This is a genomic window from Streptomyces sp. NBRC 110028, from assembly GCF_001417735.1.
Taxonomy (GTDB): domain Bacteria; phylum Actinomycetota; class Actinomycetes; order Streptomycetales; family Streptomycetaceae; genus Streptomyces.
This window is the reverse complement of the sequence record NZ_BBUZ01000051.1, coordinates 1-54,366: the sequence shown is the minus strand read 5'-3', so window position 1 is coordinate 54,366 and position 54,366 is coordinate 1. Positions and strand designations below refer to the sequence as shown.

Below are 54,366 nucleotides of genomic sequence, written 5' to 3'. Positions count from 1 at the left end.
GACCCTTGGCGACGAGAGTGGCAGTCATAAGACACCCCATCCTAACCGCCGAGGGGCGTATCTCATGTTTCCCGGCGGCCCCGATGGCTTCTCGCGTCCCGGTGCGGGCCGTTCGCAATGTCAGGGCCGTGGGTGCAGCATCTCGGCGACGAGGGAGGCGAGTTCGAGGGACTGCGTCCGATTGAGCCGGGGGTCGCAGGCGGTCTCGTATCGCTGGTGCAGATCGGCGGGGGATATCCGCTGTGCGCCACCGAGGCACTCGGTCACATCGCCACCGGTGAGTTCCACGTGCAGCCCCCCGGGGTGCGTGCCCAGCGCGCGGTGTACCTCGAAGAAGGCACGGACCTCGCTGAGGATGTGGTCGAAGTGCCGGGTCTTGTAGCCGCTGCCGGACGTCACCGTGTTGCCGTGCATCGGGTCGCACTGCCAGAGGACCGTATGGCCGGACGCGGTGACCTTCTCCACGATCGGCGGTAACACCTGGTGTACCTGGGCGCTGCCCATCCGGCTGATGAGGGTCAGCCTGCCTGCCTCCCTGTGCGGGTCGAGCCGCTCAACGTATTCGACGGCCCGCTCCGGCGTGGTCGTCGGGCCTATCTTGATCCCGACCGGGTTGGCCAGCAGCTCGGCGAAGGCGATGTGTGCCCCGTCCAATTGCCGGGTCCGCTCGCCGATCCACAGGAAGTGTGAGGACAGGTCATACAGCTTCGGCGCGTCCGGGTCGCGGCCGTCCACGCGCAGCATGGCGCGCTCGTAGTCCAGCAACAGGGCCTCATGGCTGGTGAAGAGCCCGCTGCCCGCCAGAGCCCGCTCGGTCGGCCCGGCCGCTCCCGTGGCGAGCAGTGCGTTCACCACGGCCATCGCGGCTTTGGAGTTGACGTAGGCGCGGACCATCCGGTCCGGGTCGGGGGCGCGGGCTTCGGCGGTCGCCTCGACCGCGTTGACGATATCGCCCCGATAGCTGGGCAGACCCGACGGGTCCAGGGGAGCCGAGCGCGGTTTCCCGTACTGCCCGGCCATCCGGCCCAGTGTGACCACCGGCAGCCGGCCGGCGGCGGTGAGCACCGCGGTCATCCGTGACAGGGTGTGGACGGTGCCCGCGATGTACCGCTCAGTGGTCTCCGCGAAGGTCTCGGCACAATCACCACCCTGGAGCAGGAACGCGCGGCCGCCTGCCACGGCGGCCAGATGGGCCCGCAGTCGATCCACCTCCTCGACGCGGACCACCGGCGCCACGCTCTCCAGTACGGTCCGCACCCGGTGCACGGCCTCGGCGTCGGACCACTGCGGTTGCTGCGCCGCGGGACGGGCGAGTGCGTTGTCCACCGCGGCGCTCAAACGGTTCGGCGGCGGCGGCGACGGGCGGGCCGGGGCGAACTGCGGAGCCGTAGGCGCTTTTTCGGTCAACGATCCCCCTCATGCAGTGCGACATGACCGTGAATGGAGCCGACGACGTCGTGATGGGGTGGGTCGAGCGGGAACGGCCTCGCCAGAAGGCGCTACCGCGGTGAACCGGAGTCAGTACCTCTCCGATTCCCCTCGGTGGCCGTGCCGACGGTTTCGATTTTATCGTCTTCGCCGCCGCATGAATATCTGTTCTTGGACCATTTCGGTGGCCACCGAGAGGAGTGAAGAATGTCAGGCGCTTCGATACCGTGGCTCGGGTCGAACTACCTGGAGGACCCCTCCAGTCACATTCCTGATGCGTGAGGAAAGGGCATGTGCGATGAGTGGACTGATGCGGGACAAGGTCGTTCTCGTGACGGGCGCCGCCCGCGGGCAGGGACGCGAGCATGCCGTGCGGATGGCGGGGGAGGGGGCCGATGTGATCGCCATTGACCTGTGCGCGACGCTGCCCGGTGTGGCCTACCGCTCCTCGGCCCCGACGGAGCTCGAAGAGACCGTCACCCTGGTGGAGAAGAAGGGGCGAAGGGTTGTGCCCGTGGTGGCAGATGTCCGTGACTTCGCTGGTCTGCGGGCCGAGGTCGACCGGGCCGTGGAGACTCTCGGGCGCCTGGACGCTGTGGTGGCCAACGCGGGAATCTGCATCCCCCGCGCCTGGGACGAGGTCACCGAGGAGATCTTCCGCGACACGATGGACATCAATGTGCGCGGTACTTGGAACACGGTGATGGCGACCGCGCCGCACCTGGTGACGGCGGGCGGCGGGTCGATCGTGCTGATGAGCTCCTCGGCGGGGCTGAAGGTGCAGCCGTTCATGATTCCCTACACCACCAGCAAGTTCGCGGTGCGCGGGATGGCGAAGGCGTTCGCCGCCGAGCTCGCGCGGTTCGGCATCCGCGTGAACAGTGTGCATCCGACCGGTGTGGACACCGCGATGGGCAGCCGCGCCATGCTCGCCCAGGTCGCCAAGGCGAGCATGGCCGATCCGCGGCTGCGCGGCATGTTGGTCAACATGCAGCCGGTGGACGGTATTACGCCGGAGGACGTGACCAACGCCGTGCTCTTCCTGGTCTCCGACGCATCTCGGCACGTCACCGCGCACGCCATGGCCGTCGACGCCGGAGTCAGCGAATTCTGAGCTGCGTACCGCCCGTGGTCAGCCGCTCGCCGACGGGACGAGGTTCTCGACCGTCGCCCGCAGCCGGGTGCGTAGCACTGTGGGACTGCTGATGTGCAGCGTCCGCATGCCCAGGTCGTGTGCTGCCGTGATGACCGCCGCCCGGTCGTCCACCATCAGGGCCTCGCGCGGCTCGATCCGGCAGTGGTCCAGTGTCTCGGCGAAGTACTCGGCGGAGGGTTTGACCTGCCCGACCCGCCAGGAGGAGCACAGGTGGCCGAACAACCGGTAGTGACCATACCGGGCGTTCTTGAGGTGGTCCCAGTGCTCGGCTTCGTTGTTGGCCAGAACGACGGTGAGCTCCGGATGGGCGCGCCGCAACTCGGCCAGTTCCGCGACGTTGGCGTCGTAGCACCGGACACTGTCGGCGTACAGGCGGTCCACCCAGTCCCCGTTGAACGCGTCCGTCCGCGGGCTGCCCGCCTCGTCCAGGAGCGCGCGCAGGACATCGTGCACATGGCCGGCGCCGCTCTCGTAGACGTGCGCCGACGCCAGGAGGCCGGCCAGCAGTCTGCGTTCGTCCACAGCGTATCGGCGCGCGATCGTGGGAATGAAGGAGGTCTCTTCGGCGACGTTGTTGAACAGGACGCCGCCTGCGTCGACCAGCAACGCGTTGATCATCACTCAACCCCGATTCGGTCGTATCGGACATGTGCGATCGCGGTCTTGGGAGAAGTGGTCCGGATCGGACTGCTCGGTTCGCGCCGTGGAAGCGGCGGAGAGGGGGAATGCCATGACGCTCTACCACGATCTCGTCGGGCACACCTGGAATTCCGGGACCCGGCACTGGACTTTCTTCGACACCGCCCTCTACGCCATCGGCGTCGGGGCGGGCGCCGAGGACCCAACCCGCGAGCTGCGGTTCACCACCCAGGACTCCGGGGGAGCGACGCCGGCGGTGCTGCCGACGTTCGCGGCCACCCTGGTGTCCCGGCGGGCCGAGCCCGTCTTCGGCGACTACGAGGTGTCACAGCTGCTGCACACCTACCAGTCGGTGACGCTTCACGGCCCGCTGCCGGTGGCGGGCGCCGCGGTCACGAACTCCCGCCTGACCGCGCTGCGTGACCGGGGCCGGGGCGCGCTGGCGGTCATCGACTCCTCCTGCGTGGAGGCGTGCACCGGTCGGCCTCTCGCCGATCTCCGCACCGGGCTGACCATCAGGCGTGAGGGCGGCTTCGGTGGCGATCCGGGCGAGGAGGAGCCGTGGGAACGCCCGACGGGGGAGCCCGACCATGCTGTCGGCTACCGCACCGCAGCCAACCAGGCCCTGCTCTACCGGCTCAACGGCGACCTGAACCCGCTGCACTCCGATCCCGCGATCGCCGCGCGCCTCGGGTTCGGCCGCCCTCTGCTGCACGGGCTGTGCACCTTCGGGTATGCCGGTAGGGCGCTGCTGCACGCGCTCTGCGAGGGTGAGACGTCCACGTTCGGCACCATGTCCGCAGGCTTCACCGCTCCCGTGCTGCCCGGTCAGGAGCTCGTCGTGCGGATCTGGGAGCGCGGCGAGTCGGCACTGTTCGAGGTGCGCTCGAACGGCAGGCTCGTCATGGATTGCGGCAGATTCGATCGGCGCGCTGGCGCGGCGGGGTGATCCGGGGCGCCGACGGTGGGTCAGCCGGCCCCCCGGCGCCCATCGGAAGCGGCCAGGGTATCGGCGTACCACTGGACGGTCGCCCGCACCCCCTCCGGCAGCCCGATCCTCGGCCTCCACCCGGTGCCGAGCAGCCGGGAGACGTCCAGCAGCTTGCGCGGGGTCCCATCGGGCCTGTTGGTGTTCCACGTGAGTCGGCCGGTGAAGCCGACCGCATCGGCCACGAGCTTGACCAGGTCCGCGATGGTGAGGTCCTCGCCCACGCCGATGTTGACCGGCGACAGATCGTCATAGTGGTCCAGTAGGTGCATGCATGCCGCTGCCAGATCGTCGACGTGGATGAACTCCCGCCGCGGTGTGCCCGTGCCCCAGACGACGACCTCCTCGGTGCCGGACCGGACCGCCTCGTGGAACCGGCGGATCAGCGCGGGGAGGACATGCGACCGGGTCGGGTGGAAGTTGTCCCCGGGGCCGTAGACGTTCGTCGGCATCACGGAGATCCATCGCCGACCGTACTGCCTGCGGTAGGACCTCACTGCGATCACACCCGCGATCTTCGCGATCGCGTAGGCGTCGTTGGTCTCCTCCAACGCCCCGGTGAGCAATGCGGACTCCGGGATCGGCTGCGGGGTGTGTTTGGGATAGATGCACGAGGAACCGAGGAACAGCAGCCGGTCCACCCCCGCCGCGTGCGCCGCGGCGAAGAGGTTGGTCTGAATTCGGAGGTTGTCGTTGAGGAACTCCACCGGCTCCGCGTCGTTGGCGGCGATGCCGCCGACTCGGGCGGCAGCGTCGATCACCACGGCGGGCCGGAGGGAGGTGACGTAGTCGAGCGTCGCCCGGCCGTCGGTGAGGTCCACGTCGGCCGAGTGGATCCCGGCGACCGAAGTGAACCCCTGGGCCCGGAGACGGCGAACTATGGCCGAGCCCACGAGACCGGACGAACCGGCCACCAGCACAGTGGCCGAGCGGTCCAGGGGGAGGGGGTGCGCGGACATGGTCGCTTCCTATCCTCGGCCTATGGTGGTTTCCGGGGCCGGCCGTAGCACGTCCCGGCCGCCGCCGAACGGTTCCGGGAGCTCCAGCCCCCGGCAGTGCAGGGCCCCTAGGAGGCGCAGCAGGGAGACCGGCTCCGGGGTCGCCCGGTGGCCGGATGCGACCACGAGCGGCTCGCCGATCTCCTCGGCCCGCAGCGTGTCACGGATCGGCCGGATCAGCACCGGGTGCGGGCCGATCTCCACGAACGCCCGGACGCCTCGTCCCGCCAGGGCGGACACCGCCTGGGTGAACCGTACGGGCTGCCGCAGATTGCGCGCCCAGTAGTCCGAGGTGCCGAGCCCGCCCGGCTCCGGCTCGGCATCGACCGTCGAGATCCAGGAGGTGTGCGGGGTGGCGGGGGCCAAGTCGGCGAGCGCGGCGCGCATCTCGGGCAGCACGTCGTCGACGAACGGGCTGTGTGACGCAGCGTTGATCCGGATCAGCCTGCATCGCACACCCTCGGCCTCCAGCGTGCCCACCAGTGCACGCGTGGCCTCGCTCTCCCCGGTGACCACCGTCTCCCTCGGCGCGGTGTGGGCGGCGACCACCACCGTCCCCGGCGTCCGGGCGCAGCGCTGCTCGACGGTGTGCCGGTCCAGCCCCACCGTGGCCATCGCCCCGCCGCCCGCCGCCCGCGAGAGCAGGCCGGAGCGTACGGCGACGACCCGCGCCGCCTCGGCGAGGGACAGGGCACCCGCGACATGGGCAGCAGCGACCTCGCCGAGGCTGTGCCCCACCACCGCCTCCGGCCGCAGGCCCAGCGACCACAGCCAGTGGGCGGTCGCGACCTGCACGGCGAAGATGAGCGGCTGCGTCGCCTCCGGCCCGCCGGTCTCACCGTCGGACATGGTCATCAGCGGTTCGATGACCCCGCCCGGCAGCAGCGCGTCGAGCTCGTGCAGCACTCGCGCCGCCGGGGGAGCCCAGTCCACCAGGGCGCGCCCCATGCCCGGCCACTGGCTGCCGTGGCCGCCGAAGCACCAGGCCGTGCGGGTGGCGGCGCCATCAGGCCGGCCCGAGAACCACCGCGGACTGGGCAGGCCGTCGGCGAAGAAGGACAGCCCCTCGGCCAGACCTTCCGGATCTGCGGCGGTGACCGCCAGACGTTCCATGTCGTCCCCCGCCGAAACGGGCCGCTCGGGCGTCACGGATTCGGGCCGGGCACCATGGGCGAGTAACCCCGCAGCCCTTCTCGCCGCGTCCGCCAATGCTGTCCGATCGGTGCCGGAAAGCACCAGCAACCAGGGTGGGGGAGAGGGCAGTGCGCTGTTGGTTGACATATGCGCTTCCCCTTTTCATCGAAACGGATCTGATGGGTGTTTGTTCTTGCTAGTATCGCGGTGCCGGCCATTTCGGACCGTTGCTCGACAAGACCGTTGTCCGGGAATTGGTGAAGGAGTAGAAAAAGAATGCCGGAAACTTCGTTCCAGGGCCAGGTCGTGGACACCACACCTGCCTCCGACGTATTTCTCGTCATCGGCATACCCGGGTCCGGGAAGAGTTCGGTATCAGCGGAGCTGGCCCGTCGGTTCCCCCTCGGCGCGCACATCGAGGGCGACCACCTCCAGGATCTGATCGTGTCGGGGGGCCACCTGCCCTCGCCGGAGGAGGACCTGGAGGCGGACCGTCAGCTACTGCTGCGCGCCCGCAATGCCTCGGTGCTGGCGCGCAGCTTCCACGCCGCCGGTGTCGTCCCGGTCATCGACGACGTCGTCGTCCGGCGCGCGCACCTTGAGTTCTACCTCGAGCACCTGAAGGACCTGCCGTTGCGCCTCATCGTCCTCGCACCGTCGGCTGAGGTCGTCGGTCGGCGGGTCGCCGAACGGGATAAGGTGCTGGCGGACGACTGGTCCTTCCTGGATGAGGCACTGCGCACCGAACTCACGGGCGAGGGGACGTGGTTCGACAGCTCCAGGATGACCCTGGAGGAGACGGTCGACGCCATCCTGGCGAAGGACTGATCCGCCGAGCGACGGGTCCGGGCGGGGCCTGGTGGATTCCCTACCAGGGCCCCGCGCACGGACTCGTCGCTCATCAGCTGCCGTTCACCCGGCGGATGGCGGTCAGCCAGGTGCGCATGAGGTGGGCGCTGCGGTGCAGGAACGCCCGTGCGTCGGGGGTCCAGCCGCGGCCCCGGGCCTGTTCGGCGAAGTCCTGCAAGCCGTGGCTGAGGGATTCGTAGGACTCACGGTAGTCGCTGCCCTCGATCGAGAACTCCCGCAGCCAGTCCAGGAGTTCGTCCATGAAGCGGATGGCCGGCAGCTCGATGGCGAGGTCGTTGAGCAGGTCGTGGTCGTTGCGCTCGTGATTGACCAGGGGGCCGCCGAACCGCACCGCATGCCCCAGATGCTTGGCGCACGCCGCCACGAAGTACCCGCTGAAGATGTCGCCGAAGCGCTCGACCGTGGCCCCGCCGATGGACTGGCCCATGCGCAGGAAGTAGTAGGCGGGCAGGGCGTCGTGGTGCACTGCGGTGTTCTGGGAGTTGACCGGGCACCAGGTGTCCCCGGCCAGCACGGCGGCCTCGCCGCCATAGGCGGTGACCCTCGGCCGGACGGCAAGCCGGGTGACCGCGTCCACATCGGGGTCGTCCAGCCACAGCCCGGCGTTGACGCGGACATCGACCGTCTCCTCCGTGCTGGTGACCTCGGTGCCAGCCTCTCGTGGAGCGTAGGGGAAACCCCGTGGGAATACCCGGCAGGGGCTGACGGTCAGCAGGTCGCAGGCGTTGAACCAGCCGTTGCCGACCGAGACCACGCGGTGGCGCGTCGGGCCCCGGAGAACGATCCGGTGTTCGTCGAGGAACGGACTGGCGACCGGCAGGTTGTCGTCGTCCATGGACACGGCCAGGGCGCTGTCGTTCATGTACGACAGCAGATAGCCGATGTTGCGCCGGTTGTCGGAGTCACAGGGGATGAGATCAGGTATCCCGAGCTTCGCCAGCAGCCGGTCCTGCTCCTCCACATCGGGCGCCACGATCGTGGCTCCCCGGGCGCGGGCCCGCTCGCAGGCGTCGTAGAACGCGCTGGGCGTCTTGCGGTCGGGGATGACGACGAGCCGGGCACCATCCTCGGCAAGGGCGTCGGTGTAGTGGTCCAGGAACGACCCCGAACCGATGGTCGTCATGACGATATCGATCGTCTCAGACATGTGGTCACTCCAAAGGGGGAATGTCCCGCCAGTGCCGCAGCCGCGAGGACGCGGTGATGAGCGGGGCGCTGAGCCAGAGGAACATCACGATGGCCAGTCCGAGCCGCGGGCCGAACAGGCTTCCCAGGCCGCCGCCGACGAGTCCGCCGAAGAAGAGCATGCCCCGGCTGACGAACCGGACGCAGGCGACCGTCCGCTGTAGCAGATCGGCTGGTGTCAGCAGTTGTACGAGCGTGGCCTGCCCGACGGTGAATACGGCGTATCCGGCGTGGAAGAGCGTGGCGCCCATCACGAACAGGGACAGCCCGGGGCCCGGCCGGGTCAGGGGGAGAAGCAGTCCCGCCGGGGCCAGGACGGTGGCCGGGATCCAGACCGAGCGCGCGGTGCCCAGGCTGCGGCTGACGCGGCCCGCACTGAACGCGCCGATCAGCCCACCGATGCCCACCGACCCCAGCAGCATGCCCAGGGTGCCCGGGGCGATTCCGACGTCGTCGGCCAGGAAAATGACAACGAGGGCCTCGTACGCGGCGAAACAGCAGTTTCCCACGGCCGAGCCCGCTATCGAGGCCAGGATGACACGCTGTCGCGTAACGAATCGGACGGCCTCCGCGAGCTCGGTCCACATGCCACCGGCACGAGTCGAGGACCTGGTGGACTCGATGCGAGATCGCATGAGCAGATTGCACGACGCGGACACGACGAATCCCGCCGTGTTGACCAAGGGGGCGCGCTCGGGGCCGAGCAGTTGCACCGTGAACCCTGCCACCGTTGGTCCGAAGGCCAGCGACACCGCGCGCGCAATCTGTAGCCGGATGTTCCCGTAGACGAGCTTGTCCTTCGGCAGCATCCGCGGCGGCATGGACAGGTACACGATCTCGTAGAACACCGTGGCACAGCTGACCAGGACGTTGGACAGGTACAGATGCCACAGCGCCAGGTGTCCGAGCGCGGACAGGACCGGCACCATGGTCACGATCGCTGCGCGGCTGAGGTCGGTCAGCAGGAGCATGGTGCGCGGCCTCAGCCACGTGCTGTACACCCCGGCTGGCAGGGTGACGATGAGCCACGGGAGATAGCCCGCCGCGGTGATCAGACCGACCTCGCCCACCGTCGCCCCGAGGGCCCGGGCCGCGAGCAGGGGGAAAGCGACCACCGTCGCCATCCCGCACAACTGGCTGATGCCGCTGCCGACCCACAGCAGACGGAAGTCCCGTTCGCGGACGGACTCCGGCGCCGTGGCCGCGGGACCGGACATCACCGGTGCCCCTTTCCTACCGGCACGCGTCGGATCTCGGTTCGGAAATGCCCGGCGGCTCACGGACGCGCACGCTGGTCGGGGGAGCCGGCGATGAACGCCTCGACGGCATCGTATGCCTCCGAGTCACGGTACTGCTCGGGCGGCGACTTCATGAAATACGATGAAGGTGCCGCCAGCGGGCCACTTATCCCGCGGTCGAGCGCGATCTTGGCCGCCCGCACGGCGTCGATGACGACGCCCGCCGAGTTCGGCGAATCCCACACCTCGAGCTTGTACTCCAGCGACAGCGGGACGTCGCCGAACGCGCGTCCCTCCAGCCGCACATAGGCCCATTTGCGGTCGTCGAGCCACGGCACGTGGTCGGAGGGCCCGATGTGCACGTTCTTCTTCTCGATGCCGCGATCGACCTGTGAGGTCACTGCCTGGGTCTTCGACGTCTTCTTCGACGCCAGCCGCTTGCGCTCCAGCATGTTGCAGAAGTCCATGTTCCCGCCGACGTTGAGCTGCATCGTGCGCTCGAGGTGGACGCCGCGGTCCTCGAACAGCCGGGCCAGCACACGGTGCGTGATCGTCGCGCCCACCTGCGACTTGATGTCGTCGCCGATGATGGGCACGCCCGCCTCGGTGAATTTCGCGGCCCATGCCGGATCGGAGGCGATGAACACGGGCAGCGCATTGATGAATGCCACGCCCGCGTCGATCGCGCACTGTGCGTAGAACCGGTCCGCTTCCTCGCTGCCGACGGGCAGATAGGAGATCAGCACGTCGGCCTGCGACTGCCGGAGCACCTCCACCACGTCGACCGGTTCCTGCTCCGACTCGGTGATGGCCTCGCGGTAGTACTGTCCGAGACCGTCCAGAGTGGGCCCTCGCCGCACCGTGACGCCGGTCGGCGGGACATCGCAGATCTTGATGGTGTTGTTTTCCGACCGGGAGATGGCGTACGAGAGGTCCTGCCCGACCTTCTTGGCATCCACGTCGAACGCCGCGACGAACTCCAGGTCGCGCACGTGGTAGCCGCCGAAGTCGACGTGCATCAGCCCGGGCACCCGGGTCGCGGGGTCCGCCTCGGCGTAGTAGTGCACTCCCTGCACGACCGAGGCGGCACAGTTGCCGACGCCCGCGATCGCCACGCGAATCCTGTCCATGGTTCTTCCCTTCGTAAAATCTCCTGGACCGAAGGCCGGACCTTGACGGCCGGTCATCCCGTCGCATAGCCGGCCAGGACACCGCCGGTCATGGCTCCACCGGGGCCGCTCCGGATCTGGCCGACCGCTCCGCGGCCAGCGCACAGCGCAGCGCCTCATGGGAGTCGCGCCAGCCGCCCGAGGCCGGGTCACCGGCCCCGCCGGCGGCCAAGGCCAGGAACGCCCGCACCTGTTCCCGGTAGGCGGTGGCGAACCGGTCCCAGTACCCACGGAAGCGCGGGAGCTCCGCTTCGCCCGACCCCGGTACGTCCGCGCGGGCCAGCCCCGCCGCCAAATGGCCTCGCTCGCCCAGCACTTCGGCACGCACGTCGTAGCCCACAGGCTGCCACCGGCCCGCGGCGAGCACGGCCTGTGTGCCGTCGTCGAGCCGGATCATCGCCGTGACCGTGTCGAAGTCGCCGATGTTCGTCAGCTCCGGGCAGGACACCGCCGCGCCGTCGGCTACGACCTGGACGATCCTGCGCCCGGTCAGCCATCGCACCATGTCGAAGTCGTGCAGCATGAGGTCGGTGAAGATCGAACCGCTCTCGCGGAGCCGGGCGACCGGCGGCGGCGACACATCGTGCGACACCAGCCGGAGGGACTGGAGACGGCCCAGCTCTCCGGAGGTGGTGCGGGCCCGCAGGTCGGCGAAACCGGGGTCGAAGTGCCTCTGGAACCCCACCCACAGCGGAACCCCGTGTGCCTCGGCCAGCCTGCCCAGCGTCTCGGTCTGCCGGAGGTCGGTGGCCAGCGGCTTTTCGCACAGCGTTGGCACCCCGGCCTCGATCAGCGCCCCGACCAGTTCCGGATGGCTCGTGGTGGCTGCCGTGACCAGCGCCGCGTCACAGCCACGGGACACCAGTTCCCCGACCGAGCCGACGACGCTCCCCGAAGTGGCCTTCCACGCCAGTTTCTCGGCGCGGTCGCGGTCCGCGTCCACGAAGACCAGGCGCTGGTAACCCAGCGCGTCGAGGTGTTCGGCGTACATCGCGCCGATCTGACCGCAGCCCACGATGCCGACGACCGTGTTCGCGCTCATCGGCTCACCCCCGCGGCCTGCGCAACGGCGGAATGGGCCAGGGCGACCAGGTTCGCCGACCTGCGGCGCTCACGCAGGCGGGCGCCCCACTGCGCGGCCCGCTCGGTGAACCGGGCATCATCGAGGACCTCGGCAATGCCCTGCCGGACATCGCCGACGCGGACGCACGACTGGTCGGACGGGCCGGAGTACCGGTCGCTGAAGGACAGCCGCCCGTGAGAGGTGGTCTCACTGGTCCGCAGCAGTACGCCGGATCCGGTGGCCTCGACCAACTGCCTTCCGTTCATCTCCTGTTCGGACATGAATGGCATGACGACCGAGGGCTTGCCGTGTTCGAGCGTGGCCAGCACCGTGGCCGAACCCCCGTGGCTCAGCACCACATCGGCCCACTTCAGCGGGGTGTCCAGGCCGGTGAAGCCCGCCACGACGACATTGTCCGGCACCGCCAGATCGCCCTCGAAGGCGAAGCCGCTGGAGACGTACACGCTCCACGGCTGCTCCGCGCAGGCGTCCAGCACGTTTTGCAGGGCTTGGCGGCCCACGGTGCCTCCGCTGCCGATGGTGACGTACACCTTGGGCCGACCGGTCTCCGGGGGCGTGGGGGTGCCGGTCGCCACCACCGGGTTCCAGTACATCGGTCCCACGTAGTGCAGATCGCCCCGGTGGGGCGGCCCCTCGACCGGTTCCAAATCGGGCAGGCTGGACACCAGGGTCACATCGCCCCACAGCAGATGCTCCGCTCGGGCCACCGGTCCCAGCCCCAGCTCGCGCGACATCTGGTCCCAGACCGGGAGGCTCGGCGGGTGCGGCAGCAGGTCCCGCGGCGACACCGTCGACCACGGCATCCATCCGTTTGCCCGCGGGGTGATGAAGTCCGCGTCGGCGAGGGAGACCACCGGGATGCCTGTGGCCCGCGCAGCGAGGGCCGCGGTCGGACACATGTCGATGACGACCACCGTCGGCCGGTAAGCCTCGATCAGTCGGGTGTCCGCCGCGACCCGCTGCCGAACGCGCTCGATCCGGTGGTACGTGGCCGCGACCGCGAACACCCGCTCCACATCGGCGAACGGCAGATACGACGGCATCGGGTGCCGGTCGGGCGGACGGGGGGCCTCGAGGGCGGAGTCCAGCACCGGGAAACCGGCCTCGCGCACCATGGCGCTGATGCCGCAGTCCGCGAAGGCCACCCTGTCGCCCGCCTCGGCCAGCGCCTGGGCCAGTACGAGGCACCGGCCGGTGTAGGCCGCGCCGCCTCCCCAGCCCCAGGGGAAGAACAACACTCGTTCGGTCATGCGTCCTCCTGCTCGTTCGGTCGTCCCTGGTCGTTCAGGTCGTCATCCCGCCGTCCACCGCGATCACCTGCCCGGTGACGTACGAGGCCGAAGAGGAGCACAGGAAGGCCACGACCGAGGCGATCTCCTCGACACGGCCCGCCCGCCCGAGCGGTGTCCGGTTCACCACCTCGTGCCGCGCCTTGGCGGGCAGTAGGTGATAGGCGGGGGTGTCGGCGACCAGACCGGGGGCCACGCAGTTGCAGGTGATCCCGTACCGCCCGTACTCCCTGGCCACCGTCCATGCCAGCCCATGCAGACCGGACTTGCCGGCCGCATAGGCGGCTTGGCCCGGTTGCCCCCGCAGGCCCGCCACCGAGGACACCAGGACGATGCGTCCGCCCGCGTGCCGCGTCATGGCCCGCACCCCGGCCTGGAGACAGCGGAACGCTCCGCTCAGATTGACCGCGATCTGCTCGTCCCACTCGTCCTCCGGAACGCCCAGCAGCAGCCGGTCCTTGTGCACCCCGGCATTGACCACCAGGGCGTCCAGACGGCCGAATTCCTCAACGACCCGCCCGACGACCTGTCTGCCGCTATGCGGGCGGGACAAGTCGGCCGACAACGCGACCGCGGCCGCGCCCGCCGTCCGGAGGTCGTCGGCCACGGCCGCCGCCGCTTCCTCGTTCCGGTGCGCGTGCACCCCCACGGCGTAGCCCGATCGGCTCAACTGCTGGGCTATCGCCTGCCCCAGCGGGCCGGAACCCCCGGTCACCAGGGCTGCCTGGACGCTCACGTCACCGATTCCTGGCGCAGGGGGAAGCACGTGTCCTCGATATGCGCGAACCGCGCGCGCAGCCGGGCGGACGCCCCGGGGTCGAAGGGGCTCTCCTGGCCGCCCGCGGCGACCAGGGCCTCCCGCAGCCGGTTCAGCGAGGTCCGCAGCGGACGGCTCAGCTCCAGGACGCGCGGGTACACCGCGAGTGGTTCCGGTTGCTCGTGCGCCGCTATCAGGGCGATACCCAGCCGCTTGGCACGGACCCGGGCGTCGAGCGCAGCGGTCCGGACCGCCGCGATCTCGGGAGGCAGAACGGGATTTTCGCCGGAGGCGGAGGGCACGGCGAGCGCGTTGCCGTAGATGAACAGCTGGGGCTGGATGTCGCCGAGCACCAGCACATGCAGCGCCCGGGCCGTCACCAGCCCGAGACCGCTCTCGGTGAGCTGGTCGAGGAGCTCACCGAGCGCGTGTACCCCCACCGACAGCAGCGCGGTGTCCCGGGCCAGCCGTTCCGCGAAGTACTCTTCCGTGTCGCTGACGTCCGGCGCGTCGGTCACCGTGACGGTGCCCACCCAGGTGAACAGCGCCTGAAGCTCGGGCGTGAGTGTCCAGTGGCGCCGGAAGCCGTCGTCCAGGTCGGCATCGGTGTCCAGTACGGTCATCAAGCTGTCGTCCGGAGACCAGCGCACCGCCAGTACCGCGTGGTCATGGAAGTGGTAGCGGCCTTCGTACACGTCGCCGGGCAGGTGGAAGCGGTCCGGCAACACCATGACCGGCTCACCGGCGGTCAGGCGCTCGAGCACGAAGGGCACATTGCGGCTGCCGTCGTCGAACTCCGTGCGGTAGTCCACCCGGCAGCCGTCGAAGTCCTTCGCCAGATCCCGGCCCACCGGATCCAGCGGGCCGTTGAGAGCGCGGGCGACGGCCAGTGAATCGAGCCCCCGGAAGCGGAGGACGGCCTCGACACAGCGCAGCACGCAGTTCAGTCCGTCCAGCGCGCGGTCCCGCCACCCCAGCGCCCCCAGCTGATCGAACCGTGGCACCATCGCGCCGGTCACCGCAGGTCACGGCCTGCGGTGCGGGCGCGGGCGACCAACGTGTCGGCCAGGTGCCCCAAATTCTTGAAGACCGTCCAGTCGGTCTCCTCCTCGCTGTAGGGCACTCCCCACTGTTCCTCGAAGCGGGAGAACACCACGATAAGGTCCAGCGAATCCATGCCGATCTCGTCGAGCGTGGTGGTTTCGCTGAGCTGATCGGGCAGGTGGGGCCGTTCCGCGAGCACAGTGATGATGAACTCCAAGGCGAGCCGGCGGTCGGTCTGCTGGGTGTTGGCACTGTCGGTCATGTGCGCGTCCCTCTCCTCGTCTTGTGCGTTGGTGCGTTGGCGTGTGCGTCCGCGTCCGTCTGGGGGCGGTGGGTCAATCTCCGCCTTCCATCAGCAGGCCCCTGCGGACCTTTCCGCTGCCGGTTCTGGGCAGCTCGTCGACCCTCTGGATCACTGTGGGCACCTTCACCGCCATGAGCTGTTCGCCGGCTCGGCGGCGCAGTGCCGCGGTGTCGAACCCGTCGGCGTCGGCCTCGACGAAGGCCCACACCTGTTGCTCCCCCGAGGGCCCCGGCCGACCCACCACGGCGCAGTCGCTGATCCCGGGGAGGCCGCGCAGGACGGTCTCCACCTCGATGGGGGAGACCTTGTTCCCGGCGATGTTGATGAGCAGGTCGCCGCGCCCGGTCAGTCGGAGCCCGCGGTCGTCGAGCACCCCGAGGTCGCCGGTGGTGACCCATCCCTCGTCGTCGGCGAGGGCCACCGCACGCCCCTCCTCCAGCCGGACGGGTGACAGACCGGGGAAGCGTGCCGCCACCGGGCCCGGCTCGCCCGAGCCCGCCGTCAGCCCGACCCCGGGGAGCGGCTGTCCGACGCTGCCGCTGCCGCCGGCCGGGGTGAGGGTCAGCTGACCGAGTTCGGAGTTGCCGTAGTGGTCGTACACGGCGATACCGGCGTCGTGCCAGGCTGTGACCGCCTGAGCCGGGAGGATGTCGCCCGCGCTGACGCACCGGTCCCAGGAGCCCGCGCGTGGCACCCCGCCCCGGCCCCACCAATCCAGGACCACCGGAACGCTTTGCAGAACGGTGGGCCGGTGGCGCTCGGCCAGCAGCGCGGCGCGCGCCGGAGTCAGCGGGCCGGTCGGCACGAGCTGGCAGGCTCCCGCCGACAGGACGGCCAGGGTGCCCGCCTCGATCGCGTAGCTGTGGCCGAGCGGACTCGTGGTGAGCACGACGTCATCGGCGTCGAGGCCGAACTGTCGCGCGAACGCGGCCGAGTTGCGCAGGGTCCCCGGCCACTCGCGGGAGATCACCTTCGGCCGGCCGCTGGTGCCCGAACTGCTCACCGCGAAGGCCGGCTCCCCTCTGCTCCGCTCGACCGGCGTCAGCCGCGTCACCAGGCCGCGGTCGAGGCTCAGCTCCGCGCCGAAATCGGCCAGCGCGGCCGAGCGCTCCGCGTCGCCGGTACGCTCCTGGAGGACCAGCACCGCCGCGTGAAGGCTGGTCGCCGCCGCGAAGTCGACCACCGAGTCCAGCGAGGACGTGAGGACGGCGCCGACCCGGGCCCCCGGGCCGACCCCGGAGGACCGCAGTTCCCGCGCACGCTTCGTGACCTCGCGCTCCAGCTCGGCATACGTCACCGATCGCTGCCGGTCCACCAGCGCGCGACGGCTCCCCCGGCCGGCCCGGCGATGCTCGGCGAGGACGTCCAGCAGCGTGTCGTCCATCATGGTCATCCCTCCTTGTACGCTGTGCAGCGGTAGCCGTGTCGCCTGCCCGCCGCGGCCACGGTGACCGTGGCTGCCTCGCGGTCGCCAGCCACCACCGCGGCCAGCTCCGCCAGCGGGGCGGTCGCGCGCGCATCGGTCGACCGCGCCGCCGACGGTGGGCACTTCTCGACCGGGCCGGTCCTCGCGAGCACGCGGGCGCCCCGTGCGCGTGCCCGCGAGGCCGTCTCCAGGACCAGGAACGCCGCCCACCCCGTCACCGGTTCGCTGCCGCAGGCACGGGCGGCGGCGGGGCTGAACAGTTCGTACGCTCCGCAGAGCACCGGGGCGCCCCCTGCCAGCCGGATCTTGCGCTGCCCGATCGCGAGGGCCTGCATCCCGGCGCCGGGCCCGAGCACGGTGGCGCAGTAGCCGCCCAGCCCGTGGCGCAGACAGATCAGCGACGTCACCCCGTGGGCGTTGAAGTACAGGAAGGACTCGGGTGCCAGGGAGGAGCGCGCACCGGCGTCCAGCCGGGCGCGGATGGACTCCGCCACATGCCCCGAGCCGTACACCGAGCCGGTGACGCAGCCGGTGCCCGCCGGGTCCGGCTCACCGGCACCGGTGAGCGCATAGCCCGCCAACTCGGCAATGCGTTCAGGGAGTTCCCGTGTCCACTTGTTTACATCACGCCAGCCGTCGGCGCCCGCCGTGTGCGCGCGCCACAGGTCCTCGGTGTCGACCTCACCCGAGGACACAGCAGTGATCACCACTTGGTCGTTCATCAGGCCCTCCGCAGGACGAGCGCGGTGTTCATCCCGCCCAGGCCACAGGACACGCTCAGTGCCGTCCGCAGGTCCGGCATGGGCCGAGGGGCGTCCTCGAGCACCAGGTCGAGGTCGTCGCAGGCCGGGTCGACCGGCTCGGCGCCCCAGGTGGGAGTGACCGCTCGATGAGTCAGGGACAGCACGCAGGTCAGGGCCTCGACGGCGCCCGCACCGCCCTGTAGGTGCCAGAGCACGCCCTTCACGCTGTTGACGGGCACCGAGGACAGCCGCGGGCCGAACACCGCGCGCAGGGCCTCGATCTCCGCGGTGTCACCGCGTCGGGTTCCTGGTCCGTGGGTGTTGACGAAGTCGATGTCCTCCGGTGTGAGCCTCGCGTCGGCCAGGGCGAGCCGTACGGCCAGCTCGATGCCGTCGGCTCCGGGGGCGGCCAGATGGCCGGTGGCGTTCGTCATCCCGCAGCCGGCCAGCACTGCCAGTGGGCGCCCGGCGGTGCCGGGTCCGGTGTCGTCGAGAGGTTCGAGCCTGAGCACGGCCGCGCCTTCGGACAGGCCGATACCCCGCCGCCGGGCGCTGAAGGGCCGGCACCCCTCCGGGCCGAGGGTGCGCAGTGAGTTCAGGCCCAGGAAGGCCATGTCGGTTACGGCGTCGGCGCCGCCCACCACGGCGGTGGCCGCCTCGCCGACGGCCACCAGGTCCCGGGCCACCGCGATGGCCGCCGCGCCCGAGGCAGAGGCGTTGGCGATGGTGAGGGCCTCGCCGCCCAGTCCGGTCCGCTCGGCGCAGGCTGCGGCCAGCTCCCCCGCGCAGTATCCCGGCCGGGGCGGGACGGCACCGGGGTCGGTGGTCCCCAGCACCAGCGCCACGCGCTCGCGCAAGGCGCCGTCGAACCCGTCGAGTGCCTCTGATACGGCGGACTCGGCGAGGTCCAGCGCGCGCCAGGTGCCGTCCCCGCTGGTGGGCCCCGGCACTTCGCCGGACGCGCCGAGGGTGGCGCCGGTGGCGTCGAACGCCGTGATGGGCGGACGGTACGCCTGGCCGGTGGACAACGCCTCCCACAGCGCGGCCACGCCGACCCCACCCGGGCCGCACACACCCAGACCGGTGACGGCGACCGCGCTCTCCTCGGTGCTCATTGCGGATCACCTCGGTTCAGGGCCGTGGCCAGCGAGCTGATGCTCGCCGACTCGAGAACGGCGTCGTCCGACAGGGCCACGCCCAGCTCCTGCTCCAGCTCCCCGACCACCGTGATGAGCAGCACCGAGTCGACCCCGGCGGGCGCCAGCGGTTCGGTGTCGCTCAGCCACGGCAGACTCTCCTCTTCGTGAAGCTGGTGTGCGAGCTTGCTCCGCACGAGCGCCAGCAACTTCTGGTGGCTGTCCACGGTTACGCCACCTTCGCCGCGACCTCGAACGCCGCGTCGCACGCCGCCAGGGTGTGGTCGAGGTCGGTGTCGGTGGTGGCGGCGCAGATGAACCAGTGATGTGTCGGGTGCAGCAACACACCCCGGCGGGTGGTTTCCGCGAAGAACGCGTCCTGCATCGCCCGTGATCGGCCCGGGTCGGGGTGGGTGAAACCCAGGAACGGCATCTGTGGCACACCGTGCACACGGGCCGGGACGCCGTGCCGCCCTACGAGCTCGGTCAGGCCGCTCTGTAGCCGGACGCCGAGCCGGCGGACCCTGTCCAGTACGGTCCCGTCGGCCAGTTGGTCGATCGTCGCTACCGCCGCCGCCATCGACACTGTGTTGGAGTAGAAGGTGGACGAGATGTGTGTCTGCCCGACCATGGCCATCACGTCGGCCCGGCCGGTCAGCGCCGAGACCGCCCAGCCGTTGGCCATCGCCTTGCTGAACGTCGCGAGGTCGGCCCGCACGCCGTACAGCTCCTGCGCGCCACCCAGGGCCACCCGGAACCCGGAGCGCATCTCGTCGAAGACAACCAGGGCCCCGTGCTCATGGGCCAGATCGATGGCGCCTTGCAGGAAACCGGGTTCGGGACTGTCCAGTTCGAACGGCATCAGCAGCAGACAGGCCACTTGCCCGGCATGCCGCCGGAAGACCTCCCGCAGGTTGTCGAGGTCGTTGTACCGGAAGGTGTCGACCTGGGTTCGCACCGTGTCGGGGATCCCGCCAGGCCGTTGGGCGGCCCAGTCGTGCCACCCGTTGTAGCCCCAGCGCACCACCCGGTCGCGGCCGGTGTACGCCCGGGCCAGCCGCACCGCCGCACTGGTGGCGTCCGACCCGGTCTTGAGCAGGAACACCCGCTCCGCGCCCGGGATGACCCGTACAAGGCGCTCGGCGAGCTCGATGTGCGTCCGCTTGCGCAGCGTGATCGAGAAGCCCTCTTCGATTTCCTGCTGCGCGGCTTTCGTCACGGCCGGATCCGCGTGGCCGAGGATGATCGTGCCGTAGGCCAGGATGTAATCGAGGTACTCGTTGCCGTCGGCGTCCCAGATGCGGGCGCCCCGGGCCCGCTCGCCGTAGACGGGATAGGCCCCCTCCACCAGCCGGTCCCGCTCGATCACGTAGTCCTTCTCGGACAGCGTTGCGTCGACGAGCCGGCCTCGGGCGAGCAACTTCATGGAATTGTCGAGCCGGAGCGCTCCGGTACGGTCGGTCACGGCATGGTCCCCCTTTACGGCTTGACGTCCTCTGTTCACCTTGTTCGCACGCCCCACCGGTGCGGCGGGCCGCCTCGCGGTCACAGGACGACCGGCCCGGGCCGGGCCCCGCGGACGAGCTTGCCGGGCAGTGCGCCGGTTGCCTCGCCCTCGCGGAAGGTGATCTCGCCGGCCACCACCGTCGCCACGTAGCCGTCCGCCTTCTGGATCAGGCGGCCGCCGCCCGCGGGCAGGTCGTGGACGAACTCCGGGGAGCGCAGGCTGAGCCGGTCGAGGTCGATGATGTTGATGTCCGCCCGGTACCCGGGGCGCAGCAGCCCGCGGTCGCGCAGCCCGTACAGCTGCGCGGGCTCCCAGGTCTGCTTCTTGATGACGAACTCCAGCGGCAGCCGGGCCCCCCGACTGCGGTCGCGCACCCAGTGCGTCAGCATCGACGTCGGCGTGCTGGCGTCGCAGATGAGCCGACAGTGCGCGCCGGCGTCGCTGAGCCCCAGCACCGCCTGCGGATGCAGCAGCATCTCGCGGATCGGATCGAGGGTGTACTCCGAGTAGCCGAGCAGCGGACGGAAGATCATACCGCTGGTGTCCTCGGAGGTGAGGAAGTCGTAGATCAGTGTTTCCGGGTCCTGCCCGGTGCGCCGGGCGATGGCGTCGAACGACTTGTCGGCCGGGGGCTCGTAGTCGGGTTGGTTCGCCTTCATCGGAAAGTGGCGCTCGTAGCCCTGGGGGAACAGCGACGAGCGGGGGTCGGCGTCATCCGGGGCCTCGTCCAGGATCTTCTCCCGCAATGCCGGATCACGCATCGCCCCGCGCCGCTCGGCCGCGGGCAGATGGGCGATCCTCTTGTAGGACGGCCGCCTGCGGAACGGGTGGGTGGAGTCCAGGCTGATGATGATACTGAAGGGCCGGCCCGCCACTTGGGGGTGTAGATCCGCGCCGCTTGCCACCGCGTCCTCGGCGACTTGGAGCAACTCGCGCCACCCGTCCGGGTCGTTGTCATTCTGGAACAGCCCGAAGGTGATCGGCCGACCGACCGCAGCAGACAGCCTGCGCATCCACTTGATCTCGCCCAGCGGGTCGTCCACCTTCTCGCCGCCCGCCCCCAACGGCACGAGCTGGAACACGCCGGTGCCGACCTCACCGAGCACACCGCCGAGCGCGAACAGCTCGTCCTCGGCGGCGAAGGTGCCGGGCACCGGATCGCCGGTGATGGCGAGATGGGTGACGGTGCGGGAGGTGGAGAACCCGATGGCGCCCGCCTCCAGCCCCTGACGGACGAGCGCGCACATCCGCCGCAGGTCGTCCTCGGTCGGCGGCTCGTTGGCGGCGCCCCGGTCGCCCATCACATACGCGCGCAGCGCACCGTGCGGTACCTGCGCGGCGACGTCCATCACCCTCGGCAGGCGCTCAACGACGTCGAGGTACTCGGGGAAGGACTCCCACTCCCAGGTGATGCCCTCGGACAGCGACGCGCCGGGGATGTCCTCGACCCCCTCCATGAGGCCGATGAGCCAGTCGTGGCGGTCCGGCTGGGCCGGCGCGAAGCCGACCCCGCAGTTGCCCATCACCACCGATGTGACCCCGTGCCAGCAGCTCGGGGTGAGCTGGGGGTCCCAGCTGACCTGGCCGTCGAAGTGGGTGTGGATGTCCACGAATCCGGGCGTGACGAGGTGGCCCCCGGCGTCGATCTCGGTCCGGCCCCGTCCGGGGACCCGCCCCACCCTGGTGATCACGCCGTGGTCGACCGCGACGTCGCCGGTGCGCGCGGGAATGCCGGACCCATCGCACAGCGAGCCGTTTCGAATGATCAGATCATGCATGGTGGTCCGGCCTCCTTGTGTCGTATGCGTGCCACTGCCCCGTCGGTGCGAAGAGCAGGTTCTGATAGGCGTAGCGGGTTCGCGGCCGGTGTGGCACCGGTGTGCCGCGCCGCAGTTCCCACGGCTCATAACCTGCGGTCATCAGCGTGTCGACGAGTTCGCGGCTCGATGGCGCGCCGGCCACGTCGAGATCGCCGACCTCCAGCGAGATCACCGGTCGTCGGCGGGCCAGCAGGCCGCGCATCCCCTCCAGGACATGCGCCTCCGCGCTCTCGGCATCGATCTTCACGAAGTCGACGTCGATGCCTTCGGCGCGCACGTGTTCATCCAGACTGACCGCGTCCACGGTGAACGGCTCGGACGGGATCCGCTCCCGTACGACATCGGGCAGGCGCGCCTGGAAGGCTGAGTTGTAGGCGCTGTATCCGAGTCCGTGGTCATGGAAGACGAGTTCTTCCTTCTTCGACCAGACCGCTGCGGGCACGACCGAGGCGTTGGGCAGGCGATCGACGTTCGTCCGCAGGACAGCGAGCGTGGAGGGCGTCGGCTCGAACGACATTACCTTCCCACCGGGCCCGACCAGCGCGCTCGTCAGCATCGTGTAGTAGCCGATGTGGGCGCCGACGTCGACCACCGTCGAGCCGGGACGCAGATGGGAGAGGAGGAAAGCGGTCAGGTCGTAGTCCACGAAACCGTAGCGGTGGATGGACACTGACACCTCTTCCGGCAGCGCGATCGACATTCGCTGACCCCAGAAGGTCTTCGCGGTCGAGGGGCGGCCCACACCACGGTGCCGACGCGCCCGAAGTGCACGCGTGCTCGGGTACGACGTTCTGATCGGGTGGCGCAGGCGCTGCGCAAGCCCTCGGAACCCAGTCGTGTGGGAGCGACGGTCGAGCGCTGACCGCCAAGCGGTACGGTCACTTCTGGTCATGGCACAACCTGCTCCCGGGGGTACGGGGCCGCAAAGGGAATGGGGCCGGGCTGGTGACGGTCGTGGCCGGGGCGAGGGAGCCTCAGCGGGGGAGCACCCGTCCGGAGTGCTCCACAGGCGTTCGAGAGCCGGTGAAGGGGCTCGCGCTCCAGGTGTCCCGGCCGTCCGTTCCGAGCCGCGCGAGTTCCGCATCCACCATGATCTGGGCCAGGCGGTACACCGATGTCCGTGCGGTCCAGCCGAAGGCTTCGCGGGCTTTGTCGGCGTCTCCCACCAGGGTGTCCACCTCCGCCGGACGCAGATAGACATCGTCGTACCGCACATGCTCGCGCCAGTCGAGGCCGACGTGGGAGAAACAGTGGTCCGCGAACTCCCGCACGGTGGAGCCGATTCCCGTGGCCAGTACATAGTCGTCCGGCTGGTCGAGCTGCATCATGCGCCACATGCCTTCGACGTACTCCGGGGCGTACCCCCAGTCGCGGACGGCGTCGAGGTTGCCCAGGAAGACGTGCTTCTCGAAACCGGCCTTGATGCGCGCGGCCGCACGGGCGATCTTGCGGGTCACGAACGTCTCGCCACGCCGGGGCGATTCGTGGTTGAACAGGATGCCGTTGACGGTGAACATTCCGTACGCATCCCGGTAGTTGCGCGTCATCCAGTAGCTGTAGACCTTGGCGGCGCCGTAGGGGCTGCGGGGGTGGAAGGTGGTCCGCTCGTTCTGCGGCGGCGGCGCGGCGCCGAACATCTCCGAGGACGACGCCTGGTAGTAGCGGATGTCCATCGTGGACATGCGGATGGCCTCGAGTAGCCGGGTGGTGCCCATCCCCGTGATGTCACCGGTGTTCTCCGGTTCATCGAAGCTCACCCGGACATGGGACTGTGCGGCCAAGTGGTAGACCTCGTCCGGCCGGATGTGCGCCAGTAGCGTCACCAGTCGGCTGGCATCGCTGACGTCGCCGTAGTGGAGGATCAGACGCCGACGCACATCGTGCGGGTCGCGGTAGATGTGGTCCAGCCGCCGGGTATTGAAGGTTGAGCTGCGGCGGACGATGCCATGGACTTCGTATCCCTTGTCCAGCAGCAGGTCGGCCAGGTAGGAGCCGTCCTGTCCCGTAATCCCCGTGATCAGTGCCCGCTTCACGGGGATTCGCTCAGCACTAGCGCGTGGATTCCAGAGGTCATACTGATGAACCGTCCCTTCCCAGGGGTACAAAACCAGGGTTGAACTTCTCGTGGACGTACACCCGCCCGGCGCTTCCGCAGTTGATGATGTATTTCTTGCTCACACATTCGGGCGCGACGCTGTCCAGCGGCCAGATGTCCCGTGACACGCCGATCGGTTCCCGGGTCAGTGTGAATCCCGCCGTTTTCAGGTAGGGACCCAGCGGTTGTTCGGGCGGTGGTATCAGTTTTTGGCTGTCCCGTCCGGCGATCACGACCCGGTTCACGCTGATGACGTCCTTGCCCGAGGTGAGGATGCTCGACTGGCGGTCGATCACCAGGGTGCCGGGGGAGGCTCCCAGGATGTGGCACGCGATGTGCCGGACGCGCGCGGCGGGAACCCGCCGCTGATGGTCGACCCGCACGCTGACCCGCTCGCCGATCAGGGCGTCGAGCAGCACGGTGGTCGATCCGTCCGCGCACACGAGCATCCTCGTTTGGGGCGGAGCCAAGGAGAATTGTTTCAGCCGATCTGTCATGTCATGACCGTCCCGGGCTGCGGCGGACCGGCGCATTCGGACTCCTGACGGGTGGTCTCATTTCTGGATGTTTGCTCGGGGCGAGTTCCGGAAGCGATGGGTCAAGCAGTGTTCGATTGCACAATCTTGTGCAGTTGGACACCGCAGAAGGGCCACCCGGATACCCGGTCTCACCGCTGTTCGAGCTTCCTGACGAACTCCTCCAGATGGGTTGTGCACACTCTCATGGCCCGTGCTGCGATTTCGGCGCAGTGCTCGGGGATACTGTTCACCACTATCGTGTGGTTCGTACCGACCACCATGGTCAGGCGCAACCACTGAACCAGCATGCGGCCCGCCTCGGTGTGCCGCACGGACGGGTCGCGGGCCAGAAGCGCCAGGTCGTGCAGCAGCCCCGAGTCGGGCCCCTGGCCGTTACCCTGCGAGCCGGCCGTCGGTCGCCGTGCAACGGGTTCCCCGGAACCGTGCTGACGAATGGTGCGGCGCCGCACGTCCTGGGCGGTCGATGGCGAGATGTTCGCCGCTCGCGCGATCTGGCGCAACGAGGCGTGCGGGTTCTCTTGGAGGAATTCCTCCGCGATCCTCCGGTTCTCCTTGGGATTCACCGGCCTCGCCCGTCCGTCCACCCCGATCCGTGACTGCATGGACCTGCATGGTGGAAACTGCTGCCGAATCCTGGCGACCGTCTGTTGCGCCAGTCCGGTGAACTTCGACAGAGCCCGGTCCGACATCGCCGGAAGGGTCTTGATGATTCTCTCCGCGGCGGCCCTGCGGTCCTCGCGGGTGAGGGGAAGCCCGTGCTTCGTGTTCGACTGCACGGCGAACAGAAACGCCTCGCTTTCACTTCCGGAGAAGTAGCGGGCCCGGATGGTGGTGTCACCGCGCTCGGCCCTGGCCCGCAGACGATGCATGCCGTCGATCACGCGCATGGATCCCTTGTGCACGATGATCGGTTGGAGTTCGTCGTCCAGTTCTGCCAGGGCTCGCACATGTTTCGTGTTCTCGCCCTCGAGGCGAGGGGAATCCGCGGGCAGCAGGGAGTCGATGGGAAGCAGCACACATTGGTCACTGATGTACCGCTGGAGTGGGAGGAAGTAATCAGCTAGGTCCTCATGCGATGGGTCAGGAACGGTCGACATGATCCCCCAGGGGGTGGTGTGGTCTCATTCTCTGCTCGCATCGTCCCGGCGCCGGTCGCAGAAAAGGCGATTCGTTTTCCCGCGCTTCTGCCCGACCCGTTTCTCCGACACCAACCTTCGCGAGCTCGAACACGATGTGCAAGCGGTTGCCGGGTTGTCCGCACAGCGGGCAACCCGCAGGCCGTACCTACCACTTCCCGGATCCGCCTCACGGGCGGCGGAAATCGCCGTTCCTGTTCTACTCTCCTGTGGGGGAGGCATGCGGTGGCGGCTCCCCCTCATCGCCGCACCGTGCGATCCGAACCGCCGTCCGCTGTGCGACGGCCACGCCTTCGCGGTGGCCGCCCGTTCTTCCGTTCAGGCCATCGAACAAGAAGGGACGAGTCATGCCCCAAGTCCTCACTCGGACCACCGTCGGCGTCGTCGGCGCGGGGCCCGCGGGCCTCATGCTCTCGCACCTGCTGGCCCGCGCGGGGATCGACTCGGTGGTGGTCGACCACCGTACCCGGGCCCAGATCGAGGCCACGAACCGCGCGGGCATCCTGGAGGCCGACAGCGTGCGCCTGCTGACCGGCACCGGGGTGTCCGATCGGGTACTCCGCGACGGTCATCCCCACGCCGGCATCGAGCTGCGCTTCGGCGGTGAGAGCCACCGCGTGGACTTCCAGGGACTGGTAGGGGAGAGCGTGTGCCTCTATCCCCAGACGGACGTGTTCGCCGACCTCGCGGACGCCCGCGAGCGGGACGGCGGACGCGTTCACTTCGGCGTCTCGGGGACGCGGGTGGTGGACCTGGCCTCCACGAGGCCGGGGATCTTGTTCACCGATGCCGACGGTGTGGTGTGGGAGGTGCGCTGCGACATCCTGGTGGGTGCGGACGGGGCGCACGGCGTGTGCCGGTCCGCGGTGCCCGAGGCGGCGCGTACACACTTTCTCCGCACCTACCCGTTCGCCTGGTTCGGTGTGCTCGTCGAAGCGCCGCGCAGTGCGGCCGAACTCGTCTACACCCATTCCGAGCGGGGTTTCGCGCTCATCAGCCAGCGCACCGAGTCGGTGCAGCGCATGTACTTCCAGTGCGACCCGGACGAGGACGCGGCGGCCTGGTCCGACGACCGGATCTGGGCGGAGCTTCAGGCACGGGTGAGCGGCGCGGACGGATTCAGCCTTCATGAGGGGCCGGTGACCGACCGCTCCGTCCTGCGATTCCGCAGCTTCGTGTGCGAGCCGATGCGCTACGGCGCCATGCTGCTGGCCGGGGACGCTGCGCACACTGTTCCGCCCACGGGTGCCAAGGGTCTCAATCTTGCCCTGGCCGATGCGCGGGTGCTCGCCGAAGTGGTGGAAGCCGCCCTCGGCAAGCGGGACTTCGGAGTCCTCGACGAGTACGGACCCAGAGCGCTGCGACGCGTCTGGCGGGCCCAGCACTTCTCGTACTGGATGACGACGATGCTGCACCGTCTGCCCGGCTCCACTGACTTCGACGTGCGCCGCCAGCTCGGCGAGTTGGCGGCGGTGGTCGGCTCCAGCGCGGGATCCGCCTACCTCGCTGAGGGCTACACCGGCTGGCCCGAGCCGCGGCGTCCGCCAGAGGAACCCGTGTCATGGCCAGAGATTTACGGTCGGTGAAGCGACTCCCTTCGAATCCGAAATAAGTGCAGATTTGAATTAATGAGGATCCGATTTGTCCAGTTGTAGGTCATGGATGATCGGGGGATCATTCCTAGGGCGCGCGATCTGACCTGGGTGGCCGCTGAGCCGGATGACCGACCGGCGAGGCACAGCGAATCCGGGCCACTGCGCGGGTGTGACCACACTGAGTCCTGGCGGTCTGCGTGCGCCCAGGAACGTGACCGGGGCGCCGCTCATGATGGACAGAGGGGGAATCGTGTCGGACGTGACAGGCGCCACAGCGGCTAATGGTCGTTTATTGCAACGGATCCGCAAGGAAGCCGGTCTGTCCTTACTGAGACTGGCCGAGCTGACGCATTACAACAAGGGCCACCTGTCCAAGGTCGAAAATGGCAGAAAGCCGATGAGTATTGAACTGGCCCAGGTGTGCGATCAGGTCCTGGACACCCGGGGCGCACTGACCGAGCGCGTGTGTGCCACGGCGGCCAGGAGCCGGGGCGACAGATTGCCCCTGGCCCAACTCCCCGCCGCCCCGCCCCGACTGCACGGCCGTACCCACGCGATGGCGCGCCTGGAGCGGCTGCTGCTGGGGCGGTCCGGCGCCCCGGGCAGGGTGCCCGTGGTGTGCGTCGACGGCATGCCGGGGGTCGGCAAGACGGCCCTTGCCCTGCGGTGCGCCCACGCCGTTGCGCACCGGTTCCCTGATGGGACCCTGTTCGCCAATCTGTGCGGTGACGACCGCCCGTTGGAACCGGGGGACGTCCTGGGAAGTTTCCTGCGGGCACTGGGTGTCCACTCGGACCGTATGCCCGACGACCAGCAGGAGCGGGCCGCGATGTACCGTTCCCTGTTGTCGGGCCGGTCGGTCCTCGTCGTGCTGGACAACGCCATGGCTTCGGCGCAGGTCCAGCCGCTGGTACCCGGGTCCGATGGCTGCGCGGTGGTGGTGACCAGCCGTCAGCACCTGACCGGACTGCTGGTCTCGCCCGCGCAGGCGACGCGCCTTACGCTCAGCCCGCTGGCGACCCCGGACGCAGTGGACCTGCTCCGGTCCGTGATCGGCGATCAGCGGGCCGACGCGGAGCCCACGGCACTGGCCGGTGTGGCTATGCGGTGCGGCTCCATGCCGCTTGCCCTGCGCATCGCGGCCGTGTGGTTGGCCGCTCACCCTCGCCTGAGCATCGCGGACTTCAATCGCTACCTCAAGGTGGACACCGGCCGCCTCGCCCTGTTGTGTGCCGGTGACGATGAAATGCAGACCATTCAGGGGAGGTTGCCGGAGCAGCGCGGGCGGGCCGAATCGCGGCCGTCCGGCTGTTCCGGCTGCCGGGACTGTGCCCGCGCCAATGGCGGTGGGCCCGAGCCTCTGGCGGCGGCGCGATGAAGTGCCACGGGGCGTGACCGTGCCCTTGCCGGAAACCTCATCCGTGCGGGTCACGCCTCACGTTGGTATTCGTGGAGGATGCCACCGTGGCGATCATGGCTGGAGCAGGCTGGTGGGGGCCTGGGAGAAGCTGAGCGGATTTTGCTCGAGCGAGGGCGAATAGTGACAGCCTGCGCCTGAGTGAAGTGGCCCGCCGAATCGGCGGGTCACTCCCCCATGGGGAGGTCTGCCGACCACCTACTGCCGCGGGGAGCACTGCCGGACTCGAGGGTTTGGATGGTCGACTCACGGTTCACCTCAGTCCGCGTGAAGAGCAGGCCGCGTTCTCATGGTCTGCGAGTCCCCGACGGCTCACCTCCGCATAGGCGGAGAGACGGTGGCGAGCAGGTGGTGGGCTCGGTCACGGTGCTGTTCGCGGTCAGCCTCCCCGGCCGCGATCAAGGCTGCGCTTGCCGAAAATATCATCCGCCCTGGTGGGATGCGGTGTGCGCGGTGTACGGGAGGTCGACCGGCGTAGTCGCCCGAGCGGGCGCTCTCGCGAGGCTGGCGCTTACCGAGGCAAGATGATCGACCGTGTTGCTGGAGCGCCAACTCGGCGCTGATCGGGTGCGGTTCAGTCCGAGCGACCGGGCATCTCTGGCGGCGCTGCTGCACCGGCTCCCCATGGACGTGCTCCGCGGAGTGCGGCTGCTGGTGCGTCCGGATACGGTGCTGTGCTGGCACCGCGACCTTCTTGCACGCCGCCATGCTGTCGCCTCCGGGCCCAGGCGCCCGGGACGGCCTCGGACGGTGCACCCGGTGCGGGCCCTGGTGATGCGCCTGGCACGGGAGAACCCCGGCTGGGGGTATCGGCGCCTGCACGGTGAACTGCTCGTCCTGGGCGTGAAGGTGGCCGCTTCCACCGTCTGGGAGATCTTGCAGGAGGCCGGCATCGATCCGGCACCCGAGGGGTCCTCCAGCACGTGGGCGGACTTTCTGCGCTCCCAGGCCGAGCCCTGCTGGCCTGTGACTTCTTCTAAACGTTCACGCTGTCCGGGGCTCGGATGTACGTACTTGCCGTCATCGAGCACGCGAGCCGACGGATCCGGGTGCTGGGTGCCACCGCGCACCCCAATTCAGCGTGGGTGGCGCAGGCTGCGAAGAACCTTGTCATGGATCTTGAGGACGTGGGCTGCCGGGCGCGTTACATGATCAGGGACCGGGACGGGAAGTTCCCCGAGCTGTTCGATGCCGTCCTGGCGGATGCGGGGATCAAGATCGTCCTCAGCGGCGTTCAGATGCCGAGAATGAACTCGATCATGGAACGGTGGGTGCAGACCTGCCGACAAGAACTCCTGAACCGCACTTTGATCTGGAACCACCGACACCTGCTCCACGCCCTACGAGAGTTCGAGCATTTCTACAACGGACACCGACCACACCAGGGCATCGCCAACGCCCGCCCACTGCACCCGTTACCTGCGCCGATCGACAATCCGGACACATTGGCCCGCCTCGACATACGACGACGTGATCGCCTCGGCGGCCTCCTCCACGAATACCAGCATGCCCGCATGACCTGCGCGGATGAAGTTATCGGCAAGCGCAGGGTTTCCCGCGACTCCGCCGAACGTTCCGCTTCAGTGGTAACTCCGGGGAGGCAGAGGGGTGGTGTTCCCGCACGGTGTCTCCGAGAGCTCGCATATCTCGCCGAGTGGCGAAGACTTCGGCTCTGCCATCCCACCCGGAGTAAACCGCACACGTTTGTTCACGGGTGTCGACCCAGGTGCCCCGCAGGAGTGCTGAAGTTTCTTCCGCCCCGCGCCCGACCCGAACTCCGGTGCGTTTCTCTCCTCCCTCCGCTTACGGCCCCGGCATCAGCACCAGCGCACCCGCGCCACCGCCATGACGCGCTCGACGAGATCGGCTTGGCGTACGGCTTCGGCGTGGTGCTGCGTGAGCCGGCCGGAACCGGCCACGACGCCGTGCGGTGTGGTGAGCAGCACGTGGCCGGAGACCACCACGTTCCGGCGCCGCTCTCGACGCAGGACCGCGCCGGCCGCGTGCAGGTCGGGGCCCAGGAAGTGCAGCGCCGCCCGCAGGGGGTAGATCCCGATGTCGAGCAGGGCGCCTCCGCCCACGTCGGGCTGGTACCGGATGTCGCCCTCCGGCTTCGGCGGGATCGTGAACGCCGCGGTCAGCGAGCGCAGTTCGCCGATCGTCCCGTCCCGCAGGAGGTCCGTGACGGTGCCGTGCTGTGCGTCGTGCAGTGACGTGAAGTTCTCCATCAGGACCAGGCCGCGGGAGCGTGCCAGGGCGATCAGTTCCTCGGCTCCGGAGCGGGTCGCGGTCAGCGGCTTCTCCACCAGGACGTGCCTGCCCCGCAGCAGCGCCGCCTCCACCCAGGGCGTGTGCACCATCACCGGCAGCGGGACGTACAGAGCGTCGATGTCGTCGCGGTCCAGCAGCGCCTGGTGGCCCGGGACCGCCTCGCACCCGAACGCCGCGGCGAAACGGGCGGCGCGGGCCGCGTCCCGGCTGGAGACCGCGACCACGGTGACGTCCGGGTGGGCGAGCAGCGCGGGCACGGTGCGGCGCAGGGCGATGTCGGCGGCACCCAGCACACCGAAGCGCAGACGGGGGAGGGCATGGGTTTCCTTCGGGGCGCTCAGCTCAGGGCCTGGATGCAGGCGACGAGGCTGCGCGCCTCCACGTTGAGGTAGTTGCTGTGGTGCAGCAAGGCGAGGATCTGGTGCAGGGTGAGCCAGCGGAAGTCGCGCGGCACCTCGACCGGGAAGTCGTCTCCGGCCTCCACCACGACGTAGCGGTTCTCCGCGTGGTGGAAGCGGCCGCCCTCCTCCGACTGGAGGGTGTCGTAGCGGATGCGTCCGGGATCGGCCGACAGCACGTAGTCGAGGTAGGCGGGCCGGTACTCGGCGGGCACCGCACGGTAGTTGAGCGGGCGGCACTGCACGGTCGGTGCCATCTCCGGGCCGTTGAGCAGACCGGCTTCGGTGCGGGCGTGCAGCAGGACGTGGAGGACGCCGCGGATCCGCCTGGTGACGAAGGCGGCCAGACCGGGGCCGGCGGGGGCCAGCAACGGCTGGCTCCACGAGGACACCTCCCGGCTGCTGGCCCGGACGCTCACCCCGATGATCCGGAAGTAGTCCCCGCCCTTGTGCGCGATGGCGTGTTCGTCACGCCGCCAGCCGCTGAACGCGGTCTCCTCCAGCGGCACCCGCTGCTGCACCAGTTCCCGCCGGGACCGCACCTCGGTCAGCCAGCCGAGGATCTCGCCCATGGTGTGCAAGGCGGTGGCACCCCGGGTGAGAGACCGCGTGACCGCGGAGGCGAAGGGAGCCGCGGGCGCCGACGGCCGCCGGCCGGCCGGTCCCGGCTCCGGGGGAAGGCAGGACAGCACCGTGCGGGTGTCCATGTTCACCAGATGCGGCCTCAGCAGCAGCTTCCGCAGCCCGCGGAGGCTGATCCAGTGGAAGTCGTCGTCGAGGGGCACGTCGTCCAGGGCCTCGACCACCATGTTCCGGTTCCGCTTGTGCAGGAACCAGGAGCCCTGCTCGGATTGGAGGACATCCGCGAGGACCCGGCCGCGCCCGCGGGGGAACGCGAAGTACTCCAGGTATCTGACACCGCCGCCGCGGTGGACGCGCGTGTAATTGCTGCGGGTGGCCTGGACGGTGGGGGAGAGCTGAAGACCGCCGATATTACCCGGCTCGTTCTTGGCCTGCACCAGGACGTGCAGGATTCCGTCGAACCTCTTGACCAGGAGGCCGAGAATGCCTATCTCCGGTTGCACGATAATGGGCTGGGTCCAGCTTCCGAACCAGCAGTGGTCCGTGCGTACCCGGAGTCCTTCGACGGAGAAGAAATGACCGCTGGTATGTCGGAGGTTCCCCGTGTTCTCGTCGAATTGCCAACCCGATAACTCCCGGAAGGGTACGTGTTCCACCGTCAGGCGATTGGCCCGGCGGCGCGCATCCAGCCAGGACAACAACGCGCCGGTCGAGGAGACTCCACCGCCGGCCGTCGGTGCCGATCCCATTGCTTCGCTCATCGCGGGAATTCCCCATATCATTGTGATCCAGGACGGCGCCGAACCCGGCCGCTTCCGCGAGCCCCATCGGGAGGCGGGTCACCGGATTCGGAAAGACGCTCGCAGAAGGATGTCGACTCGGGATTTCGTGACATTCGATACATCGGGCGGGGCGGTGGCCCAGCTTCTACCTCACGACAGTGTGATCCGCTGATTTCGCTTTGTCAACGCTTGAATGTCCCCCGGTGGGTGCGCTACGGTCGATCAGGACGAGAAAACCGTGTGACTGCGTGCTGCCCTGCGCGGCGTACGGACCCGATGGAATCCCTCCGAGTCCGAAGGGAAAATCGAGTGCCCAATTCGGCAGAATCGGGATCGATGGAGTTACTCGACGTCGACGGGGCCTGGTTATACACCCCGGAAATCATGCGGGACGAACGGGGAGAATTCCTCGAATGGTTCCGCGGGCGGACATTCCAGGAGAAGATCGGCCACCCTCTCTCGCTCGCCCAGTCCAACTGCTCGGTGTCCCGCAAGGGCGTCCTGCGCGGCATCCACTTCGCCGACGCCCCGCCCGGCCAGGCCAAGTACGTCACCTGCGCCTCCGGCACCGTGCTCGACGTGGTCGTCGACGTACGCCGGGGCTCGCCCACCTTCGGCCGGTGGGTCGCCGTCCGGCTCGACGCGGCCCGCCACCAGGGACTCTACCTGGCCGAAGGACTCGGCCACGCGTTCATGGCCCTCACCGACAACGCCACGGTCGTCTACCTCTGCTCACAGCCCTACGTGGCCGAGGCCGAGCGGGCCGTAGACCCTCTCGACCCGGCGATCGGCATCGCATGGCCGACGGACATCGACATCGTCCTGTCGGCGAAGGACACCCACGCACCGTCCCTGGCGCAGGCCGCGGAGACCGGCATCCTGCCGGACTACGAGGAGTGCCGCGCCTACATCGCGGAGGCGGCCGGCGTGGGGCCGGCCCGGTGAAGGCCCTCGTGCTGGCCGGCGGTTCCGGCACCCGGCTGCGGCCGATCACCCATACCTCCGCCAAGCAACTGGTCGCCGTCGCGAACAAACCGGTGCTCTTCTACGGCCTGGAGGCCATCGCGGCCGCCGGGATCACCGACGTCGGCCTGATCGTCGGCGACACGGCCGGCGAGGTCCGCGCCGCCGTCGGCGACGGCGCCAAGTTCGGCCTTGACGTCACCTACATCGAGCAGAGCCACCCCCTGGGCCTCGCCCATGCCGTACTGATCGCCCACACCTACCTCGGCGACGACGACTTCGTCATGTACCTGGGCGACAACTTCATCGTCGGCGGCATCGACGACCTGGTCCGCACCTTCCGCAGCGGCAGGCGGCCCGCCGCCCAGATCCTGCTCACCCGCGTGTCCGACCCCAGTGCCTTCGGCGTCGCCGAACTCGACGACGACGGCCGGGTCGTGGGCCTGGAGGAGAAGCCCCGGCACCCGAGGAGCGACCTGGCACTGGCCGGCGTCTACTTCTTCACCCCCGCCATCCACGCGGCCGTCCGCGCCATCGAACCCTCCTGGCGCGGCGAACTGGAGATCACCCACGCCATCCAGCACCTCATCGACAACGGCGCCGACATCCAGTCCATGGTCATCGAGGGCTACTGGAAGGACACAGGCAACGTCGCCGACATGCTGGAGGTCAACCGGACCGTACTGGAGCACCTGGAGCCCCGCATCGAGGGCACGGTGGACGAGGACACCGTCGTGATCGGCAGGGTCGTGGTCGGAGAGGGCGCGCGGGTGACGAACTCGCGCATCATGGGCCCCGCCATCATCGGCGCCGGCGCGGAGATCTCCGACTCCTACATCGGCCCGTTCACCTCGGTCGGCGACAACTGCCGCATCACCGGCAGCGAGATGGAGTTCTCCATCATGCTCGCCGGATCGGCGATCACCGGCGTGCGCCGTATCGAGGGATCACTGATCGGCAGGAACGTCCATGTGACCCACAGCCTGCACGCCCCCAACGCCCACCGCTTCGTCCTCGGAGACCACAGCAAGGTGGAGATCCAGTCATGAACCTCCTCGTCACCGGTGCCGCCGGATTCATCGGCTCCCGCTACGTGCACCACCTGCTGGAAGCAGCCCGGGCGGGCGGGGAACCCGCCCCCGTGATCACGGTGCTGGACAAGCTCACCTACGCCGGCATCCTCGGCAACGTCCCCGACGACCCCGCCGTCACCTTCGTGCGCGGTGACATCGGCGACGCACCGCTGGTGGACTCCCTCATGGCCGAAGCCGACCAGGTGGTGCACTTCGCTGCCGAGACCCACGTGGACCGCTCCATCACCTCGCCCGGGACCTTCGTCCGCACCAACGTCCTCGGCACCCAGGTGCTGCTCGACGCGGCCCTGCGGCACGGCGTCGGGCCGTTCGTACACGTGTCCACCGACGAGGTCTACGGCTCCATCGAGCACGGATCCTGGCCGGAGCACCAGCCGTTGTGCCCGAACTCGCCGTACTCCGCCTCCAAGGCCTCCTCCGACCTGCTCGCGCTGTCCTACCACCGCACCCACGGCCTGGACGTCCGCGTCACCCGCTGCTCCAACAACTACGGGCCGCACCAGTTCCCCGAGAAGATCGTCCCGCTGTTCGTCACCAACCTCCTCGACGGCCTGCGGGTCCCCCTCTACGGCGACGGCCTCAACGTCCGCGAGTGGCTGCACGTGGACGACCACTGCCTGGGCCTCGACCTGGTCCGCACCCAGGGCCGGCCCGGCGAGGTCTACCACATCGGCGGCGGCACCGAACTGACCAACCGGGACCTCACGGGCCTCCTGCTGGACGCGTTCGGCGTGGGCTGGGACGTCGTCGACCCGGTGGCGGACCGCAAGGGCCACGACCGCCGCTATGCCCTCGACTGCACCAAGGCCGGGGACGAACTGGGCTACCGGCCGCGCCGGGACTTCGCCGAGGGCATCGCCCGCACCATCGACTGGTACCGCGACAACCGCGCCTGGTGGGAACCCCTGAAGAAGCGGCCGGCCAGCCCCGCCGCCCCCCGAGAGGCAGCGGCCCCGTGAGATGGCTGATCACCGGCGCCGCCGGAATGCTGGGCCGGGAACTCGTCCGGCGCCTCGCTGAGAACGAGGAGGACGTCGCGGCCCTCGGCCACGACCACCTCGACGTCACCCGCCCCTGGGCCGTGCGGGCGGCACTCGCCGAGCACCGTCCCGGGATCGTCGTCAACTGCGCCGCCTACACGGCCGTCGACGACGCCGAGACGGACGAGGCCGCCGCTGCCCTCCTCAACGCCGAGGCGCCCCGGCTGCTGGCCGAGGCCTGCGCCCCCCACGGCGCACGCCTCGTCCACCTGTCCACCGACTACGTCTTCCCCGGCGACGCCCGCACCCCCTACGCCGAGGACCACCCCACGGCTCCCCGCAGCGCCTACGGACGCACCAAACGGGATGGCGAGCAAGCGGTGCTGAAGGCACTGCCCACCGCCACCGTGCTGCGCACCGCCTGGCTGTATGGGCGCACCGGCCGCAGCTTCGTCCGCACGATGATCGAACGGGAGGCGCGCGGCGGCGCCATCGACGTCGTCGCCGACCAGCGCGGCCAGCCCACCTGGACCGGCGACCTCGCCGACCGCATCATGGCCATCGGCCGGCTCCCCGGCGTCCACGGCGTCCTGCACGCCACCAACGCCGGTTCCGCCACCTGGTACGACCTCGCACAAGAAGTCTTCCGGCTCCTCGACGCCGACCCCGGGCGGGTCCGGCCCGCCACCGGCGCCGCCTACCGCAGACCCGCCCCCCGCCCCGCCTACAGTGTCCTCGGCCACGACCGCTGGCGCGGGACCGGCCTCGCACCCCTGCGTGACTGGCGCTCGGCCCTGCGCGAGGCGTTCCCCGGCCTCCTCGCCCCGGAACACCCACCGACCCGGCGAGGAGCAGCATGAAACGAGGCGTGCACGACCTCGCCCTCTTCGGCGGCGACGCGGCCTTCCTCCAGCCCCTCTACATGGGGCGCCCCAACACCGGTGACCGCAAACGCCTGCTGGACCGCCTGGAATGGGCCCTGGACAACCGGTGGCTGACCAACGGCGGCCCGCTCGTCCGGGAGTTCGAGCAGCGCATCGCCGACCTGGCCGGCGTACGCAACTGCGTCGCCACCTGCAACGCCACCGCGGGACTCCAACTGCTGCTGCGCGAAGCGGAGGTCACCGGCGAAGTGATCATGCCGTCGATGACCTTCGTCGCCACCGCCCACGCCGTCCGGTGGCTCGGACTGCGCCCCGTCTTCTGCGACATCGACCCCGGCACAGGCTGCCTCGACCCCAAACTCGTCGAAGCCGCCGTCACCCCCCGCACCGGCGCGATCCTCGGCGTCCACCTCTGGGGCCGGCCCAGCCCGGTCGACGAACTCGCCGCCTTAGCCGCCGAGCACGGACTGAAGCTCTTCTACGACGCCGCCCACGCCCTCGGATGTACCTCGCGGCAGCGCCCGCTCGGCTCCTTCGGCGACGCCGAGGTCTTCAGCTTCCACGCCACCAAGGTCGTCAACTCCTTCGAGGGCGGCGGCATCGTCACCGACGACGACACCCGCGCCGAGCGCCTGCGCGCGCTGCACAACTTCGGCCTGGGCCACGACGGCGTCGGCGCCGGCATCAACGCCAAGATGAGCGAGGCGGCCGCTGCCATGGGCCTGACCTCCCTGGAGGGCTTCGCCGACGCGGTCGCGAGCAACCGCGCCAACTACGAGCTCTACCGGCAGGAACTCACCGGCCTCCCCGGCATCCGGCTCATCGACTACGACCCGGCGGAACGCAACAACTACCACTACGTCATCGCCCTGATCGACGCCGGCACCACCGGACTCCACCGGGACCTCCTGCTCACCCTCCTGCGCGCGGAGAACGTCGTCGCGCAGCCCTATTTCTCCCCCGGATGCCACCAGCGCGATCCCTACCGCACCGAGCACCCGGTCTCCCTGCCGCACACCGAACACCTCGCCGAGCAGGTCATCGCCCTGCCCACCGGTCCCGCGGTCTCCCGCGAGGACATCCGACGCGTCTGCGACATCATCCGGGTCGCCAGCGCGCACGGACCGCGGATCACCGCCCAGGCCGGCGCCTAGGGGGTGTCTTGTCGATCAGGCCGGATCAGCGAGCGGCGTCTGGTGCGGTGCATCGCAACCCGCGTGAGGAGAGCGCAGCGGCGCTGCGCGCGACGAGCGCGGGGCCGCGAGGTGCCGTGCCAGACGTCGGGAGCCCGGCATGATCGGCGAGACACCCCCTAGCACCACGTCGAAGCCCCGGGTACCTCGCGGACGCACCGGGGGCGGACGCAGGAGGGCGCACCTCCCGGAGGGACACCCGGCCCGATCCGAACGGAAGACAAGGAAGACAAGGAGCGCACGCACGTGGCACTTCAGGTCGATCGCACGCCCCTGGACCCGATCGCGGTCTGCGCATGGCCCGCAGGGGACAGCGCCGCCGCCGCGGCGCTGCGTCCACTCCTCGACGAGGACGCCCCCGGCACCGGACTGGAACCCGACCGGCTCGCCGAGCACCTCATAGCCCTGGCTCGCCGCTACGGCACCGAACCCTTCACGCCCCTGGAGAGCGCCCGCCGCGGACTCGGCCTGGACCGTGCCACCTTCTCCCGCGTCCTCGCCGCCTTCCACCGCACACCCGCGCTGCGCACCGCGGTCGAGCAGGGTCCGGCGGGCATGTACTGGACCAACACCATCCTGCCGCTGGAACGCCGCGGCGTTCTCGACGCCGCGGTAAGGGGCGAGCCCGCCTTCCCCTACAGCGTCGGCCTCTACCCCGGTCCCAGCTGCATGTTCCGCTGCCACTTCTGCGTACGCGTCACCGGCGCCCGCTACCAGCAGTCGGCCCTCACGGACGGCAACGCGATGTTCGCGTCCCTGATCGACCGGATGCCCACCGACAACCCCCACGCCCTGTACCTCTCCGGTGGCCTGGAACCCCTGACCAACCCGGGCACCGGCGACCTCGTCCGCCGTGCTGCGGCGCGCGGTTTCAAACTCTCCCTCTACACCAACTCCTTCGCCCTGACCAGGCAGACCCTCGACCGCCAGCCGGGCCTGTGGGACCTGTACGCCCTGCGGACCTCCCTGTACGGGCTCAGCGAGGACGACTACGTCGCCACGACCACGAAGAAGGGCGCCTTCCAGCGCGTCAAGGACAACCTCACCCGCTTCCAGGCCCTGCGCCGGGAACGCGAAGCGCCCGTACGCCTCGGCCTCAACTACATCATCCTGCCGGGCCGGGCCGGGCGGCTGATCGGGCTGGCCGACTACATCGCCGACCTCAACGACGCCGCCCCCGACCGTCCCGTGGACTTCCTCACCCTCCGCGAGGACTACAGCGGACGACTCGACGGCAAGCTCGCCCCCGAGGAACGCGGGGAACTCGAGCACGGCCTCGCCGCGTTCGAGGAACGGATCAGGACACGCGCCCCGTCCCTGCACGTCGACTACGGCTACGCCCTCCAGAGCCTGCGCCTGGGCGTCGACGCGGAACTGCCGAGGATCCGGCCGGAGACCATGCGGCCCACGGCCCATCCCCAGGTCGCCGTCCAGGTCGACCTCCTGGGCGACGTCTACCTCTACCGCGAGGCGGGCTTCCCCGGCCTCCAGGGCGCCGAGCGCTACGTCGCCGGCCGGCTGACCACCGGCACGGGACTGGAGGAGGTCGTCCGGCGGTTTGTCACCGAGGGGCGGCAGGTGGCACCCCGGCCCGGCGAGGAGTACTTCCTCGACGGCTTCGACCAGACCGTCACGGCACGCCTCAACCAACTGGAGACCGACATCGCCGACGGCTGGGCGGAGCAGCGCGGTTTCCTGCGCTGATCCGGCATTCCGCTGCGGACCGCGGCCCCCCTCCTGGTAGAGTGATCGTCATGGCATTCATGGAGCTTTACCACTGATCGCGGTCCGCGTGCGGTGACTTGGACGGCCTTCGCCCGGCGCCTGCCGCATGCCCGCCCGCAACACCGGCTCCCGTAACGGGACGAGCCGGTGGTCAACCATCAGTTTCTTTCCGCCCGGCCCGTGTCAGGCATATGTGTGCATGCCGCCGTACGCCTGCGCCGGTGCCCCGGCGGAACACCTCACCGGAGTGAGATCCATGACGAGCGAGTACCGCTCTGCCTCCGTGACACCCCGTCACATCTCCTTCTTCAACATCCCCGGCCACGGCCACGTGAACCCGTCCCTCGGCATCGTCCAGGAACTGGTCGCGCGCGGCCACCGGGTCAGCTACGCCATCACCGAGGAGTTCGCCGCACAGGTCAAGGCGGCCGGCGCGACGCCCGTGGTGTACGACTCCATCCTGCCGAAGGAGTCCAACCCCGAGGAGTCGTGGCCGGAGGACCAGGAGTCCGCGATGGGCCTGTTCCTCGACGAAGCCGTCCGGGTCCTGCCGCAGCTGGAGGACGCCTACGCCGACGACCGGCCGGACCTGATCGTCTACGACATCGCCTCCTGGCCCGCCCCGGTGCTCGGCCGGAAGTGGGACATCCCCTTCGTCCAGCTCTCCCCGACCTTCGTCGCCTACGAGGGCTTCGAGGAGGACGTGCCCGCGGTGCAGGACCCCACGGCCGACCGCGGCGAGGAGACCGCCGCCCCCGCGCAGACCGGGGACGCCGAGGAGGGGGCCGAGGCCGAAGACGGCCTGGTGCGCTTCTTCACCCGGCTCTCGGCCTTCCTGCAGGAGCACGGGGTGGACACCCCGGCCACCGAGTTCCTCATCGCGCCCAACCGCTGCATCGTCGCACTGCCCCGCACCTTCCAGATCAAGGGCGACACGGTCGGCGACAACTACACCTTCGTCGGTCCCACTTACGGCGACCGGTCCCACCAGGGCACCTGGGAAGGTCCCGGGGACGGGCGTCCGGTGCTGCTGATCGCCCTGGGCTCGGCGTTCACCGACCACCTCGACTTCTACCGCACCTGCCTGGCCGCCGTCGACGGCCTGGACTGGCACGTGGTGCTCTCCGTGGGCCGCTTCGTCGACCCCGCGGACCTCGGCGAGGTCCCGCCGAACGTCGAGGTGCACCAGTGGGTGCCGCAGCTCGACATCCTGACCAAAGCCTCCGCGTTCATCACACACGCGGGCATGGGCAGCACCATGGAGGCCCTGTCGAACGCGGTGCCCACGGTCGCCGTGCCGCAGATCGCGGAGCAGACCATGAACGCCGAGCGGATCGTCGAGCTGGGCCTCGGCCGGCACATCCCGCGGGACGAGGTCACCGCCGAGAAGCTGCGCGAGGCCGTGCTCGCCGTCGCCTCCGACCCCGGTGTCGCCGAACGGCTCGCGGCCGTCCGGCAGGAGATCCGTGAGGCGGGCGGCGCCCGGGCGGCCGCCGACATCCTCGAGGGCATCCTCGCCGAAGCAGGCTGACCGCCCCTGCCTGACGGTGCGGCGGGCTGCCCGGCCCGCCGCATGAGAGTCGGCCCCCATATCCGGCGACGGGTACGGGGGCCGACGTGCGCGGGCCCGGGCTCAGCAGGGGGCCACCGCGCTTCGTACCGCCTCGATCACCGCCGTGACGGCGTCGTCGGACAGGTGCGGACCCATGGGTAGGCTCAGCACCTCCCGGGCGAGCCGTTCCGCCACGGGCTGTGCGCGGGCGGCCTGCCGGCTGCCGGCGTACGCCTCCGACCGGTGCACCGGCACCGGGTAGTGGATCAGCGTCTCGACGCCGGCTGCCGCCAGCCGCTCCCGCAGCGCGGACCGGTCCGCGGAGCGGATCACGAACAGGTGCCACACGGGCTCCGCCCACGGCGCCGGCCTCGGCAGCACGAGCCCGTCCGGACCGTCCAGGCCGGAGAGCCCGTCGAGATAGCGCGCCGCCACCGCGGCCCGGCGCTCGGTCCAGGCGTCCAGGTGGGCGAGCTTGACCCGCAGAACGGCCGCTTGCAGCTCGTCCAGCCGGGAGTTGGTGGCCCGGATCTCGTGCCGGTACTTCTCTCGCGACCCGTAGTTGCGCAGCAGGCGCACCCGCTCCGCCAGCTCCGCGTCGTCCGTCACCACGGCGCCGCCGTCACCGAAGCCGCCCAGGTTCTTGCCCGGGTAGAAGCTGAAGGCGGTGGTGGACCACGCGCCCACCCGCCGGCCGTACGCCTGCGCACCGTGCGCCTGGGCGGCGTCCTCGAGGATCCGCACGCCGTGCCGCTCGGCGACCTCGGACAACGCCGCCAGGTCCGCCGGATGCCCGTACAGGTGCACCGGGAGGATCGCCCGGGTGCGGGAGGTGATCGCAGCCTCGACGCGTTCCGGGTCCAGAGTGAACGTCGCCGGCTCCGGCTCCACCGCGACGGGCTCCGCACCCGTCGCCGAGACGGCGAGCCAGGTCGCGGCGAAGGTGTGCGCCGGGACGATCACCTCGTCACCCGGCCCGATGTCCATGGCGCGCAGCGCCAGTTCCAGGGCGTCGCACCCGCTGCCCACCGCCACGCAGTGCCGGGCCCCGCAGTAGGCGGCCCACTCCGTCTCGAACGCGGCGAGTTCGGGGCCCAGGAGGTAGCGCCCGGAGTCCAGGACGCGGCCGGTCGCGGCGTCGATGTCGCGCTTGAGCTCCAGGTAGGCGGCCCGGAGGTTCAGGAACGGAACGTCCATGCGCCCTCCGTGGGAGCTGCTCACGGCGCCGTGGCGCGGAGCGGGAGACGGCCGAGGGACGGGCCCACCATGACCTGCCGTCCGGGTCCGGTCACCCAGGCGTGGGCGCCGCTGTCCCAGTTCTGGAGAGCCCTGCGCTCGACGCGCAAGGTCAGCCTCCTGCTCTCGCCCGGCCGCAGCTCGACCTTCCCGTAGGCCGCCAGGGCACGCTTGGCCTGCGGCACCCGCACGTTCGGGGACGGTCCCACGTAGACCTGCGGGACCTCCTTGCCGGTGCGCGTACCGGTGTTGCGCAGCGTGAAGCAGACGTCGAGCCCGCCGTCCGCCGCCGTCACCTTCAGGTCCCGGTAGTCGAAGGAGGTGTACGACAACCCGTAGCCGAAGGAGAACAGCGGCTGGGCGTCCTGCTGTTCGTACCAGCGGTAGCCGGAGTAGATGCCCTCGGAGTAGTCCAGTTCGTCATCGACTCCCGGGTAGCGCCTGGCGTCCCCGGCGAACGGCGTCTGCCGCTCGTCGGCCGGGAAGGTCTGGGTCAGCCGGCCTCCCGGGTCGGCGTCGCCGAACAGCAGGGCGGTGGTCGCCTCGGCGCCGGCCTGGCCCGGGTACCACATGGTGAGCACCGCGGCGGTCTTCCTCAGCCAGGGCATGGTGAGGGAGGAGCCCGTGTTGAGCACCACCACGGTCCGTGGGTTGACCGCGGCCACGGCGCTGATCAGGTCGTCCTGGCGGCCGGGCAGGGACAGCGACGTGCGGTCCCCGTCCTCCGAGCCGTCGTCGTACGCGAAGACGACCGCGGTCCTCGCCGTCCGCGCGATCGACACGGCCCGGTCGATCGCCTCCTGGGCGGCCTGCGGAGTGACCCACGTCAGCTCGAAGGTCATGGGCGACTTCGCCAGGGCCGCGCCGGTGATGCGCAGCTTGTGCGTGCCGGCCGCCAGCCGCATGGGGCGGCTGCTGACGTCGCCGTAGACCAGGCCGGCGCTGAACGGCTCCTGGCCGTCGAGTTCGACATAGGCGTTGCCGCCCTGCGCGCGGGCCGCGATGCGGTAGCTGCCGGTGGCCGGCACGGTGATGGTGCCGTCGTAGAGGACACCGCCCTCGCCGGCGGGGAACACCTCACCCGAGGGGCGGGGCGCGGAGAGGGCGGACTGCGGAACGGGAACCCCGACCGTCTCCTCACCGGTGCTGTAGCGCACGGTGCTGCCGGCGCCGGCCCGTTCGCGGATGGTGTCCAGAGGGGCAGACGCGGCGTCCGGCACGATGTACGAACTGCCCAGCCCCGTCACCTTCGGGACCTTGGCGGTGGGGCCGATCACGGCGATGTCCGCCGCCGTCTCCGTGGTCAGGGGAAGGGCGGCGTCCTCGTTGCGCAGCAGGACGGCGCCGTCCTCGGCGACCTGGCGCGCGACCTTCAAGCCGCCCGCGAGGTCGCGCGCCGGGCGGGCGGGCGGATCCTCGTCCAGCAGCCGGAACCGGGCCATCTGCGACACGATGCGGGTGACGGCCTCGTCGAGGGCCGACTCGGGGATGCGTCCCGCCCGGATCGCCGCCTTGAGCGGGTCGCCGAAGAACTTGCCGCCGGGTATCGGCTCGCCCGGGGCGGGTTCGTGGTCCAGCTCGATGCCGAGTTCCTGGTCGAGCCCCTTGGTGAGGGCGTCCGTGCTCTGCGTCGCCAGCCAGTCCGAGGTCACCCAGCCATGGAACTTCCACTGCTCCTTGAGTACCTTGTTCAGCAGTTCGTCACTGCCGCAGGCCGGCTGGCCGTTGACCTTGTTGTAGGCGCACATCACCGAGCCGGTTCCGGCGGCCACGGCGCTCTCGAAGCCGGGCAGTTCCCGCTCGCGCAACGTCTGTTCGTCGACGTTCACATTCACGCTGAAACGATTCTTCTCCTGGTTGTTCGCCGCGTAGTGCTTGGTGGCGGCGATCAGCCCCTGACTCTGGATGCCCTTGATCTCCGCGGCAGCCATCCGCGAGGTGACCAGGGGGTCCTCGCTGAACGTCTCGAAGTTCCGCCCGGCGTACGGCACGCGTATGGAGTTCACCATCGGCGCGAACACCACGTCCTGCCCGAAGACGCGCCCCTCCCGGCCGATCACCGCCCCGTAGGACCGCGCCAGGCCGTCGTCGAAGGTGGAGGCCAGCGCCACGGGAGCGGGCAGCGCGAGGGACGGCCGGTGGATCGTGATCCCGGCGGGACCGTCGGTGGCCCGCATCTCGGGTATGCCGAGGCGGGGAACGCCCGGCATATACACCTTTGCCGACTCATCGCTCGTGTGATAGGTCCAGTGCACGAACGACAGCTTTTCCTCCAGGGTCATCCGAGCCGTCAGAAGACGACCCGTTTCCCACGGATCGCCCGATTCGGCGACGGACGGAACAGAGGGGAGGAGGGCGAGACTGAGGGCCAGGCCGAGGGTACCCGCAAGGGCCCGCGGCGGGACCGGACTCCTGCGCTGCACGCGGCCGCCGAGACGTAACCGAAGTAGTTTCAAAGGGCTTCCAAATCCTCCGCGCCCTCGTTCTGCGGGGCGCATGACATGGGCGGTTGTCGCGACCACAGTGCACCGTCACCGAAGCCGGAGCAATGCCCGTGAATAAGGTCGCGCCTCTCCATGGGGGATCTCTGCATGCGATCATGCCCAGCCCAAGTGATGGTCATGCACGTCTCAAGAAGGGGCTTGCCTGGGGGGCGTGCGCTGATCTAGCGTTGCCGCACGACGACGAGTCGTGAGCGAGGCGAACGCTCTGCCGCTCAGGGGGGTGAACAGACGGCAGCCCGGACGGTCGACGAGGGTCAAGCGGACCGCAGGCGGCAGAACGCAGCCGCCCTCCGAGGCGCCCGTGCCGACCATCCTCGCAGGTCCTTCGCCATGTCCGTCGCAACTCTCCGATCGCTGCCGCCGATGGCGACGGCCCGGCACCGAGGCCCCTAGACCAAGGGGCGAAGCGGGGGGCCGGTCGCGATGCACGAATCGGACCCACGCGAACACCGGCATATCCACCCCAGCGCGTCGGTAGAGGTCGTCCCCGATGACGGGCGAACGACGACCGAAAAGCAGACCCCTTGATTCGCTTCCATGGTTGTGGCAGCCGCGGGGAGCGTCGGCAGAGAGGTGGGAAACCATGTCTATTCCCGGCGGGGAAAACGGGCGTTCCATTGCCATTGTCGGAGTTGCGTGCCGACTGCCGGGCTCTGCCACCCACCACGAGTTCTGGAGACTCCTGGCCGGCTCCGCGGACGCATTGGGCGAGCCCCCCGCCGACCGTTCCCCGACCGGCTTATTATCCTCGTCTCCCGCTCCGCACGGCGGATTCCTCGACAGCATCGACACTTTCGACGCGGATTTCTTCAACATCTCGCCCAGAGAAGCCGGTGTCCTCGACCCCCAGCAACGCCTCGCGCTGGAACTCGGCTGGGAAGCGCTGGAAGACGCCGGAATCGTCCCGCGACACCTCAGGGGAACCCGCACCTCGGTCTTCATGGGCGCCATGTGGGACGACTACGCGCACCTGGCGCACGCACGGGGAGAAGCCGCCCTCACCCGGCACTCCCTGACGGGAACGCACCGCGGCATGATCGCCAACCGGCTCTCCTACGCCCTGGGCCTCCAGGGCCCCAGCCTCACCGTCGACACCGGACAGTCCTCCTCCCTCGCCGCCGTGCACATGGCCTGCGAGAGCCTGGCCCGCAGCGAATCCGACCTCGCCCTCGTCGGCGGCGTCAACCTCGTCCTCGATCCGGCCGGCACGACTGGCGTCGAAAGGTTCGGAGCGCTCTCACCGGACGGCAGGTGCTACACCTTCGACTCCCGGGCGAACGGCTATGCCCGAGGAGAGGGCGGCGTCGTAGTCGTCCTCAAGCCCACCCACCGCGCGCTCGCGGACGGCGACACCGTCTACTGCGAGATCCTGGGAAGCGCCCTCAACAACGACGGCGCCACGGAAGGCCTCACCGTCCCCAGCGCCCGCGCCCAGGCGGACGTCCTGCGACAGGCCTGGGAACGGGCACGCGTGGACCCGGCGGACGTCCAGTACGTGGAACTGCACGGAACCGGCACACCGGCCGGCGACCCCGTCGAGGCCGAGGGCCTCGGTACCGCGCTCGGCACCGCACGCCCGGCCGAAGCCCCGCTCCTGGTCGGCTCGGTCAAGACGAACATCGGTCACCTCGAAGGCGCGGCAGGCATCGCGGGCCTTCTGAAGACGGTCCTGAGCATCAAGAACCGGCACCTCCCGGCAAGCCTGAACTTCACCTCGCCCAACCCCTGCATCGACCTTGACGCCCTGCGCCTGCGCGTCCACACCACGTACGGCCCCTGGCCGAGCCTCGGCCGGCCGCTGGTGGCGGGCGTCTCCTCCTTCGGCATGGGCGGGACGAACTGCCACGTCGTCCTGTCCGAGTTACGGAACGCGGGAGACGACGGCGCAGGAGAAGGGCCGTACACCGGCACGGAAGGCCGACTCGGCTCCGCGGAGGCGGAAAAGAGGCTGGACCCGGCAGCCGGAAACGGTCTTGATCCCGCCCAGGACACCCACCGCCACCCGCCGCTGATCCTGTCCGCCCGCAGCGATGCGGCCCTGCGCGCACAGGCGGAACGGCTCCGCCGCCACCTGGAGCACAGCCCCGGACAGCCCCTGCGGGACACCGCCTACAGCCTGGCGACCCGCCGCCAGGTCTTCGAGCGGCACGCCGTGGTCACCGGACACGACCGCGAGGACCTGCTCAACGGCCTGGGGGACCTGGAGAACGGCCTCCCGGCCCCCCAGGTCCTGCTCGGCCGCACGCTCACCCCCGAACCGGGCGGCCTCGCCTTCCTCTTCTCCGGGCAGGGCAGCCAGCACCCCGGCATGGGCAAGCGACTCCACCAGGCGTTCCCCGGCTTCCGGGACGCCCTGGACGAGGTCTGCGCCGAACTCGACACCCACCTCGGCCGACTCCTCGGCCCCGAGGCCGGCCCGCCCCTGCGCGACGTGATGTTCGCCGAGCAGGGCACGGCACACAGCGCCCTGCTCTCCGAGACCCACTACACCCAGGCCGCCCTCTTCGCCCTGGAAACCGCCCTCTTCCGCCTCCTGGGCCAGTGGGGCCTGAGACCCGACCACCTCGCAGGCCACTCCGTCGGCGAGATCGCGGCCGCCCACGCCGCAGGCATCCTCGACCTGTCCGACGCGGCCGTACTCGTGGCCACCCGCGGCGCGCTGATGCGTTCCCTGCCCGGCGGCGGCGTCATGCTCTCGGTCCAGGCACCCGAGTCCGAGGTCGCACCCCTGCTGCTCGGCCGCGAGGCCCACGTCGGCCTGGCCGCCGTGAACGGCCCCGACGCGGTGGTCGTGTCCGGCGAGCGCGACCACGTCGCCGACATCGAACAGGCCCTCCGGGACAGGGGCCGCAAAAGCCGGTACCTGCGCGTCAGCCACGCCTTCCACTCCCCGCTCATGGAACCGGTGCTGGAGGAGTTCGCCGAAGCCGTCACCGGCCTGACCTTCCGGGCACCGACTACACCCCTCGTCTCCAACCTCACCGGCGCACCAGTCGACGACCGGACCATGGCCACGCCCGCCTACTGGGTCCGGCACGTTCGGGAAGCGGTCCGCTTCGGCGACGGCATCCGGGCACTCAGGGAACTGGGCACCAGCAGCTTCCTGGAAGTCGGGCCGGACGGCGTCCTCACCGCCATGGCGCGCGCATGCGTCACCGCCGCCCCGGAGCCCGGCCACCGCGGCGAACCGGGCGCCGGTGCCGACGCCCACACCGCGGCGCTGCTGCCCGCCCTGCGCCGAGGACGGGACGAGGCGCGATCACTCACCGAGGCCGTGGCACGGCTCCACCTGCACGGCGTACCGATGGACTGGACCTCCGTCCTTGGTGGCGACGTGAGCCGGGTCCCCCTCCCGACGTACGCCTTCCAACGCGAATCCCACTGGCTGCCGTCCGGAGAGGCTCACACGCGACCGGCGAACGACACCAAATCCGGCACGGGACGGACCGAGGCGTCCCCGCCGCAGCCGCACGACGTCCTGCACCTCGTGCGCAGCCACGCGGCGGCTGTGCTCGGACATTCCCGGGCCGAGCGGATCGACCCCGACCGCGCGTTCCGCGACCTCGGCTTCGACTCGCTGACGGCGCTGGAACTGCGGGAACGGCTCGACACCGCACTCGGCCTCCGCCTGCCCAGCAGCATCCTCTTCGACCACCCGAGCCCCGGCGCACTGGCACGCTTCCTCCAGGACGACGGTACGAGGCGCCCCGAACAGGAGAAGACGAACGGCACGCGCGCCACGGAGCCGGGCCCGGACCCGGACGACGAGCCGATCGCCATCGTCGGCATGGCGTGCCGCTTCCCAGGTGGCGTGACCTCTCCGGAGGACCTGTGGCGCCTGCTCGCCGCCGGCGAGGACGCGGTGTCCGGCTTCCCCACGGACCGGAGCTGGAACGTCACTGACTCCGCCACGCGCCGCGGAGGCTTCCTGTACGACGCCGGGGAGTTCGACGCCGCCTTCTTCGGGATCTCGCCGCGTGAGGCGCTGGTGATGGACCCGCAGCAGCGGTTGCTGCTGGAGACGTCCTGGGAAGCCCTCGAACGCGCGGGCGTGAACCCCAGCAGCCTGCGCGGCAGCGACACGGCCGTGTACATCGGAGCCACGGCGCAGGACTACGGCCCCCGACTGCACGAGTCCGACGACGACTCGGGCGGCTACGTCCTGACCGGCAACACCGTGAGCGTGGCCTCCGGCCGCGTCGCGTACTCCCTCGGCCTGGAGGGACCTGCGGTCACGGTGGATACGGCGTGTTCGTCATCGCTGGTGGCACTGCACCTGGCCGCGCAGGCACTGCGCCGGGGCGAGTGCTCGCTGGCATTGGCCGGCGGAGCCACGGTGATGCCTTCGCCCGGCATGTTCGTGGAGTTCTCACGGCAAGGGGGCCTCTCCGAGGACGGCCGCTGCAAGGCGTTCGCCGCGACGGCGGACGGCACCGGCTGGGCCGAGGGTGTGGGTGTGTTGTTGGTGGAGCGGTTGTCGGAGGCGCGGCGGTTGGGTCATCGGGTGTTGGCGGTGGTGCGGGGGAGTGCGGTCAATCAGGATGGTGCGTCGAATGGGTTGACGGCTCCGAATGGTCCGTCGCAGCAGCGGGTGATCCGTGCGGCGTTGGCTGACGCCGGTCTGGCTCCTGTCGATGTGGATGTGGTCGAAGCACACGGTACGGGGACGCGGTTGGGTGATCCGATCGAGGCTCACGCGTTGCTGGCGACGTATGGGCGGGGGCGTGCGGGTGGGCGTCCGGTGGTGTTGGGGTCGGTGAAGTCGAACATCGGTCATACGCAGGCTGCGGCTGGTGTGGCGGGTGTGATGAAGATGGTGCTGGCGCTGGAGCGGGGTGTGGTGCCGCGGACGTTGCATGTGGATGAGCCGTCACCGCACGTGGACTGGTCGGCTGGTGAAGCGGAGCTGGCGGTTGAGCCGGTGGTGTGGCTGCCGGGTGAGCGTGTGCGTCGGGCCGGCGTGTCGTCGTTCGGGATCAGTGGCACGAATGCGCACGTGATTGTGGAGGAGGCGCCTGCGGAGCCGTCGGTGGAGCGGGGTCCGGGTTCTGTTGTGGGTGTGGTGCCGTGGGTGGTTTCCGGTCGGGATGCGGGGGCGTTGCGTGAGCAGGCGGCACGCTTGGCTGCGCATGTTTCGGGTGTAAGTGTGGGCGATGTGGGGTGGTCGTTGGTGGCCACCAGGTCGGTGTTCGAGCACCGGGCGGTGATGGTCGGCAGCGAACTCGCATCCTTGACGGAGTCGTTGGCCGGTTTTGCCGTGGGTCGGGTTGGGCCGGGTGTGGTGTGGGGTGTGGCTCCTGCTGAGGGTCGTCGTGCGGTGTTTGTCTTCCCTGGTCAGGGATCGCAGTGGGTGGGGATGGCGGCTGGGTTGCTGGATGCGTGCCCGGTGTTCGCGGAGGCGGTGGCGGAGTGCGCTGCGGTGCTGGATCCGTTGACCGGCTGGTCACTGGTCGAGGTGCTGCGCGGTGGTGATGAGGCTGGTCTTGGGCGTGTTGATGTGGTGCAGCCGGCGTTGTGGGCGGTGATGGTGTCACTCGCTCGGACGTGGCGGCATTACGGTGTGGAGCCTGCCGCGGTCGTGGGGCATTCGCAGGGGGAGATCGCTGCGGCCTGTGTGGCTGGGGGCTTGAGTCTGGCCGATGGTGCGCGGGTGGTGGCACTGCGGAGCCGGGCGATCGCCCGGATCGCTGGTGGGGGCGGCATGGTCTCCATCAGCCTCCCGGCCGACCGCGTCCGCACCATGCTGGAGGAGTTCGGCGGCCGGATATCGGTCGCCGCGGTCAACGGCCCGTCCTCGACCGTCGTCTCCGGCGACGCACAGGCGCTGGACGAGCTGCTGGCCGGCTGCGAGCGGGAGGACGTCCGGGCTCGTCGTGTCCCGGTGGACTACGCCTCCCACTCTGCGCAGATGGATCAGTTACGCGACGAGTTGCTGGAGGCGCTGGCGGACATCACTCCGCAGCGTTCCAGTGTGCCGTTCTTCTCCACGGTGACGGCCGACTGGCTGGACACGACCGCCCTGCACGCCGGGTACTGGTTCACCAACCTGCGGGAGACCGTCTGGTTCCAAGAAGCCGTCGAAGGGCTCCTCGCACACGGGATGGGCGCGTTCATCGAGTGCAGCCCGCACCCCGTCCTCGTTCCCGGTATCGAGCAGACCCTCGACACGGTGGATGCCGATGCTGTGGCGCTGGGTTCGCTACGGCGTGATGAGGGCGGCTTGGATCGGTTCCTCACGTCCCTTGCGGAAGCCTTCGTCCAGGGTGTCCCGGTTGACTGGTCCCGCGCCTTCGAGGGTGCTAGCCCCCGCATCGTCGACCTGCCCACGTATCCCTTCCAACGGCAGCGCTACTGGCTGCTCGACAAGGCGGCGCAACAGGAACGCGAGCGGCTGGAGGACTGGCGCTACCACGTCGAGTGGCGCCCCGTTACGACACGAACTTCCGCACGGCTGTCCGGTGTCTGGGCCGTGGTGATTCCGGCACGTCTGACCCATGACTCACTGGTGGTCGGCGCCATCGACGCACTGGAGCGAGGCGGCGCCCGTGCCGTGTCCGTGGTGGTCGATGAGCGGGACCACGACCGGCAAGCGCTGGGCGAGGCTCTACGGAACGGGCTGGGCGACGACGACCTCGCCGGGGTGCTCTCCCTTCTGGCCCTCGACGAAGCCCCGCACGGCGGCCACCCCGACGTGCCCGTCGGCATGGCCACTTCGCTGGCGCTCGTGCAAGCGATGGCGGACGCCGCGGCCGAGGTGCCCGTATGGTTCGCGACCCGAGGCGCCGTAGCGGCACTGCCCGGTGAGTCACCGGAGCGACCCAGGCAGGCGCTGCTCTGGGGGCTGGGACGGGTCGTCGCCCTGGAACAGCCGCAGATGTGGGGCGGGTTGGTCGACCTCCCGCAACACCTGGACGCGGACGCGCGCCGACGGCTGGTCGATGTCGTGGGCGGCCTGGCGGACGAGGACCAGCTTGCCGTACGGGCCTCCTCCGTCCTCGCCCGACGCCTCGTTCGTACGCCGGGTCACCGTATGTCGAGCCAGGCGAGCGGGCGCGAGTGGTCGCCCAGCGGCACGGTCCTGGTGACCGGAGGCACCGGGGCGCTGGGCGCGCACGTCGCCCGCTGGCTGGCCGGCAAGGGCGCCGAGCATCTGGTGCTCACCAGCCGTCGCGGAGCGGACGCAGCCGGGGCCGCTGCCCTTCGGGACAGCCTCACGGACATAGGTGTCCGGGTGACCCTGGCCGCGTGCGATGCAGCGGACCGGCACGGACTGGAGACGCTCCTCGACTCGCTGCGCACGGATCCGGCGCAGCTGACGGCCGTCATCCACGCCGCGGGTGCTCTGGACGACGGCATGACGGCGGCGCTCACACCGGAGCAGATGAACAACGCCCTGCGGGCCAAAGTCACGGCCACCGTCAACCTGCACGAACTGACCCGGGACCTCGACCTCTCGGCCTTCGTACTGTTCTCGTCCATCTCCGCCACCCTGGGAATTCCCGGGCAGGCCAACTACGCGCCGGGAAACTCGTTCTTGGACGCCTTCGCGGAATGGCGCAGAGCCCAGGGGCTCGTGGCGACCTCCATCGCCTGGGGACCGTGGTCCGGCGGCACCGGCATGGCCCACGAAGGGTCGGTGGGCGAACGGCTCCAGCGGCACGGTGTACTCGCCATGGAACCCGCGGCGGCCATCGCTGCGCTCGATCACACGCTGGCGAATGGCGAAACCGCAGTGGCTGTGGCCGACATCGACTGGAGCAGGTTCTTCCTGGCGTACACAGCGCTGCGGGCACGGCCCTTGATCGGAGAGATAGCCGAGGTACGCCGCATGCTGGAGTCCGGCTCAGGCCCCGGCGACGCCATGCCGGACCGTGCCGAACCCGAGCTTGCCGTGCGTCTCGCGGGCCTCACCGCGGTCGAGCAGGAACGCCTTCTGATGCAGCTCGTGAGGGAGCAGGCCGCCGTCGTCCTCGGACATTCCGGCGCCGAGGCGGTGGCTCCGGACCGAGCGTTCAAGGATCTCGGATTCGACTCGCTGACCTCGGTCGAACTGCGCAACCGGCTGAACACCGCCACCGGCCTCAGACTGCCCGTGACGGCCGTCTTCGACTACGCGAGGCCCGCGGCGCTGGCCGGCCATCTGCGCTCCAGGCTGATCGACGACGATGGTGACCACGGTGCAGTGCCCGTCATGGAGAAGCGCGCGATCGACGAGCCGATCGCGATCGTGGGAATGGCATGCCGTTTTCCGGGAGGCGTCGCTTCCCCGGAGGATCTGTGGGATGTGCTCACCGCTGGTGAGGACGTTGTCTCCGGACTGCCGCAGAACCGCGGGTGGGACTTGGGGCGCCTGTACGATCCCGATCCGGACCGGGCCGGTACGTCGTACATGCGTGAGGGCGGTTTCCTGCACGAGGCGGGGGAGTTCGACGCCGCCTTCTTCGGTATCTCGCCGCGTGAGGCGTTGGCGATGGACCCGCAGCAGCGGTTGCTGCTGGAGACGTCCTGGGAGGCCCTCGAACGGGCCGGCATCGCACCTTCGAAGCTGGCGGGCAGCCCGACCGGTGTGTTCTTCGGCATATCGAACCAGGACTACGCCGCCCAGGCGGGCGACGTGCCGTCCGAGCTGGAGGGCTACCTGCTCACCGGCTCCATCTCCAGCGTCGCTTCGGGGCGTGTTGCTTACACGTTCGGTCTTGAGGGGCCTGCGGTGACGGTGGATACGGCGTGTTCGTCGTCGTTGGTGGCGTTGCATCTGGCGGTGCAGGCGTTGCGGCGGGGTGAGTGCTCGCTTGCGTTGGTGGGTGGGGTGACGGTGATGTCGTCGCCGGTGACGTTGACGACGTTCAGTCGGCAGCGGGGTTTGTCGGTGGATGGCCGGTGCAAGGCGTTCGCGGCTTCGGCGGATGGTTTTGGTGCTGCCGAGGGTGTGGGTGTGTTGTTGGTGGAGCGGTTGTCGGATGCGCGGCGGTTGGGTCATCGGGTGTTGGCGGTGGTGCGGGGGAGTGCGGTCAATCAGGATGGTGCGTCGAATGGGTTGACGGCTCCGAATGGTCCGTCGCAGCAGCGGGTGATCCGTGCGGCGTTGGCTGACGCCGGTCTGGCTCCTGTCGATGTGGATGTGGTGGAGGCGCATGGGACGGGGACGCGGTTGGGTGATCCGATCGAGGCGCAGGCGTTGCTGGCGACGTATGGGCGGGGGCGTGCGGGTGGGCGTCCGGTGGTGTTGGGGTCGGTGAAGTCGAACATCGGTCATACGCAGGCTGCGGCTGGTGTGGCGGGTGTGATGAAGATGGTGCTGGCGCTGGAGCGGGGTGTGGTGCCGCGGACGTTGCATGTGGATGAGCCGTCACCGCACGTGGACTGGTCGGCTGGTGAAGCGGAGCTGGCGGTTGAGCCGGTGGTGTGGCTGCCGGGTGAGCGAGTGCGTCGGGCCGGCGTGTCGTCGTTCGGGATCAGTGGCACGAATGCGCACGTGATTGTGGAGGAGGCGCCTGCGGAGCCG

General features: G+C 69.8%; 39 protein-coding genes and 1 pseudogene. 14 read left to right on the top strand and 26 right to left on the bottom strand.

The features are described 5' to 3' along the window. Positions 1 to 120: 120 nt before the first annotated feature. Positions 121 to 1,326 carry a 3-deoxy-7-phosphoheptulonate synthase gene (locus ASC60_RS35320; protein WP_370593001.1) on the bottom strand — a complete coding sequence of 402 codons (1,206 nt, stop codon included), beginning with the start codon at positions 1,324 to 1,326 and terminating at the stop codon, positions 121 to 123. Between the two features lie 376 nt (positions 1,327 to 1,702). On the opposite strand from ASC60_RS35320, the gene ASC60_RS35315 reads away from it, so the two are divergent. Further along, a complete protein-coding gene (locus tag ASC60_RS35315) occupies positions 1,703 to 2,542 on the top strand; it encodes a mycofactocin-coupled SDR family oxidoreductase (protein WP_370593002.1) in 840 nt (279 codons plus the stop codon). Positions 2,543 to 2,560: 18 nt separating this feature from the next. Here the strand turns inward: ASC60_RS35315 and ASC60_RS35310 are convergent, their stop codons facing one another. Then, positions 2,561 to 3,202: an HAD family hydrolase gene (locus tag ASC60_RS35310; RefSeq protein ID WP_055557801.1), complete on the bottom strand. Its 642-nt coding sequence runs from the start codon at positions 3,200 to 3,202 to the stop codon at positions 2,561 to 2,563. 112 nt (positions 3,203 to 3,314) lie between these two features. Here ASC60_RS35310 and ASC60_RS35305 point away from each other — a divergent pair, with 112 nt between their 5' ends. Further along, on the top strand, positions 3,315 to 4,172 hold the full coding sequence (locus tag ASC60_RS35305; protein ID WP_055557800.1) for a MaoC/PaaZ C-terminal domain-containing protein: 858 nt from the start codon (positions 3,315 to 3,317) through the stop codon (positions 4,170 to 4,172). Positions 4,173 to 4,192: 20 nt separating this feature from the next. On the opposite strand, the gene ASC60_RS35300 is transcribed toward ASC60_RS35305, so the two are convergent. Then, a complete protein-coding gene (locus ASC60_RS35300; RefSeq protein ID WP_055557799.1) occupies positions 4,193 to 5,170 on the bottom strand; it encodes a GDP-L-fucose synthase in 978 nt (325 codons plus the stop codon). Positions 5,171 to 5,179: 9 nt separating this feature from the next. Beyond that, entirely contained in the window at positions 5,180 to 6,322 is a 1,143-nt protein-coding gene (locus ASC60_RS35295; protein WP_055557798.1) for an acyltransferase domain-containing protein, read from the bottom strand. A 297-nt stretch (positions 6,323 to 6,619) separates the two neighbouring features. Here ASC60_RS35295 and ASC60_RS35290 point away from each other — a divergent pair, with 297 nt between their 5' ends. Beyond that, on the top strand, positions 6,620 to 7,171 hold the full coding sequence (locus ASC60_RS35290) for an AAA family ATPase (RefSeq protein WP_055557797.1): 552 nt from the start codon (positions 6,620 to 6,622) through the stop codon (positions 7,169 to 7,171). A gap of 73 nt (positions 7,172 to 7,244) precedes the next feature. Here the strand turns inward: ASC60_RS35290 and ASC60_RS35285 are convergent, their stop codons facing one another. The 18 genes from ASC60_RS35285 to ASC60_RS35200 all read right to left on the bottom strand — a co-directional run bounded on the left by ASC60_RS35285 (position 7,245) and on the right by ASC60_RS35200 (position 25,565). Further along, a complete protein-coding gene (locus ASC60_RS35285) occupies positions 7,245 to 8,360 on the bottom strand; it encodes a hypothetical protein (RefSeq protein WP_055557796.1) in 1,116 nt (371 codons plus the stop codon). Between the two features lie 4 nt (positions 8,361 to 8,364). Beyond that, the gene (locus ASC60_RS35280; protein ID WP_055557795.1) at positions 8,365 to 9,615 is read right to left on the bottom strand and encodes an MFS transporter; all 1,251 of its coding nucleotides are present in this window, start codon (positions 9,613 to 9,615) and stop codon (positions 8,365 to 8,367) included. Positions 9,616 to 9,674: 59 nt separating this feature from the next. Beyond that, the gene (locus ASC60_RS35275; RefSeq protein ID WP_055557794.1) at positions 9,675 to 10,766 is read right to left on the bottom strand and encodes an inositol-3-phosphate synthase; all 1,092 of its coding nucleotides are present in this window, start codon (positions 10,764 to 10,766) and stop codon (positions 9,675 to 9,677) included. An 88-nt stretch (positions 10,767 to 10,854) separates the two neighbouring features. Beyond that, positions 10,855 to 11,847 (bottom strand): Gfo/Idh/MocA family oxidoreductase, encoded by a 993-nt coding sequence (locus ASC60_RS35270; RefSeq protein WP_055557793.1) that lies wholly within the window; start codon positions 11,845 to 11,847, stop codon positions 10,855 to 10,857. Beyond that, positions 11,844 to 13,139, bottom strand: coding sequence for a glycosyltransferase (locus ASC60_RS35265; RefSeq protein ID WP_055557792.1), 1,296 nt, complete (start codon positions 13,137 to 13,139; stop codon positions 11,844 to 11,846). The genes ASC60_RS35270 and ASC60_RS35265 overlap by 4 nt, the downstream gene beginning before the upstream one ends. Positions 13,140 to 13,173: 34 nt before the next feature. After that, entirely contained in the window at positions 13,174 to 13,914 is a 741-nt protein-coding gene (fabG, locus tag ASC60_RS35260; protein WP_055557791.1) for a 3-oxoacyl-ACP reductase FabG, read from the bottom strand. Then, positions 13,911 to 14,942, bottom strand: coding sequence for a BtrH N-terminal domain-containing protein (locus ASC60_RS35255; RefSeq protein ID WP_234357265.1), 1,032 nt, complete (start codon positions 14,940 to 14,942; stop codon positions 13,911 to 13,913). The genes fabG and ASC60_RS35255 overlap by 4 nt, the downstream gene beginning before the upstream one ends. Positions 14,943 to 14,950: 8 nt before the next feature. Beyond that, on the bottom strand, positions 14,951 to 15,241 hold the full coding sequence (locus ASC60_RS35250; RefSeq protein WP_055557789.1) for an acyl carrier protein: 291 nt from the start codon (positions 15,239 to 15,241) through the stop codon (positions 14,951 to 14,953). A gap of 73 nt (positions 15,242 to 15,314) precedes the next feature. Beyond that, a complete protein-coding gene (locus ASC60_RS35245) occupies positions 15,315 to 16,670 on the bottom strand; it encodes a class I adenylate-forming enzyme family protein (protein WP_234357264.1) in 1,356 nt (451 codons plus the stop codon). 2 nt (positions 16,671 to 16,672) lie between these two features. After that, positions 16,673 to 17,431, bottom strand: a complete 759-nt coding sequence (locus tag ASC60_RS35240) for a hypothetical protein (protein WP_055557787.1) — start codon at positions 17,429 to 17,431, stop codon at positions 16,673 to 16,675. Further along, positions 17,431 to 18,567 (bottom strand): beta-ketoacyl synthase N-terminal-like domain-containing protein, encoded by a 1,137-nt coding sequence (locus ASC60_RS35235; RefSeq protein WP_055557786.1) that lies wholly within the window; start codon positions 18,565 to 18,567, stop codon positions 17,431 to 17,433. The genes ASC60_RS35240 and ASC60_RS35235 overlap by 1 nt, the downstream gene beginning before the upstream one ends. After that, positions 18,564 to 18,815, bottom strand: a complete 252-nt coding sequence (locus ASC60_RS35230; RefSeq protein WP_055557785.1) for an acyl carrier protein — start codon at positions 18,813 to 18,815, stop codon at positions 18,564 to 18,566. Before ASC60_RS35230 ends, ASC60_RS35235 begins: the two co-directional genes overlap by 4 nt. Before the next feature lie 2 nt (positions 18,816 to 18,817). Then, positions 18,818 to 20,053, bottom strand: coding sequence for an aspartate aminotransferase family protein (locus tag ASC60_RS35225; RefSeq protein WP_199831137.1), 1,236 nt, complete (start codon positions 20,051 to 20,053; stop codon positions 18,818 to 18,820). Positions 20,054 to 20,133: 80 nt separating this feature from the next. Further along, complete coding sequence (locus ASC60_RS35220) at positions 20,134 to 21,873, bottom strand: amidohydrolase family protein (RefSeq protein WP_055557784.1); 1,740 nt, start codon at positions 21,871 to 21,873, stop codon at positions 20,134 to 20,136. Next, complete coding sequence (locus ASC60_RS35215; protein ID WP_199831136.1) at positions 21,866 to 22,615, bottom strand: FkbM family methyltransferase; 750 nt, start codon at positions 22,613 to 22,615, stop codon at positions 21,866 to 21,868. Before ASC60_RS35215 ends, ASC60_RS35220 begins: the two co-directional genes overlap by 8 nt. A 274-nt stretch (positions 22,616 to 22,889) precedes the next feature. After that, on the bottom strand, positions 22,890 to 23,954 hold the full coding sequence (gene gmd, locus ASC60_RS35210; protein WP_199831138.1) for a GDP-mannose 4,6-dehydratase: 1,065 nt from the start codon (positions 23,952 to 23,954) through the stop codon (positions 22,890 to 22,892). Between the two features lie 31 nt (positions 23,955 to 23,985). Further along, positions 23,986 to 24,507: a hypothetical protein gene (locus ASC60_RS35205; protein WP_159043385.1), complete on the bottom strand. Its 522-nt coding sequence runs from the start codon at positions 24,505 to 24,507 to the stop codon at positions 23,986 to 23,988. Positions 24,508 to 24,677: 170 nt separating this feature from the next. Next, positions 24,678 to 25,565, bottom strand: a complete 888-nt coding sequence (locus ASC60_RS35200; RefSeq protein WP_159043384.1) for a ParB/RepB/Spo0J family partition protein — start codon at positions 25,563 to 25,565, stop codon at positions 24,678 to 24,680. A 467-nt stretch (positions 25,566 to 26,032) separates the two neighbouring features. Between ASC60_RS35200 and ASC60_RS35195 the strand changes: the two genes are divergently transcribed. The 3 genes and pseudogenes from ASC60_RS35195 to ASC60_RS40275 form a co-directional block, all read left to right on the top strand. Then, a complete protein-coding gene (locus ASC60_RS35195) occupies positions 26,033 to 27,271 on the top strand; it encodes a 4-hydroxybenzoate 3-monooxygenase (RefSeq protein WP_055557779.1) in 1,239 nt (412 codons plus the stop codon). Between the two features lie 259 nt (positions 27,272 to 27,530). Beyond that, positions 27,531 to 28,658 (top strand): helix-turn-helix domain-containing protein, encoded by a 1,128-nt coding sequence (locus ASC60_RS35190; RefSeq protein WP_159043383.1) that lies wholly within the window; start codon positions 27,531 to 27,533, stop codon positions 28,656 to 28,658. Between the two features lie 663 nt (positions 28,659 to 29,321). After that, positions 29,322 to 30,208 (top strand): annotated as a pseudogene (locus ASC60_RS40275) (integrase core domain-containing protein); the annotation flags it as partial. 306 nt (positions 30,209 to 30,514) lie between these two features. Here ASC60_RS40275 and ASC60_RS35185 read toward each other — a convergent pair. Continuing rightward, positions 30,515 to 31,261: a Gfo/Idh/MocA family protein gene (locus tag ASC60_RS35185; RefSeq protein WP_055557777.1), complete on the bottom strand. Its 747-nt coding sequence runs from the start codon at positions 31,259 to 31,261 to the stop codon at positions 30,515 to 30,517. Between the two features lie 44 nt (positions 31,262 to 31,305). Then, complete coding sequence (locus ASC60_RS35180; protein WP_055557776.1) at positions 31,306 to 32,697, bottom strand: NDP-hexose 2,3-dehydratase family protein; 1,392 nt, start codon at positions 32,695 to 32,697, stop codon at positions 31,306 to 31,308. A 369-nt stretch (positions 32,698 to 33,066) separates the two neighbouring features. Between ASC60_RS35180 and rfbC the strand changes: the two genes are divergently transcribed. From rfbC to ASC60_RS35145, 7 genes are all read left to right on the top strand, one after another. Next, positions 33,067 to 33,675: a dTDP-4-dehydrorhamnose 3,5-epimerase gene (rfbC, locus tag ASC60_RS35175; protein ID WP_055557775.1), complete on the top strand. Its 609-nt coding sequence runs from the start codon at positions 33,067 to 33,069 to the stop codon at positions 33,673 to 33,675. Next, positions 33,672 to 34,742 carry a glucose-1-phosphate thymidylyltransferase gene (locus ASC60_RS35170; protein WP_055557774.1) on the top strand — a complete coding sequence of 357 codons (1,071 nt, stop codon included), beginning with the start codon at positions 33,672 to 33,674 and terminating at the stop codon, positions 34,740 to 34,742. The genes rfbC and ASC60_RS35170 overlap by 4 nt, the downstream gene beginning before the upstream one ends. Next, positions 34,739 to 35,746, top strand: coding sequence for a dTDP-glucose 4,6-dehydratase (gene rfbB, locus ASC60_RS35165; protein WP_055557773.1), 1,008 nt, complete (start codon positions 34,739 to 34,741; stop codon positions 35,744 to 35,746). Before ASC60_RS35170 ends, rfbB begins: the two co-directional genes overlap by 4 nt. Then, positions 35,743 to 36,627, top strand: coding sequence for a dTDP-4-dehydrorhamnose reductase (gene rfbD / locus ASC60_RS35160; protein WP_055557772.1), 885 nt, complete (start codon positions 35,743 to 35,745; stop codon positions 36,625 to 36,627). The genes rfbB and rfbD overlap by 4 nt, the downstream gene beginning before the upstream one ends. After that, the gene (locus tag ASC60_RS35155) at positions 36,624 to 37,805 is read left to right on the top strand and encodes a dTDP-4-dehydro-6-deoxyglucose aminotransferase (RefSeq protein ID WP_055557771.1); all 1,182 of its coding nucleotides are present in this window, start codon (positions 36,624 to 36,626) and stop codon (positions 37,803 to 37,805) included. The genes rfbD and ASC60_RS35155 overlap by 4 nt, the downstream gene beginning before the upstream one ends. A gap of 285 nt (positions 37,806 to 38,090) precedes the next feature. After that, positions 38,091 to 39,548 carry a dTDP-4-amino-4,6-dideoxy-D-glucose ammonia-lyase gene (gene desII, locus ASC60_RS35150; protein ID WP_107097249.1) on the top strand — a complete coding sequence of 486 codons (1,458 nt, stop codon included), beginning with the start codon at positions 38,091 to 38,093 and terminating at the stop codon, positions 39,546 to 39,548. A 277-nt stretch (positions 39,549 to 39,825) separates the two neighbouring features. After that, positions 39,826 to 41,100 (top strand): OleI family self-immunity macrolide glycosyltransferase, encoded by a 1,275-nt coding sequence (locus ASC60_RS35145; RefSeq protein WP_055557770.1) that lies wholly within the window; start codon positions 39,826 to 39,828, stop codon positions 41,098 to 41,100. 102 nt (positions 41,101 to 41,202) lie between these two features. On the opposite strand, the gene ASC60_RS35140 is transcribed toward ASC60_RS35145, so the two are convergent. Together ASC60_RS35140 and ASC60_RS35135 are read right to left on the bottom strand one after the other, a co-directional pair. Beyond that, positions 41,203 to 42,318: a DegT/DnrJ/EryC1/StrS aminotransferase family protein gene (locus ASC60_RS35140; protein ID WP_055557769.1), complete on the bottom strand. Its 1,116-nt coding sequence runs from the start codon at positions 42,316 to 42,318 to the stop codon at positions 41,203 to 41,205. A gap of 20 nt (positions 42,319 to 42,338) precedes the next feature. Further along, on the bottom strand, positions 42,339 to 44,639 hold the full coding sequence (locus tag ASC60_RS35135; RefSeq protein WP_055557768.1) for a beta-glucosidase: 2,301 nt from the start codon (positions 44,637 to 44,639) through the stop codon (positions 42,339 to 42,341). Positions 44,640 to 45,444: 805 nt separating this feature from the next. On the opposite strand from ASC60_RS35135, the gene ASC60_RS42435 reads away from it, so the two are divergent. Further along, the coding region (locus ASC60_RS42435; RefSeq protein ID WP_199831135.1) for an SDR family NAD(P)-dependent oxidoreductase at positions 45,445 to 54,366 on the top strand (8,922 nt) is incomplete at its 3' end.

Coding starts and splice junctions, on each gene's coding strand:
- ASC60_RS35315 (WP_370593002.1), top strand. CDS start 1,703: ATGCGTGAGGAAAGGGCATGTGCGATGAGTGGACTGATGCGGGACAAG.
- ASC60_RS35310 (WP_055557801.1), bottom strand. CDS start 3,202: ATGATCAACGCGTTGCTGGTCGACGCAGGCGGCGTCCTGTTCAACAAC.
- ASC60_RS35305 (WP_055557800.1), top strand. CDS start 3,315: ATGACGCTCTACCACGATCTCGTCGGGCACACCTGGAATTCCGGGACC.
- ASC60_RS35300 (WP_055557799.1), bottom strand. CDS start 5,170: ATGTCCGCGCACCCCCTCCCCCTGGACCGCTCGGCCACTGTGCTGGTG.
- ASC60_RS35295 (WP_055557798.1), bottom strand. CDS start 6,322: ATGGAACGTCTGGCGGTCACCGCCGCAGATCCGGAAGGTCTGGCCGAG.
- ASC60_RS35290 (WP_055557797.1), top strand. CDS start 6,620: ATGCCGGAAACTTCGTTCCAGGGCCAGGTCGTGGACACCACACCTGCC.
- ASC60_RS35285 (WP_055557796.1), bottom strand. CDS start 8,360: ATGTCTGAGACGATCGATATCGTCATGACGACCATCGGTTCGGGGTCG.
- ASC60_RS35280 (WP_055557795.1), bottom strand. CDS start 9,615: ATGTCCGGTCCCGCGGCCACGGCGCCGGAGTCCGTCCGCGAACGGGAC.
- ASC60_RS35275 (WP_055557794.1), bottom strand. CDS start 10,766: ATGGACAGGATTCGCGTGGCGATCGCGGGCGTCGGCAACTGTGCCGCC.
- ASC60_RS35270 (WP_055557793.1), bottom strand. CDS start 11,847: ATGAGCGCGAACACGGTCGTCGGCATCGTGGGCTGCGGTCAGATCGGC.
- ASC60_RS35265 (WP_055557792.1), bottom strand. CDS start 13,139: ATGACCGAACGAGTGTTGTTCTTCCCCTGGGGCTGGGGAGGCGGCGCG.
- ASC60_RS35255 (WP_234357265.1), bottom strand. CDS start 14,942: ATGGTGCCACGGTTCGATCAGCTGGGGGCGCTGGGGTGGCGGGACCGC.
- ASC60_RS35250 (WP_055557789.1), bottom strand. CDS start 15,241: ATGACCGACAGTGCCAACACCCAGCAGACCGACCGCCGGCTCGCCTTG.
- ASC60_RS35245 (WP_234357264.1), bottom strand. CDS start 16,670: ATGATGGACGACACGCTGCTGGACGTCCTCGCCGAGCATCGCCGGGCC.
- ASC60_RS35240 (WP_055557787.1), bottom strand. CDS start 17,431: ATGAACGACCAAGTGGTGATCACTGCTGTGTCCTCGGGTGAGGTCGAC.
- ASC60_RS35235 (WP_055557786.1), bottom strand. CDS start 18,567: ATGAGCACCGAGGAGAGCGCGGTCGCCGTCACCGGTCTGGGTGTGTGC.
- ASC60_RS35220 (WP_055557784.1), bottom strand. CDS start 21,873: ATGCATGATCTGATCATTCGAAACGGCTCGCTGTGCGATGGGTCCGGC.
- ASC60_RS35215 (WP_199831136.1), bottom strand. CDS start 22,615: ATGTCGATCGCGCTGCCGGAAGAGGTGTCAGTGTCCATCCACCGCTAC.
- ASC60_RS35205 (WP_159043385.1), bottom strand. CDS start 24,507: ATGACAGATCGGCTGAAACAATTCTCCTTGGCTCCGCCCCAAACGAGG.
- ASC60_RS35195 (WP_055557779.1), top strand. CDS start 26,033: ATGCCCCAAGTCCTCACTCGGACCACCGTCGGCGTCGTCGGCGCGGGG.
- ASC60_RS35180 (WP_055557776.1), bottom strand. CDS start 32,697: ATGGGATCGGCACCGACGGCCGGCGGTGGAGTCTCCTCGACCGGCGCG.
- rfbC (WP_055557775.1), top strand. CDS start 33,067: ATGGAGTTACTCGACGTCGACGGGGCCTGGTTATACACCCCGGAAATC.
- rfbB (WP_055557773.1), top strand. CDS start 34,739: ATGAACCTCCTCGTCACCGGTGCCGCCGGATTCATCGGCTCCCGCTAC.
- ASC60_RS35155 (WP_055557771.1), top strand. CDS start 36,624: ATGAAACGAGGCGTGCACGACCTCGCCCTCTTCGGCGGCGACGCGGCC.
- ASC60_RS35145 (WP_055557770.1), top strand. CDS start 39,826: ATGACGAGCGAGTACCGCTCTGCCTCCGTGACACCCCGTCACATCTCC.
- ASC60_RS35140 (WP_055557769.1), bottom strand. CDS start 42,318: ATGGACGTTCCGTTCCTGAACCTCCGGGCCGCCTACCTGGAGCTCAAG.
- ASC60_RS35135 (WP_055557768.1), bottom strand. CDS start 44,639: ATGACCCTGGAGGAAAAGCTGTCGTTCGTGCACTGGACCTATCACACG.